Origin of the sequence: Methanoculleus sp. SDB (assembly GCA_001412355.1) — an archaeon.
Lineage (GTDB): Archaea > Halobacteriota > Methanomicrobia > Methanomicrobiales > Methanomicrobiaceae > LKUD01.
On record LKUD01000010.1, the window covers coordinates 1 to 43,293 of the forward strand.

37 protein-coding genes, 1 other RNA gene and 1 pseudogene are annotated in these 43,293 nt (G+C 57.9%); 13 read left to right on the forward strand and 26 right to left on the reverse strand.

The window, feature by feature from the left end; all coding sequences use genetic code 11:
* Nucleotides 1-271: 271 nt before the first annotated feature.
* Together APR53_07105 and APR53_07295 are read right to left on the reverse strand one after the other, a co-directional pair.
* Nucleotides 272-1,090: a hypothetical protein gene (locus APR53_07105; protein KQC05540.1), complete on the reverse strand. Its 819-nt coding sequence runs from the start codon at nucleotides 1,088-1,090 to the stop codon at nucleotides 272-274.
* A gap of 190 nt (nucleotides 1,091-1,280) precedes the next feature.
* An RNA gene (locus APR53_07295) (archaeal RNase P) lies at nucleotides 1,281-1,581 on the reverse strand.
* Between the two features lie 34 nt (nucleotides 1,582-1,615).
* On the opposite strand from APR53_07295, the gene APR53_07110 reads away from it, so the two are divergent.
* From APR53_07110 to APR53_07130, 5 genes are all read left to right on the forward strand, one after another.
* Nucleotides 1,616-2,173 carry a hypothetical protein gene (locus APR53_07110; protein ID KQC05541.1) on the forward strand — a complete coding sequence of 186 codons (558 nt, stop codon included), beginning with the start codon at nucleotides 1,616-1,618 and terminating at the stop codon, nucleotides 2,171-2,173.
* Nucleotides 2,174-2,177: 4 nt separating this feature from the next.
* The gene (locus APR53_07115) at nucleotides 2,178-3,638 is read left to right on the forward strand and encodes a 7-cyano-7-deazaguanine tRNA-ribosyltransferase (GenBank protein KQC05542.1); all 1,461 of its coding nucleotides are present in this window, start codon (nucleotides 2,178-2,180) and stop codon (nucleotides 3,636-3,638) included.
* A complete protein-coding gene (locus tag APR53_07120; protein KQC05543.1) occupies nucleotides 3,625-5,271 on the forward strand; it encodes a pseudouridine synthase in 1,647 nt (548 codons plus the stop codon). The genes APR53_07115 and APR53_07120 overlap by 14 nt, the downstream gene beginning before the upstream one ends.
* Nucleotides 5,272-5,431: 160 nt before the next feature.
* Nucleotides 5,432-6,277: a dihydroorotate dehydrogenase gene (locus APR53_07125; protein ID KQC05573.1), complete on the forward strand. Its 846-nt coding sequence runs from the start codon at nucleotides 5,432-5,434 to the stop codon at nucleotides 6,275-6,277.
* Nucleotides 6,274-7,617 (forward strand): dihydropyrimidine dehydrogenase, encoded by a 1,344-nt coding sequence (locus tag APR53_07130; protein KQC05544.1) that lies wholly within the window; start codon nucleotides 6,274-6,276, stop codon nucleotides 7,615-7,617. Before APR53_07125 ends, APR53_07130 begins: the two co-directional genes overlap by 4 nt.
* 14 nt (nucleotides 7,618-7,631) lie before the next feature.
* On the opposite strand, the gene APR53_07135 is transcribed toward APR53_07130, so the two are convergent.
* The 14 genes from APR53_07135 to purH form a co-directional block, all read right to left on the reverse strand.
* Nucleotides 7,632-7,871: a hypothetical protein gene (locus APR53_07135; GenBank protein ID KQC05545.1), complete on the reverse strand. Its 240-nt coding sequence runs from the start codon at nucleotides 7,869-7,871 to the stop codon at nucleotides 7,632-7,634.
* Between the two features lie 40 nt (nucleotides 7,872-7,911).
* Nucleotides 7,912-8,358 (reverse strand): GCN5 family acetyltransferase, encoded by a 447-nt coding sequence (locus APR53_07140; protein KQC05574.1) that lies wholly within the window; start codon nucleotides 8,356-8,358, stop codon nucleotides 7,912-7,914.
* A 959-nt stretch (nucleotides 8,359-9,317) separates the two neighbouring features.
* The gene (locus APR53_07145; GenBank protein ID KQC05546.1) at nucleotides 9,318-10,388 is read right to left on the reverse strand and encodes a GHMP kinase; all 1,071 of its coding nucleotides are present in this window, start codon (nucleotides 10,386-10,388) and stop codon (nucleotides 9,318-9,320) included.
* A 21-nt stretch (nucleotides 10,389-10,409) separates the two neighbouring features.
* Nucleotides 10,410-10,961, reverse strand: a complete 552-nt coding sequence (locus tag APR53_07150) for a hypothetical protein (GenBank protein ID KQC05547.1) — start codon at nucleotides 10,959-10,961, stop codon at nucleotides 10,410-10,412.
* 82 nt (nucleotides 10,962-11,043) lie between these two features.
* The gene (locus tag APR53_07155; protein KQC05548.1) at nucleotides 11,044-11,748 is read right to left on the reverse strand and encodes a glycosyl transferase; all 705 of its coding nucleotides are present in this window, start codon (nucleotides 11,746-11,748) and stop codon (nucleotides 11,044-11,046) included.
* A gap of 358 nt (nucleotides 11,749-12,106) precedes the next feature.
* Nucleotides 12,107-13,105: a glycosyl transferase family 1 gene (locus APR53_07160; protein ID KQC05549.1), complete on the reverse strand. Its 999-nt coding sequence runs from the start codon at nucleotides 13,103-13,105 to the stop codon at nucleotides 12,107-12,109.
* A complete protein-coding gene (locus APR53_07165) occupies nucleotides 13,102-14,412 on the reverse strand; it encodes an FAD-dependent oxidoreductase (GenBank protein KQC05550.1) in 1,311 nt (436 codons plus the stop codon). Before APR53_07165 ends, APR53_07160 begins: the two co-directional genes overlap by 4 nt.
* Before the next feature lie 55 nt (nucleotides 14,413-14,467).
* Nucleotides 14,468-15,985, reverse strand: a complete 1,518-nt coding sequence (locus tag APR53_07170) for a sodium:solute symporter (GenBank protein ID KQC05551.1) — start codon at nucleotides 15,983-15,985, stop codon at nucleotides 14,468-14,470.
* A 172-nt stretch (nucleotides 15,986-16,157) separates the two neighbouring features.
* Nucleotides 16,158-16,661, reverse strand: a complete 504-nt coding sequence (locus tag APR53_07175; GenBank protein ID KQC05552.1) for an acetolactate synthase — start codon at nucleotides 16,659-16,661, stop codon at nucleotides 16,158-16,160.
* Nucleotides 16,658-18,334 (reverse strand): acetolactate synthase catalytic subunit, encoded by a 1,677-nt coding sequence (locus APR53_07180; protein KQC05553.1) that lies wholly within the window; start codon nucleotides 18,332-18,334, stop codon nucleotides 16,658-16,660. The genes APR53_07175 and APR53_07180 overlap by 4 nt, the downstream gene beginning before the upstream one ends.
* Complete coding sequence (locus APR53_07185; GenBank protein KQC05554.1) at nucleotides 18,306-19,814, reverse strand: 2-isopropylmalate synthase; 1,509 nt, start codon at nucleotides 19,812-19,814, stop codon at nucleotides 18,306-18,308. Before APR53_07185 ends, APR53_07180 begins: the two co-directional genes overlap by 29 nt.
* Before the next feature lie 145 nt (nucleotides 19,815-19,959).
* Nucleotides 19,960-20,607 carry a hypothetical protein gene (locus tag APR53_07190; protein KQC05555.1) on the reverse strand — a complete coding sequence of 216 codons (648 nt, stop codon included), beginning with the start codon at nucleotides 20,605-20,607 and terminating at the stop codon, nucleotides 19,960-19,962.
* 149 nt (nucleotides 20,608-20,756) lie between these two features.
* Complete coding sequence (locus APR53_07195) at nucleotides 20,757-21,437, reverse strand: hypothetical protein (GenBank protein KQC05556.1); 681 nt, start codon at nucleotides 21,435-21,437, stop codon at nucleotides 20,757-20,759.
* The gene (purH, locus tag APR53_07200) at nucleotides 21,437-22,921 is read right to left on the reverse strand and encodes a phosphoribosylaminoimidazolecarboxamide formyltransferase (protein ID KQC05557.1); all 1,485 of its coding nucleotides are present in this window, start codon (nucleotides 22,919-22,921) and stop codon (nucleotides 21,437-21,439) included. Before purH ends, APR53_07195 begins: the two co-directional genes overlap by 1 nt.
* A 173-nt stretch (nucleotides 22,922-23,094) precedes the next feature.
* Here purH and APR53_07205 point away from each other — a divergent pair, with 173 nt between their 5' ends.
* A complete protein-coding gene (locus tag APR53_07205) occupies nucleotides 23,095-23,850 on the forward strand; it encodes a formate dehydrogenase family accessory protein FdhD (protein ID KQC05575.1) in 756 nt (251 codons plus the stop codon).
* 12 nt (nucleotides 23,851-23,862) lie between these two features.
* On the opposite strand, the gene APR53_07210 is transcribed toward APR53_07205, so the two are convergent.
* On the reverse strand, nucleotides 23,863-26,490 hold the full coding sequence (locus tag APR53_07210) for a phosphoadenosine phosphosulfate reductase (protein ID KQC05558.1): 2,628 nt from the start codon (nucleotides 26,488-26,490) through the stop codon (nucleotides 23,863-23,865).
* Between the two features lie 340 nt (nucleotides 26,491-26,830).
* On the opposite strand from APR53_07210, the gene APR53_07215 reads away from it, so the two are divergent.
* From APR53_07215 to APR53_07225, 3 genes are read left to right on the forward strand one after another with little or no spacing between them, the layout of a single operon-like run.
* Nucleotides 26,831-27,370: a molecular chaperone GrpE gene (locus APR53_07215; GenBank protein ID KQC05559.1), complete on the forward strand. Its 540-nt coding sequence runs from the start codon at nucleotides 26,831-26,833 to the stop codon at nucleotides 27,368-27,370.
* Nucleotides 27,371-27,373: 3 nt separating this feature from the next.
* On the forward strand, nucleotides 27,374-29,206 hold the full coding sequence (gene dnaK, locus APR53_07220; GenBank protein KQC05560.1) for a molecular chaperone DnaK: 1,833 nt from the start codon (nucleotides 27,374-27,376) through the stop codon (nucleotides 29,204-29,206).
* 10 nt (nucleotides 29,207-29,216) lie between these two features.
* Nucleotides 29,217-30,353 (forward strand): molecular chaperone DnaJ, encoded by a 1,137-nt coding sequence (locus tag APR53_07225; GenBank protein ID KQC05561.1) that lies wholly within the window; start codon nucleotides 29,217-29,219, stop codon nucleotides 30,351-30,353.
* A gap of 4 nt (nucleotides 30,354-30,357) precedes the next feature.
* Here the strand turns inward: APR53_07225 and APR53_07230 are convergent, their stop codons facing one another.
* Entirely contained in the window at nucleotides 30,358-30,969 is a 612-nt protein-coding gene (locus tag APR53_07230; GenBank protein KQC05562.1) for a tRNA-ribosyltransferase, read from the reverse strand.
* A gap of 39 nt (nucleotides 30,970-31,008) precedes the next feature.
* Between APR53_07230 and APR53_07235 the strand changes: the two genes are divergently transcribed.
* From APR53_07235 to APR53_07250, 4 genes are all read left to right on the forward strand, one after another.
* Complete coding sequence (locus APR53_07235; protein KQC05563.1) at nucleotides 31,009-31,962, forward strand: RNA methyltransferase; 954 nt, start codon at nucleotides 31,009-31,011, stop codon at nucleotides 31,960-31,962.
* A 91-nt stretch (nucleotides 31,963-32,053) separates the two neighbouring features.
* A complete protein-coding gene (locus APR53_07240; GenBank protein ID KQC05576.1) occupies nucleotides 32,054-33,199 on the forward strand; it encodes a hypothetical protein in 1,146 nt (381 codons plus the stop codon).
* A gap of 32 nt (nucleotides 33,200-33,231) precedes the next feature.
* Entirely contained in the window at nucleotides 33,232-33,966 is a 735-nt protein-coding gene (locus APR53_07245) for a Fe-S oxidoreductase (protein KQC05564.1), read from the forward strand.
* Between the two features lie 23 nt (nucleotides 33,967-33,989).
* The gene (locus APR53_07250) at nucleotides 33,990-34,799 is read left to right on the forward strand and encodes a hypothetical protein (protein ID KQC05565.1); all 810 of its coding nucleotides are present in this window, start codon (nucleotides 33,990-33,992) and stop codon (nucleotides 34,797-34,799) included.
* Nucleotides 34,800-35,210: 411 nt separating this feature from the next.
* Here the strand turns inward: APR53_07250 and APR53_07255 are convergent.
* From APR53_07255 to APR53_07290, 8 genes and pseudogenes are all read right to left on the reverse strand, one after another.
* Nucleotides 35,211-35,594, reverse strand: a pseudogene (locus tag APR53_07255).
* 112 nt (nucleotides 35,595-35,706) lie between these two features.
* Nucleotides 35,707-36,798 carry a hypothetical protein gene (locus APR53_07260; protein KQC05566.1) on the reverse strand — a complete coding sequence of 364 codons (1,092 nt, stop codon included), beginning with the start codon at nucleotides 36,796-36,798 and terminating at the stop codon, nucleotides 35,707-35,709.
* A 299-nt stretch (nucleotides 36,799-37,097) separates the two neighbouring features.
* Nucleotides 37,098-37,511, reverse strand: coding sequence for a lysine methyltransferase (locus tag APR53_07265; protein KQC05567.1), 414 nt, complete (start codon nucleotides 37,509-37,511; stop codon nucleotides 37,098-37,100).
* A 139-nt stretch (nucleotides 37,512-37,650) separates the two neighbouring features.
* Entirely contained in the window at nucleotides 37,651-38,013 is a 363-nt protein-coding gene (locus APR53_07270; protein ID KQC05568.1) for a hypothetical protein, read from the reverse strand.
* 163 nt (nucleotides 38,014-38,176) lie between these two features.
* Complete coding sequence (locus APR53_07275) at nucleotides 38,177-40,753, reverse strand: hypothetical protein (protein KQC05569.1); 2,577 nt, start codon at nucleotides 40,751-40,753, stop codon at nucleotides 38,177-38,179.
* Nucleotides 40,754-40,837: 84 nt separating this feature from the next.
* The gene (locus APR53_07280; GenBank protein KQC05570.1) at nucleotides 40,838-41,698 is read right to left on the reverse strand and encodes a hypothetical protein; all 861 of its coding nucleotides are present in this window, start codon (nucleotides 41,696-41,698) and stop codon (nucleotides 40,838-40,840) included.
* Nucleotides 41,699-41,787: 89 nt separating this feature from the next.
* Entirely contained in the window at nucleotides 41,788-42,870 is a 1,083-nt protein-coding gene (locus APR53_07285) for a hypothetical protein (protein ID KQC05571.1), read from the reverse strand.
* A 27-nt stretch (nucleotides 42,871-42,897) separates the two neighbouring features.
* Nucleotides 42,898-43,266, reverse strand: a complete 369-nt coding sequence (locus APR53_07290; protein ID KQC05572.1) for a hypothetical protein — start codon at nucleotides 43,264-43,266, stop codon at nucleotides 42,898-42,900.
* Nucleotides 43,267-43,293 lie beyond the last annotated feature (27 nt).

Sequence of the window (43,293 nt, forward strand, 5' to 3'; positions counted from 1 at the left end):
AGAGTGGATACAGGGACTCTTCAATTTTACATCACTTTGTGTACGCTACCTAATTCATTTGAAGCTTCAAATAATTTATGCACTATGAATGAATGATAAATTAATATGAGAAAACCTAATCAGGATCTGAAGAAAAAAGCTCTCAACAATAAGTCGGTTACTATGAATAAATGGATACGGTAACGGCTGAAAAAATGGGAGAGTTAGTCAATCTAAAAGAAACTTTAGAAATACAAAAAACATAGTCCGATTAAAATTTTGATAGGATTCCTTAAACCAAGTTAACCACAGGGATATTTTGATATGGGTACCCAACTTTTTTAAGATATGATTCATATTTTTCTTTGGATAAGTAAAGCTTTGAAAAAATATCTAAAATAAGGTTAGTTTGCCAAATCCACCACATTGCTTTTTTTCTATCAAGATCTTCCTTAATTGTAGCTGCGATAGTAGACATTTCTAAAGGATCTATCCAAGAGGGAGAAATTCTTCCACTTTCAATATCTTTTCTAATTTTTCCCATATTTATTATAAATTTTTCTGGATTGAATTCCTCACCTTCATTTTGGGTTTTGATTTTCCAAATCGGGATTTTTAAATTTTTTCCAATTATTTCCTCAAGTTTATAGTGAGCATAGCTATTCCGTATTTCTCGATTGAATTTTTTTAAAATTAAAATATCCTGATATTCCATCAAATTTTTCGATTCAACATGTTTAATGGCTTGACCAAATGTTGCTTGGGGAATAGATTTTCCAGAATTTATCAAAATTATCTCTTTCACTACTGCTTCGAAAAGTTGGCCTAATAAGAGCAAACCGGCATTATAATATCCAAACGCTATGCAAAAAAAGGCTTCATTGTATATTAGATATATATTTAATTCGCCGATATCAATCATAGATGCTAAATCGGGCATACAAATCAGATTGATGATTAGTTTTTCATTTGAGCCTTGGTTTATTGTTTGAATTAGATTAATTAGTTCAGGATTCAACCCTAACAATAAATCAGGTTCTTTAGTAGGATTTGATAATGAAAAAAATTTTCCATTTTCAAAGTACCCTCCCTTATACAAGTCCAATTTCATAAGTTAGTGATGTTTCAATTAATTGATATTATTTATTAAAAAAGAACGCCATTTTCAATTTCAATGTCTACTCGTATCTAATTATCATCGAGGTTCAAAAATTACAAGATAACTATAACCCGCCAATCAAGTGCGAAGGATCGAATTCAAACCAAAAACATCCAAACAGGAATGATCAAAAACCAAAGCGGAGTGGGAGGAGTAAGCCCCCTTTTGTTCATTGCGGCATTCAGCTAAGCGCCATACCCGGGCGGACACCGACCTGTCCCTATGCCCTGTTCTGGCTTGCACCCGCAGGGGTTCACCGTTCCAACGAATCCCTTCCGTCGCCGCTCAGCGGTCGTCCGCATCATCGCTCGGGAAGGGCCGTGTCGTTTCTGTGCCAGAGCCGTGACTCTCGCCACCCGCACTTGCGTGCGGCTGCGTGGCCGGTAGGTGGGGGGACTTTCCTCAGCGGCATTGCTGCCACCGTCGGCCGCACTCTCCCTCTCCTATTATATTTCACGGGCGCGATATTTACGTGTAATGGAGCTGTTGTCCGAGGAGGAGGGAAGGGATGCGGTGCGGCTCGCACGCCGGACGCTCGAGGAGCGTATCGGCGGAGGGAATGCACCCCAGCCGCCGTCGGGAGCGGTGTTTGCGGACCGGCGCGGGGTGTTCGTGACGCTGACGATCGGAGGAGATCTCCGCGGGTGCATCGGCTACCCGTACCCGGTGCTTCCGCTCGGTGAAGCGGTGCGCGAAGCGGCGATTGCAGCGGCGACCGGCGATCCGAGGTTTCCTCCCGTCACGGCAGCCGAACTCCCGGAAATCACCATCGAGGTCACCGTGCTGACGGTGCCCGCCCCGCTGAACGGTGAGCCCGAAGACCGGGCCGCAGGAGTCATCCCGGGCCGGCACGGGCTTATCGTCTCCGGACGGGGGGCGGGCGGGCTTCTCCTTCCCCAGGTCGCAACCGAATACGGGTGGGACGCGGCGACCTTTCTCGACCATACCTGCCGGAAAGCGGGCCTTCCCCCGGGCTGCTGGCGCAGAAGCGACATCGACGTACTGACCTTTGAGGGGCAGATATTCCACGAATGATACCATGGCTATCAATTTCGAAGTACTACACAAGGACATCGCCGGACGGTGCGGAAAGCTGCGGGTCGGGCCGAAGACGGTGAAGACCCCGGTGCTGCTGCCGGTGATCAACCCGCATATCCCGCTCATCACACCGAAGGAGATGCAGAGGATGGGCGTCGAGGCGCTGATCACAAATGCATATATTTTCTACAAGAGCACTCGGTTCCGCGACGCCGCCCTTGAATCGGGCCTCCACGCCGTGCTGGACTTCGACGGCGTCATCATGACCGATTCAGGCGCCTTCCAGCAGTCGGTCTACGGCGACGTGGAGATTACGAACACCGAGACCGTGGCGTTCCAGCGGGCGATCGGCAGCGAGATCATCGTGCCGATGGACATCGCGACACCGCCGGGCGCCGAGTATCCGGTTGCCCGGGCCGAGCTTGATCTCACGATGGAGAGGATACGCGAAGCGCTGACCGTCGTTGACGATGGCCATCTCGCCGCCCCGGTGCAGGGCGGACGGTTCACCGACCTTCGGGAAGATGCCGGCAGGCGGGTGCGGGATCTCGGCGTCACCTTCTGTCCCGTCGGAGCGGTCGTCCCGCTCATGGAGAGCTACCGGTACCGGGAGCTCGTCGACGTCGTGCTCGCGGCAAAACAGGGCCTCTCTCCCTCTTCCTGCGTCCACCTCTTCGGAGCGGGCCACCCCTCCATGCTCGCGCTTGCCGCGGCGATGGGGTGCGATGTCTTTGATTCCGCCGCCTATGCCCTCTACGCCCGGGAAGGCCGGTACATGACGACGCACGGCAGCCTGAAAATCGGCGAACTCGCAGAGCTCCCCTGCGCCTGCGAGGTCTGCCGCAGCCATACCGCACGCGAACTCGGGGACTCGCCGGATCGCGAACGCCTGCTCGCTCTCCACAATCTGCACGTAACCCTCGCGGAAATCGCCCGCATCCGCCAGTCGATCCAGGACGGAACCCTCTGGGAACTTGTGGACGAGCGATGCCGGAACCATCCCCGCCTGTTGTCCGGCTACCGCCGGCTGCTTGCCCGCGCACCCGGCCTCGAGGCACAGGACCGCGTTTCGAAACGCCGGTTTTTCTATCGCGGCAGCGAGAGCTGCGGGCGGACCGAGGTGATCCGGTACCATCGGACGGCGGACCGGATTCCGGTTGGAAAACGGGTCATGATCGCCTGCACGGAACAGGACGCCCCGCCGGGAGAGGGGTTCGACACGGTGCTCCGGTTCAAACCGCCCTTCGGCCCCTATCCTCCCGAACTTGCCGAGACCTATCCTGTCGGGCAGAGCGAAATTCCCGAATGGGACGCGGATATGGTGAGGGCGGGATGCGCCGGCATACGAAGCCTTGTCGCGGCGAACCCCGGCTCGGCATTTACGGTCGTCACCGGAGAATCGTGGCTGCCGGTTTTCGAAGAGGAGCTCGGGACTACGGGGGTGCGGTTTGGCACGATATGATATCCGTCACCGGGACGGAATGGCACGGGCGGGGGTGTTTTACGGGGCGGGGGAGCCGCTCTCTCTCCCGGCGGCAATCGATGCGGAAGAGCGGTTTTCCGACCTGGCCCTGCTGAAGCACTCACATGTGCCTCTGTCGGCTCCCCCCGCGTTTGTCGAAGCGTACCTTCCCGGCTATGAGACGGTCGTGGCGGTGCATCCCCGCTCCTCCCGCACCGCCTCGTCGGGCGACGTGGTGATGATCGGGAACTGGCACACGGCACTCGCCCAGCCCCGGCAGTACATCCGCTGGCTGCAGGACCTGAAAGGGCGGGTGCCGCCTGACACCGTCTGGTACGCGCCCGCATCGGCCCTCCCGTCGGGTGTTGCGTTTCTCATCTTTTCGGGACTGGATCTCTTCGATTTCACCGCGGTCGACCTGATGACCGCCCGGGATCTCTACTGCACGCCGGAGGGTGAGTTTCCGGCGGAGGAGTGGCTCGCGGGCGGCGGCTGCCCGTGTCCCGGGTGTGCGGCGGGCGATCTCGGCCTGCATAACCGGCTCGCTCTCGTCCGTGAGATTGCCGTTTCGACGCGGTTCCTCGCACGGGGGCAGCTCAGGGAATTCATCGAGAGGCGCTGCCGGGCGCACGCACCCTTCGTCGCAGCGCTCCGCCTCTTCGACGTCGAATACGACTTCACGGAACCCTCGACTCCGATCGTGCGCACGGCGCCGTTTCTGGCGCACACCGCAGAGTCCCTCCGGCGGCCGGAAGTGCGGAGATTTGCGGATCGCGTGACCGGGCGCTATGTCCCGTACCGGACAGATGTTGCGGTCATTCTGCCCTGCTCCGCGAGAAAGCCGTACTCCGGGTCCCGGAGTCACCACCTGTTGAAAGCGGCGATACGCGACCGGGCCCACGAGCTGATCATGACCTCGCCTCTGGGCCTCGTGCCCCGCGAGCTGGAGCGTCTCTACCCCGCGGCGCATTACGACATCCCGGTCACCGGATACTGGGATCGCGAAGAGCGGGAATTCATCGCGGCAACGCTGGCCGCATATCTCGGGCGCCACCGGTACCGGCGGGTGCTCGCACACGTGGAGGGAGGAAGCCTCGATATCGTTGCCGACGCAGCCGCCCGGTGCGGCACGGAGATCGAGTGTACCTGCCGCGGGCATCCGACCGATGCCGCTTCTCTCGATGCGCTCGGTGCCGCTCTCGAGGGCGAGCGGAGAAAAGTTCCCGACATCATCCGCGGGTGCGTTTCATGGCAGTTCGGAGCGGACATCGATACCCGCGGCCTCATGCTGAAAGGCAAATGGATGAACCAGAAGGTTGTGCGGGGAAAAGAACAGCTCTTCAGCCTTGATCCGGCCACCGGACTCCTCCGCCCTACGTTCGGGGGCTGGGACCTGATTCCGGAAGGATATCGCATTAAAATCGATAATTTCGTACCGAAAGGTGACGTTCTCGCCCCGGGCATCGTGGATGCCGACCCCGCCATCCGCGAAGGCGACGAAGTGCTTATCACCGGCGATCTGGCCGTCGCCACCGGCCGCGCCGTCATGGGCGCCCGGGAGATGCTGGAAAGCTCCTACGGTGTCGCTGCAAAAGTGAGAAAGGTGCACAAATTCGCCCCTGAGGGCCCGTAATCCTGTCAGGCGGTGTTTGCCGGGTAATCCCCGACTGAAACATCTTTATTCTTTCACCCCGAATAATTCGACAGAATTCATATGAATCCCGTTCGGTGCGAGAGGGCGGCGGGAATGCGCCCGGCCACAGCGGCAGTGTGATTTTTTTGGAGTGAACCCGGTGTATAGTATCGAAAAGGCGGCGGAAATTGCCGATAATATTTTTGAATTCTGGATCCATGCGCCTCATGTTGCCCGTCATGCACGTGCAGGCCAGTTCCTGGTACTGAGAATCGATGAGCACGGGGAACGCATCCCCCTGACGATCTCCGCAGCGCAGGGAGACTCTGTCCGTATCGTTTTTATGGCGGTGGGAAAAACGACGACCCAGCTCGCCGCGATGTCGCCGGGAGACTCAATTCGTGACGTTGCCGGCCCCCTTGGCCGCCCCTCGGAGACAGGGAAATGGGGGACCTGCGTCGTGATTGGCGGAGGTGTCGGAATCGCCTGCACCCCCATTATCGCCCGTGAGCTCAAAGAGGCCGGCAATACCGTCATCGGCATTATCGGAGCCAGAAATGCCGGGCTTCTCCTGCTGGAAGACGAGATGCGGGAGGCCTGCGACGAACTGGTCGTCTGCACCGACGACGGCAGCAGGGGCTTCCACGGATTTCCGGCAGATATTCTGAAGGAACGGCTCTCCACGCAGGCAATCGATGCCATCTGGATTGTCGGTCCGGCGATAATGATGAAGATCACGTCGGGCGTTTCCCGCCCCTTCGGCGTCAAGACATTTGTTTCCTTAAACCCGATCATGGTGGACGGGACCGGAATGTGCGGCTCCTGCCGGGTGACCGTCGGCGGCGAGACGCGGTTTGCCTGCGTTGACGGACCGGAATTCGACGCACATGAGGTCGATTTCGACGAGCTGATGCAGCGGCAGCGAATCTACGTTGATTCCGAGCGGCAGGCGCTCGAACACTATCACGAGCACCGGTGCCGGTGCGGCGGAGAGGGGCACGAATGAGCAAACGGCCGGCTGATGAGCGGCTCCGCGATTTCGGTGAAGTTGACCTGGGTCTTTCGGAAGAGGAAGCGGTCGCCGAGGCAGAGCGGTGCCTGCAGTGCAAAAAGCCTGCCTGCGTCGGAGGATGCCCCGTCTGCATCGACATACCGGGTTTTATTGCCGCCGTGGCGGAACGGGACTTCCGCCGGGCGGCGGCAGTTCTCAGGGACCAGAATATGCTCCCTGCGATATGCGGCCGTGTCTGCCCGCAGGAGTCGCAGTGCGAGGGCGTCTGCATCCTCGGCATCAAATCTGAACCGGTGCGCATCGGTGCGCTGGAGCGGTTCGTTGCCGACCGAGAAAGGGAAGAGGGGATTGTCCTGCCTGCCGTCGCTCCTCCGACGGGAAAACGCGTCGCCATTATCGGTTCCGGCCCTGCCGGAATAACCGCCGCCGCGGAATGTGCACGGGCGGGTCATGCGGTGACGATCTTCGAATCCCTGCATGAGGCCGGGGGTGTCCTGACCTACGGGATACCCGCCTTCCGTCTTCCGAAAGATATCGTCGGCCGTGAGATCGAGGAGGTGCTTGCCCTCGGCGCCGATTTGCACCTGAACCACCTTGCCGGGAGGAGTGTGCCGGTCGAGGAGATCCTCGCCTATGATGCGGTCTTCCTCGCCACCGGTGCGGGACTTCCCTCCTTCATGGGGATCGAAGGGGAGCAGCTGGGCGGCGTGTATTCGGCAAACGAGTTTCTCACCCGGGTCAACCTGATGCATGCCGACCGGTTCCCCGAATTCGATACGCCGGTGGTGCGGGGAAGCCGTGTGGCGGTGATCGGCGGCGGCAACGTGGCGATGGATGCCGCACGGGTCGCCCGCCGTCTCGGGGCGAAGGTCTCGCTGATCTACCGGCGGAGAGAGGATGATTTCCCTGCCCGGCAGGCCGAGGTCGCCAATGCCCGCGAAGAGGGCGTCGAATTCATATGCTGTGCAAATCCCGTCCGGATCCTCGGCGGCCCTGCCGTGACCGGCATCGAATGCGTGCGGATGGAGATGCAGCACCCGGATACGAGCGGACGCCCGACACCGATTCCGGTCGAGGAGAGTGCGTTTACGCTCGATGTCGACGTCGTCATCGAAGCGATCGGGCAGGGCCCCAACCCGCTGCTGGTCAGCCTGATTCCCGGGCTTCTCAGGGGGAAGAGAGGCAATGTCGTCGTGAGCGAAGACGGAGCGACATCGGTGCCCCGCGTCTTTGCCGGAGGCGATGTCGCCACCGGTGCCGCCACCGTCATCTCGGCCATGGGTGCCGCCAAGCAGGCCGCCCGCTCGATCAATGCACTGCTGGAAAAACAATAATTTTTTTAAAAACGTCAGCCGAGCAGCGCTTCGATTTTCTCGATCAGTTCACGGTTTCCGAGCGCATGATCCAGCATCGGGAATTCCGCAACGAGCGCCATCGGTTTGAGAACCGCCACCGGCTCCTCCTCACCGTCAGCCGGCGCAAAGTCCGGCTGCACCTTCCGCGTCGAGCCGTCCCGGTAGACGGCGAGATTTCCGTATCCCTGTGCGTCCCACAATTCCCTGATGATTTTTTTTATATCAAATGCCATGATTACCGTCAGCCATATTCGGGAGGCCATGCGAAAAGGCTTACGGCATGCGTTTCATCGGGCGGACATTCGTGCCTTCCAGTTCACCGAGGGAGAAAGCAAAGCGGTCCCGGATTGTCGGAGGGAGTTCGCTCTCGGGAATCGGGACGAACCCGAATGTCCGGTAAAACGCCACGAGCTCCAGTGTCGAATGCATGTACAGAACATCGGAACCGCATGCATCCACCAGCGCCCGGACCGCTTTCCGGGCATACCCCCGGTCCCGGAACTCGTCGGGTACGAACACGCCGTCCACCTCGAGACCGTCGGGATGCCGCCTGCATCGGGCAACCGCGGAGAGTGTGTCCTCGATGAAAACCCCGAAAATCCGATCCGTGGCGGGATCCGTCTTCTGGCCGTGGTAATGCTCCCAGATCTCCTCGACCAGCGGAAACTCGTCGTGCCGGAGTTCCCTGACATCGATGCAGAGGATGATGCGGGGGAACATGACCCATACCGGCCTCTGTACCGACTGGGCTATCTCGGCGGCAGTGCTCCCGATGGGGATGTTCGTCGTATAGTCCTGTTTTCCATATCGCGCCATGAATATCAGGGACACGTCTTCGTCCTCGGCAACATCGGCGATCTCTTCCGCCGGATTCCCGAACCTGATGATGAGCTGCACTGTCGGTATGGTCTTTTTGAGGTCCTTCTCCAGCGTATGCAGGGCGTGTTCGGCGTGGGAAATCCGGAGACGGAGTTCTTCCCGGTTCTCCGCGCTCCGAATGATATGGAGAAGGACGAGATGCTTAATCCCGGGAAGGGAGGCGGCGACCGTAACGGCCTCGGCCGAGGGGCGTGAAAAGTCAACGGGGCAGAGCACTTTTGTGCAGAGATGCCCGGCAGAAGGCATCGGCTCCGTTCCTTCCGGTGTGGCGTATTTCATAATGAGCACATCGGTCACGGCCTTGTGCAGGATGTCGGCGGAAACACTGCCGAGGAAGAGTCCTTCTATAAAGCCCCGCCCATGCGCCCCCATCGCAATCAGGGACGGCTCCTCCTCGCGCGCCACGGCGAGAATCGTACGGCCCGTCTGATCCCTGTCGGCCCGTTCCATGCGGATCGTCACGGTTTTCCCGCGGCTTTCGAGATCCCGTTTCTGCTGTTTGAGGAGAGTTTCCGCCGCCTGGTATTCGGAAGCCGCGGATCTGCCGGACAGAAGGGACGAGAGTGATGCATGAGGGCTCTGTACATGGAGGAGGACGATCTCCCCGGGTATTCGCATATCCCCGATACACCGGACTGTCCGGTCTGCATCGGGTGAAAAATCCGTTGGCAGGAGTATTTTTCTAAACATCGTATTCCTTTCGCTCGTAGTCCCGCTCGTGCTCCGTGTGTGCCGGGAGGGGTGGCCGGAGAGTGGTATCCCTCCCGTTTTCGGGCCGTAACGGAAAGGTTACTGCAGGATCACATTCTGATCTGCATTCCCTCGTTGTCGACATATGTCCGGAGCGCAAGGGTAAGGCCCATTGGGGTGAGTATCTCCCTTATCTCCGGTTCGCTCCGCGCGGTGACTATTGCAATTGACGGGCCGACCGAACTCATCCCGACAAACTCCAGGCCGGCATCCCGAAGGCGGCTCATCAGGTGGTATATCTCGAAACTGTGGTGCTCGACTTCGGCACGTTTTGAGCCCCTGAATTCGATTTCCCAGATAATATTGCCCATCTGTGCGACATCTCCCCTGAACAGCGCCGGAATGAAATCCATGAGAATCAGGTATGCCTTGAGTTCACGATCCCGGTAGTCAAGGGTCCGTGCCCTGTTCATGAGCAGATCAAATTCATGCTCGCCGGCGGAGGAGACATCGGTGGGCGGAATAACGATATACACATTTTTTTCGGGAGCAAACGGGTGATGGCAGGCCAGGGCAAGCTCGTCACCCATCACCGCCATGCCGCCGAACGTCGCCGCAGCAGGCCCGACACCGGTTTCAAACCCGTGGGTCACCCTCCCGTCGGCAGTCTCCTCGACATAATTTTTACCGATAAGCATGCGGATCTCCTCCGCACTGAGCGGGGATCCGACAGCTATGTTCATCCCGTGCACCACCGAGACGAGGATTGAACCGGTCGAACCGAGTCCGACATGCTTATGCTCGTGATCCCGGGCAACAATGCGGAATCCGCCTGTATATCCGACGGCTTTTTTAAATACTTCGACGAAATGCCGGATGATCGGTTCGCGTGAATAGTCGATCAGAACCTCCGATTCCGTACAGGTGACGTCGGCCGAACAGTATACCTGAATTGCAAATCCTATTCCGCCACCGCCCGGATGATCGGGTGCGAAACGGTTCATGTCAAGGACACTGAGGTGGATCCGGGCCGGTGTCGTGACGGTGACCGTCCCCTTCCGGGGTGCGAGAGTATATATCTTCCCCGGTGCCGGCGTCCAGATCTCTTCCCCGGGAAAAAACGGATTGAACTCGTATTCGACGAGATCAAGGTCGCCGCCCCGGATTTTAAGCGTAGGCATGGATAATTCTCCGTAAATGTGCTAATGTGCTCGGTCAAAGTAAATATTCTTTCCCGAAACCCTGAGCGGGATGGCGAATGCAACGGAACAGCCCTCGAGCCATCCGAGGCGGAGTGCGCCGACTCCTCCCGAGTACATGACGCGGTTGTCGACGTTATGGATGGAAGCGGTCTTGACCGCAGAGCCGACGGCGATTCCGAGGTCAGCCATACGGAGAACGCAGTTGGGACCGCCAAAGGTGTTTTCGCCGGTCGTGGGATACCGGTATGCCTCGCTCATCTCCTGGCACGTGGGATATCCGCATCCGCCGCAGTTCAGGCCCAGCACTTCCCCGCCCCGTGCGCCGATGATAACGCAGGCATCACTGTTGGCGACATTCTCCGCATCACGCAGAAAAAAGCCGATTTCGTACTGTTTCCCATGGGCCCGCATCTCGTCGGCGAGCACGCCCAGCCGGTCGCGGCCGATAACGGTGATCACAAGGACATCCGTTCCCTTCGATTTCGGTGCCGTCCGGGCGGAAAGCGCCATCAGCGAGGCAACCGTCCCTACTGCGTCTTCTTCGACGGTCATGCTGTGTAGTATGTCCTTTCCCTTTATAGGAATGACCGTCCCTGCCGGCACCGGGGCGATGGGGTCCGCCCTGCGCAGGATGTTATTTGTACCGGCGTTTGGAATACGAAACCTTTCCCGAATCTCCGCCCTGTGCAACGATATAAACCCATTCGTACAGCGATTTGAGTGTCCCGAACTGCTCGTACCGCCGCATCGAAAACTGCACCCGCATCCTCGGATTCAGCATGACATTCCCGATTTTCCGCATCCGCTGGGCAATCTCGAGGTCGTCTCCCGCATCGATGCACCGGTACATCCCTGCCGCATGGAATGCCTCGCGGTCAAATGCCGTGTTGCAGCCGAGTGTATAATAGAGGGTCCGTGTGTGATACCCGATTCGCGAGAAGGTGTTGGCGCACCCGAGGGATAGCCGGTGTTTCATCCCTTCCTCGCGGGGATACACCGTGCCGTAGAGCTGCACGAGATCGTCGTGCCTCGAAAACGAGTCGTGGATAACCGAGAGCCATTCGGGAGGGATGATGCAGTCGGCGTCGGTCGTGGCGACAATCTCTCCGCGGGCAATGGTAAAACCGTCGTTCCGCGCACCTCCCACCTTTTTGCTTGTCTGGATGATGACGCGGTCCGCAAGCGATTCGGCTCTCTCACGGGTCCTGTCCTGTGAATTACCGTCCACGACGATAATCTCGACGTCATCTTCGGAGAAGGTCTGCCTTCGGAGTGACTCCAGACAGTGCTCGATGTTTTTTTCTTCGTTATAGGTCGGGATAACAACAGAAATCGTCATGGCAGTGGTCTCGGGGATGTAATCGTCTCTCGGGTTGAATGCGGCGTGGCATTATCCCTGCCGGGATTCGGGCACGCCGTGTGTGTGAATCATGTTGATGGGACGCCTACATAAGGGTTATCCTCATAAAAACGGACAACCACGGCCTGCAAGACGCCGGCCTTCCGGTTGCATCTCAGCTCTCCCTCACCCAGGCAAGATAATCGAGGGCTATCAGCGCCAGCAGGCAGACGACGCCGAAAATGATGAGCGGGGTTTCGGTACCGAAGAGATGAAAGCCTGTCAGTACCGCACCGATCCCTGCCCCCGTGAAGAGTGCGATTGCGATATGGATTCTCCGGATGCGGTGAATAAGGCGTCACTCCGGCGTAATGCCCTTTACCTGTCCCGTGAGAGCGCGGTACAGGTCGACGTGGCGTTCTGCAATTCCGCGGATATCGAACCTCTCGGTGGCGGCACGGGCACGTTCTCCGTACTGCCGGTGAGAGAGGGGATCGGCGAGGAGTGCGGATATTCCGTCGGGATCGGAAAAGTACATCAGGTCATCCCCAAAAATTTCACGGAATTCGGGAATGTCGCGGGCGATGACCGGAAGCCCGGACGAGAGAGCCTCGAGGATGACGAGCCCGAACGTCTCGGCATAGGACGGCATGCAGAAGATGTCGGCGGCGCTGTAGGCGTCCCGGATGTCGGGTACGAACCCGGTGAAGATCATGTTGGGCCCTGCAGCGCGTTTTGTCCGCTGGATCGTATAATATTCCTTCGAAAAGATCCCATAGGGAAATCCGCCGACCCAGACCCAGGTGATATCGGGATGCCTCTGTGCGCACGCCATGATGTCGTATATCCCCTTTCTCGGTGTCTGCTGGGCAACGGTCAGCACGACAAGCGCATCGCCGGGAATCCCGTACTCTTCCCTGAACGACTGCCTGCGCTCCGTATCGTGGATAAAAAAATCCCGGTCGACGCCGTTTGGAATGAGCGTGGTGGGGACGCCGGGCACCAGTGCCTCGACCTCTCTCCTGCAGGATTCGGAGATTGTCACGATGTGGTCAAAGGATCCGTAGATACGGGGATACTGCCGGTTGATGAACCTGCTGAACGCTATATTGTTTTCATTGACCCGGGGTGTCGAGTGGGCGGTCAGGACCGATATCCCGTTGTGCCGCTTTTTGTGGAAGAGGGCAAACGGCCCGAAGGTATGGTAATGCACGAGGTCGAACGGCCCGCCACTGTCATTATAGGCAATGTCGATATCGGTCCGCTTCCCGAGCGAGCGGAACAGGGATCGTGCGGCTGTCGCACACCCGATATACTTGAAAAAAAGCATGTCTTCGACGAAGAAATTCACCTTCATGCACGGCCCCGCACGAAGTCGATGGCATGCCTGATGCACCCGTCCATATTCAGGTATTCGAATTCCGAGAATCGCCCGACGAGATCGATCTCCCGCTCCGCGAAGTAATCGCGGACTGTCCGGATGGTCTCCTGGTATGCGAGGTCGTAGACGACATACGCATAGGTCTGGTGCACGACCTTCGTGAAGGCCACGTCCTCCTCTGCGGCAATTCCCATGAGAGCGAGGCCTTTCAGGGCATGAGCGGCTATCTCCCCGTCGGTCATCCGGGAGATCGCATCGCCGTCATTGTAGGTGATCTCGACAAGGATGGAGGAGTGCCCTTCCGGCGCTACGCGGGTGCTGAAATTCGAGGGGAACGAGACCCGGTTGAAGGCACCGAGATCGTTTTCGGGCACATAAAGCCACGAGTACGGCGGCACCTCTCCCCGGACGCCGACGCAGACGCAGCAGAGCGAGTTGTACTTCAGGTCCGCCACGGCCCGGGCAACCGTCTCCGGCACACCGGAGAGAGCGGGGAGCAGGGCCTGAAGCGGGATGGTTGAGATGCATCGGTCCGCCCGCACGGCCTCCGCCCCGTCCGAGATCAGGAACCCCGTTTCGTCGCGGGAGACGGACCGCACCGTATACCCCGTCTTCACGCGATCTCCGAGCGGTCTGGCGAGTGCGCGGACAAGGGCCTCGATCCCGCCGGTCTCCGGGTACGAAAAACGGGACTGGTGGGTATAGCCCTCCGTCTCGATCCCGATTGCCGAGCGGATCACATCCTCGACGGGGGGGCGGGGAATACGCCCGTCCACCCAGTGAAGGCTCATCCGGTCGACGGGAAAGTTCCAGATCTTTTCATTGTAGGGGATCATATACGTCTCGGCGATGCCTCTGCCGAACGTGTAGTAAATCCAGTCGCGGAACGTTTCGGGTGGCGGGAGTTCTCCCTTTTCAACCGCGATGAGCGTTTTGACGAATTCATTGATGCAGAAGAAACAGTCTTCCCGGGGCAGCTCGTGGAGCCCGTTTTCAAACGGGTACTTGACATACCGTCCTTTATAGAAGATTTTCGTATTCCTGTCCCTCTCTCCGCGGTTCTCCCCGAGAGCATCGTGCATCAGGGAGAGGGCACCGGTATCGCGGCTGAAAATGATGTGGGACCCGCCGATGTCAAAGGTGAAGCCCGATTCGGTTATCGACCGGCAGAGACCGCCCGCCTCCGCTTCCTTTTCAAGGACCACGACCTCATGCCCGTCCTCAAGAAGCAGGTTTGCTAGGGTAATTCCAGTCAGTCCGCCGCCGAGTATTGCCCATTTCACGGTGAATAGGTTAGTTGCCTGATTTTTAAATAGATGCTGGAGGAAAAAAAGGGGTTCAACGGGACTGGATAAACCATCCCGTCCGCGTCCGGTCAAGGGTCTCCTCGCCGTTCTTCGGGGTGACGAGGCTCACCGCCACCATCACGACGAAGGAGATGACGAGGGCATACATGCTGAAATGGACCGGAAGGGCCTCGACATACTGGTGCCAGTACCCGAAGGCTCCTGCGGAAAGAAGTCCTGCGGCCATGCTCGCAATCGCTCCCGCCGTCGTTGCTGACCTCCAGTACAGTCCGGCGAGGAGCGGTACGGCAAAGGTGGCAAGCATCACGCCGATGCCCATCCATATCAGCCATGCCAGCATTTCGGGCGGATTGACGGCAAGAATCAGCGTGCCCGCAGCGGCAACGACGACGGCGATTTTACTTACGAGCAGCACTTCACGGTCGCTCGCCGCGGGCCGGAGGATATTGCGGTACACATCCCAGCCGAACATCGTGCCGACCGTCAGCATCAGCCGATCGGTGGTCGACATCACGGCGGCAAGCACGATGACGGCGAATATCGCCCACACGAAAATGTTCGGCGAAGCCGCCTGCACACCGTAGACGAAGATGAAGTCCTGTGCGTTCACGGTTTCCGGGAGCACGATCTGCCCTTCCTCGACGAGAACACGGCCGGCAAATCCGGCAAACTTGACGAGAAACATCACAACCGCGTAGATCCCGAAGGCGATCACCGGCGACCACCGGAAGAACTTCGCCTCCCGCGCCGCGAGTACGTTGTTGATGACGTGCGGGGCACAGGCGAGCCCGATGATGAGCAGCAGTCCGAAGGATACCAGGAATTCCGGCGTGAACGCCGGGGCGCCGGAGGGGAGATACGGCTGGATGAAGGCCGGGTTCACGGTACCGAGCACCTCATTTACGTGGGTCAACCCTCCTGCACGCAGGATGACGAGCGGGGCCATGACGATCACACCGAAGATCAGAATGGCCCCCTGAAACAGGGTCGTCCACGAAACGGCGTACAATCCCCCGATCGTCGTGTAGAGGGTTATCACCGCGCCGGCAATCAGGAGTGCCTGCCAGTGGGGGATCTCGAAGAGCCAGACAAGGATGATGCTGATTGCCGTATACTGGCCCACGAGATAGATAAGGGAGACGATGATCCCCGCCACCGCACTGAGCCCCCGCAGGGCACGCGGACTCTCGAACCGGTGGGCGAAATAATCCTGCACCGTCATATACCCTTCGGATTTGCCGACGCTGTTGAGTTTCACCCCGAAGACGATGATGGCGAATGCCGCCGAGAGGGGGACAAAGATCTGCTCCCATATCGTCGGCCACCCGGCAGCGTACCCGAGTCCGCTCACGCCGAGCAGGGTCATGCCGCTGCAGATGGACGCGACAATCAGGATCGTAAAGACCCAGAATCCGAGCGATCTGCCCGCAAGGATATAGTCCTCCGTATTGTGGATCTTCTTCGACGCCCAGCTCCCGATAGCGATAAGAACAACGCAGTAGAAGACAAGGACGCCGAGCGTGACAGGGCCTGCCGCCATATCAGACATCCTCCCGGAAGAGGAGTCCCCAGAGGATCAGCAGGAAAAATGAGAGGGCAACTGCCCCCCCGACCAAAAGAACCGTGTTATCAGGTAGACCGAACATTATACCATGTTATATGTTAGCATGGCGCGTATTAACATGACGGTTTTTGCCTTTTCGCGTCCCGAACGGTAACCGTTACTTTTCGCTGGCCACGGTCTTCGCACCCCGGAGGATAGCGACCCGTCCGGTGCGCACCAGTTCCTTGATGCCGTACTGCCTGAGGAGCTTTTCGAGCGCATCGATCTTGTCCGTGTTTCCGGTCACCTCGAGCACGATGGTTCTGGTCCCCACGTCGATTATCTTTGCCCGGAAGATGCTCGCAATCTGCATGATCTCCGCGCGGGTGGATCCCGCCTCCGCATTGACCTTGATGAGCGCGAGTTCACGGGCCACGTGGTCGTGGTACGTGATGTCTGATACCTTGATGATATCGATGAGCTTGTTGAGCTGTTTTTTCACCTGTTCGAGGTGCGCATCATCCCCGATCACCACAATCGTGATACGGGAGCTATTCGGCTCCTCGCAGGTGCCAACGGCAAGGCTCTCGATATTGAAGCCGCGGCGGGAAAACAGCCCTGCAACACGGGACAGGACGCCTGCCTTGTTTTCGACCAGCACGCTGAGCGTATGCGTTTTCATTGCTGGTGCCCCCCGATCATTTCATTGATGGCCGCACCGGCGGGCACCATCGGAAACACGTTTTCCTCCCTCTCTATCCTGAAGTCCAGCACGAAGGGCCCGTCGTGTGCGATCGCGGCCTCGAGTGCGGGCCGGACATCCGCTGCGCTGTCCACCCGCATTCCCCTGATGCCGTACGCCTCCGCAATCTTTACGAATTCGATGGACGGCAGCTCGGTGTAGGAGTACCGGCGGTCGTAGAAGAGCTCCTGCCACTGCCGGACCATTCCCAGGTACATGTTATTGAGAATGGCAACCTTGACCGGAATGTCATACTGCGCGATGGTGCCGAACTCCTGGATATTCATCTGGATGCTGCCATCACCGGCGATGTCGAAGACGGTCTTCTCCGGACAGGCCACCTGCGCTCCCATGGCTGCCGGAAGCCCGTATCCCATGGTGCCGAGCCCCCCCGAGGTCAGCCACGTGCGGGGCTGTCTGAAGCAGAAATACTGCGCCGTCCACATCTGGTTCTGCCCGACTTCGCTCACGACAATGCCGTTTCCGTCCAGCAGGCTGCTGAGTTCCTGGATAACGAACTGCGGGTGCAAAAGCCCGTCGTCGCGGTATTTCAGGGGATGCTTCTCCTTCCAGGTCCGGATACGTGCGAGCCACGCGCTGTTCGACTCCCGTTTCTCGAGCAGGTGGAGCATGTCACGGAGAACCCCCTTCGCGTCCCCGACGATCGGGATCGTGACAGGCTTGTTCTTGCCGATTTCAGCGGGATCGATGTCGATGTGGATGACTTTCGCGTGGGGCGCGAAGGTCTCGATCCTGCCGGTGACGCGGTCGTCGAAGCGGACCCCGATGGCGAGCAGGAGGTCGCACTCCGTGATGGCGTAGTTCGCATACTCGGTACCGTGCATTCCGAGCATGCCGAGATTGAGCGGGTGATCGCACGGGATGGCGCCGATACCCATGAGGGTGGTCGTCACCGGGAGGCCGAACCGCTCGGCAAGTTCGAGGAGTTCGCACGACGCCTCCGATTCGATCACACCGCCTCCCGCATAGATGACGGGCCGCTCCGCTTCGCGCAGCAGTCCGATCGCCTTTTCGATCTGCCGTGCGTGCCCGCGGTAGGTGGGCTGGTACCCCCTCAGAACCACAGGGCCCGGCTCCTCCTCCGGAGCGGACAGCTGGCTTGTATTCACATCCTTCGGGAGATCGATGAGCACCGGCCCTTTTCGTCCGGTGCCTGCGATGTAGAACGCCTCCTTCACGACGCGTGAGATCTCGGACACGTCCTTGACAAGGTAATTGTGTTTCGTGACCGGTATCGTGATGCCCGTGATGTCCGACTCCTGAAAGGCATCGTTCCCCAGCATCGACGTGGGCACCTGCCCGGTGATGGCAACGATCGGGATGGAGTCCATGTATGCCGTTGCAAGTCCTGTCACCAGGTTGCACGCACCCGGGCCGGAGGTCGCGAGGCAGACACCGGTCTTCCCGCTTGCCCGGGCAAATCCGTCGGCTGCGTGGACGGCGGCCTGCTCGTGGCGTACAAGGATATGCTGAATTGACGAGTCGTAAAGTTCATCGTAAATGGGGAGTACCGACCCCCCGGGGTATCCGAAAATGGTATTCACCCCTTCCCGCTGCAGACTTTCAATCAGTATCCTTGCTCCGGTTTTCATTGTCTTCCCTCAGTAATCTGTTCATTCCGGCGATAACCGCCTCAACACTTGCGGCGATAATGTCCGTTCGCGCACCGCGCGAGGTAAGTATCTTTCCGTCTTTCCTCAATTTAACTGTTACATCGACCATGGCATCCGTTCCGCCGGTGATGGCATCGACATGATAGTCCTCAAGCCGGATGTCCCCGACTTCGGCGACCGATTTCTGGAGTGCCATGAGCGAGGCGTCCACCGGACCCGTCCCGGTCGATGCGCCCGTCACTTCCTTGCCGTGCACGAGAAGCGTGACCGAGGCGGTGGGAACGACATTGCTGCCGCTCACGACGGTGAACTGCCGCATCGAAAGGACCGGTTTGCATTCGAGCATCAGGACCGCGTCGGCGATGGCCATCAGGTCGGCATCGGTGATGCGATGCCCCTCATCGCCCATCTTCTTAATTCGCCGCACCATCTCCTGCAGCTGCGAGGCATCGAAGGTATACCCCATTTCCTGAAGTGCCGCTTCGACCGATGCCGAACCCGAGTGCTTTCCGAGCACGATTCTTCTCCGTCTTCCCACCATTTCAGGAGGAATCGGCTCATATGTCCGTGCATCCTTCAGGACGCCGTGGGCGTGGATGCCGCTTTCGTGGGTGAACGACATGGCGCCGACAATCGGTTTGTTGGTCGGCAGTTCGACTCCGGTAATCCTTGAAACCATCGCCGCAAGGTGGTAGATTTCCTGGGTTTTGATACCTGTCCGGACATCGTAGAGGATCTCAAGGGACATCACCAGCTCCTCGAGCGCCGTGTTTCCCGCACGTTCGCCCAGACCGTTTACGGTGACGTGAGCACAGGAAGCCCCGGCTTTGAGGGCGGCCATGGTGTTTGCCAGGGCAAAGCCGAGGTCGTCATGGCAGTGGATGCTGAGCGGTGCGATGCAGAGCGGCGGAATGATCCCGGCGATCCGCTCCGGCGTTAAAAGCCCGACCGTGTCGCAGAAGCAGAGCCGGTCGGCACCATGCGAAATTCCCTGCGAAAAGATATCGAAGAGGAACGCCTGGTCCGCACGCGATGAATCTTCTCCGCTCAGTTCGACGATAAGGCCGCGTTCCTTGGCATACCCGACCGCATCGAGAGCCATGGCGAGAATCTCCTCGCGGCTCTTACGCATTTTCCTCTGTATGTGCAGGTCGCTGACCGGCACGACGAGATGGATGGAATCCGCCCCGGCATCCGCTGCAAGATCGATATCATGATGGAGTGCCCGGACATAGGTGCAGCATTCTGCGGAAAGTCCGGCGTCCGCGATCAGGCGTATCGCCTCGCGTTCACCGTCGGATGCGGCGGCTGAACCGGCCTCGACGACATGCACGCCGATATCTGAAAGGGCGGCGGCAATCTCTAATTTTTCCGCGGGTGTCAGGGAGACGCCCGGCGTCTGTTCACCATCCCGAAGGGTGGTGTCAAAAAAACGTAGCTTATCGGATAATAAAGCAATCCCTCATAGGATTTGTCACCCATTACTATTCCGGGGCCGGCATATTTATATTTTGCCGACGGGAGGGAGGCCCGTTCCCGATATGTCCGGGCGGATTGCATGGCGGGGACCGCAATCCCTGAACGGTTTCGATAAAAAAAGAGGGTTATGCCGTGCCGGCACTGTCGTACAGCAGGGAGATGTATCGCGAACCGAAGATGTAGAAGGCCGGGTAGAGGATGAATATGAGCAGCCAGCCGATGACGGGAATGAGGCCGAGGATAAAGGAGATTACCGCAAGGACGATGTAGAGCACGATAAGTGCGATGATGTAGGTGACCCAGCCGATCTGTCCGATGGTATCGAGGATCGCGCTGAAGTTGAATGCCTCGCCGATGCTGTCGGTACGGGCGAGCCGCACAAGTCCGATGACTGCAATGAGGCTGATAATGAGCGCCAGAACAGCGGCGACAAGGAACCCGAGCCCTGCCGCTCCCATCGCTGCCATCGCGACACCCGGATCCTGCGATGCCATGCCGAGTACTGATCCGCCGGCAACGAGGAACATGACGATCATGACCGGAATCATGTAGATGAATTCCACTATGATTACTTTGATCCCGTCGATGAACATCCCGACCCAGTCGTCAATCTCCGGGGCGGGTGTCGTTCCTTTCAGTACCTTCAGCATATAGCCGAGGATCAGGGGAAATATGATCACGCTGATGATGAGGAGGATCCACTTCACCCATTTATCCATGAGCCCTTCTTTCGTATACTCAAGGGAATCACTTAACATTGCTCCGATTTCCATTCAAATCACCTTAATTATGAATATACATCCGTAGACATATTTGTATTTAAAGTTTATCCATAAAAAGCGGCAAAATGAAGTTATTTTCGATATTACCAACCGTTTTCGTTGGCTATACCCGAACGGAGGAGCATGAGCGCACCCGCACGTCATTCTCCTGATTCGTAGACCCGGGTGACAAACCGTGCGGAAAAAATGCCCCAGGCCGGCATGAGCAGAAATCCGGCGATCCAGCCGATCACCGGCACGCCGCTGACCCAGACGGAGATGCCGAACCAGACCAGTGATGCGAACCAGAGAACGGTGAGTGCGATAAGATACTCCCGCCAGCCAATCCGGCCGATATGGCCGAGGATGGCACCAATCTGAAATGCATCCCTTATGCGCCGTGTCCGGGCAAACCGTACCACCGCGAGCGTCAGAACCAGCCAGATGGCGAGGACGAGAAGAAGGACAAGAATCAGCCCCGATCCCGTTATGGCAACCGCCCCTGCGATTGCCTGCGGATCGAGGGATGCGACGGCGGATGCGGCGGAGGGCCAGATCAGCACGCCCAGCACCGCTGCGAAGAGCACAACCGGGAGCGAGTACGCGATCGTGATGACAAGCACTCTGATGCCGTCGAGGAAGAGGCGGGGCCATCCCCTGATATCGGGAGCCGGGTCAGCCCCCCGGTAGATTTCAAGAGTATAGCCGGTGAAAACCGGAAAAACAATCGAAGCGATGGTGAGCAGGATCCATCGCTCCCACTGTTCCCAGAGAGCTTCCCGTGTATACAGGAGCGATTCCCTCAGCGTTTCAATTATATCCATGCAGACCGGAGCAGGCACTAATGCCGGAAATACCGGATCCCGGTAAATATCATCGCCACGTCGAGCCGGTTCGCGGCGGCAATCACTTCGGCGTCACGGATGGAGCCGCCCGGCTGGACGAGGGCCGTCGCACCCGCTTCGGCAGCGACTTCAAGAGTGTCCGGGAACGGGAGAAATGCATCCGACGCAACGGCGGATCCTTTCAGGGATCCGGATGCCTTCCGGATGGCGATCTTCGCGGCATCCACGCGGCTCATCTGCCCGGCACCGATACCCAGGGTTGCCGTTTCATTTGCAAAGATGATCGTGTTGCTTTTCGTATGCTTGCAGACCTTCCATGCAAGCTGCATCGCCCGGAGTTCGGCAGCCTCCGGTTCGCGCTCGCTGACAACCTGCCACTGCTCCTGGTAGGGCGGAATCCGCTGGACCAGTGCACCGCCGTCGATTGTCCGGATCGCATCGCCCCCTGCCACGGGGGGAAGCTCCAGCACCCGCATGGCCTCTTTTTTTCGCATGGCGGTGCGTGCCGCGTCGGAAAACGACGGGGCGACGATGACCTCGACAAAGGTCGAGCAGAGTTCCTCCGCTACCGCCGTATCCACGGGGCGGTTCAGTGCCACGACCGATCCGTAGGCGGATACCGGATCCACCTCGCGGGCGGCGACATACGCGGCATGGGGCGTCTCTCCGAGGGCGACACCGCAGGGATTGTTGTGCTTGACGATGACGGCGGCGGGGTCTTCGAATTCGCGGACGAGCCCCACGGCGGCGTGCACATCGAGGTAGTTATTGTAGGACATCTGCTTGCCCTGCAGCGGTACCTGGGCGGCGATGCCCGCCGTGCCGTACACGGCCGCCTGCTGGTGCGGATTCTCGCCGTACCGCAGCACCCGGCCGTTTTCGAACTGGACCGTCAGGACGTCGGGAAACGGTGTGTCGATGCCGTGAAGGTAATTGCTGATCGCAGCGTCATATGCAGCCGTTCTCGCAAATGCCTTCCGGGCGAGCTGCAGCCGCTCCTCCGGGGTGAAGCCTCCGCGTCCGAGGGCGTCCCCGACAATCCCGTAATCGGCCGGATCCACGACGACCGCCACATCGGAGTAGTTCTTCGCGGCTGCCCGGATCATTGCAGGGCCGCCGATATCGATGTATTCGACCAGCTCTGCGAGGGGCAGGCCCCGTGCCGCCATCGATTCGAACGGATAGAGGTTCACGACCAGCAGATCGATACCCTCGATGCCGTGCGCCTGCATGACCGCATCGTCAATGCCGCGGCGCCCGAGCAGGCCGCCATGGATCTTCGGGTGCAGGGTCTTGACGCGCCCGTCCATCATCTCCGGCGAGCCGGTATATGCGGACACTTCGGTATAGTCGATTTTCTCCTCGCGGAGGAGAGTTCCGGTTCCTCCTGAGCTGAGAATCGAAACGCCGTGATCACGGAGGGTCGCTGCCAGACCGGTTATCCCCGTCTTATCCCACACAGAGAGGAGTGCCCTTTTCATAGCCTCAGATATGCACGCGGATCTACTATTATATTTGCCACGCCAATCACGTATACACGCATTCATCCGGATACCGCCCGGGGTTCGCCCTCCGGGGAAATCCGGACATGCCGCACCGCACCGGGGGGACGCGGCATGTGCACGAATCGCCCGAGACCCGCGTGAGAGGCCCTATGTTCCGGAAAATACCCTGTATCCGCATCGACGGCAGCCGCCGGAAACCATCGGAATGCAATGCCGCGGAAGAGATGGTGCTCGCCCTCTTCGTCAACGGAAGGCATACGATGACCGCGACGGTAAGCCCGGGCGGGCTTCGCGAGTTCGCGGCCGGGTACCTCTTTACCGAGCAGATCATCGCCGGCGCCGGCGAGATCGAATCGATCCGTGAAGAAACAAACCGGATCAGCGTGCTGACGACAAACCCGTTCAGAACCGCCGGTGCCAAAAAGACCGTTCTCTCCGGCTGCGGGGGAAGCACGTCCTATATCGACACGGCGAAACTGCCCATAATCCCCCCGGGTTTTTCCCTGTCTGCTGCGGCAGTCACTGGTTTTATGGAAGAGGCGATACCTCGGGCGACAGGCCGGATCCACACGGCGGCACTCGCCGATGCCGGCGGGATCGTCACGCGGGCGGAGGACATCGGGCGGCATAACGCCCTTGACCGGGTGATCGGGCACGGAGTCCTGAGCGGTGTCGACTTTGAAACGACCTGTGCCCTCTGTTCGGGAGTTATCTCGTCGGAAATGGTGCGAAAATGCCTTGCCGCACGGATTCCCGTGATTGCTTCGAGGGCTGACGCCACTACCCTTGCGGCCGATATCGCCCGGAAAACCGGCCTGTGCGTCATCGGGTGCGTTTCCGGGGGCGGGATGGCAGTGTACGCGAATCCGGAACGTCTCAATGGCAGTACGCCTTCGCCCGAATGACCGGGGGATCGGTCAGATCCCGCGGGAGCTCTCGCCGACAGCGGCGATGAGCAGATCGATCTCATCATCCGTGGTATACAGCGCACAACTGGCACGCACCGTTCCGTCGTGGAGGGAGAGGTAGTCCATGAGCGGCTGGCAGCAGTGGAACCCCGACCGTACGAGAATGTCCGCATTCTCATCGAGCATCCGGGCAATCTCATGCGGGTGGAGGCCGTCGAGCGTGAATGAGACGACGCCTATACGCGATTCCGGTCGGTCCGGGGCATAGACGGTAACCCTGTCCAGTGCCTTCAGTCCGTTGATGAGCCGGGTCGCAAGGCGCTCTTCGTGCCGCCGTACGGCGTCCATGCCGATTCCGCGGAGGTAATCCGCCGCGGCACCGAGCCCGATCCCTCCCGCGATGTTGGGCGTGCCCGCCTCGTACTTCCCGTAGCCCTCCACTGCCGTATACCCGTCAGCCGTGACGGTTTCGACCATTCCACCGCCCAGAATGACGGGTTCGAGCACCGGCTCCCGCATCCAGAGGATGCCTGTCCCGGTAGGTCCGAGCATCTTGTGGCCCGATGCACAGAGGAAGTCGCAGCCGAGCTTTTTCACGTCCACCGGCATATGCGGGAGCGACTGCGCCGCATCGACGAGCAGGAGCGCCCCGTGGTCATGGCAGATGCGGGCGATCTCGGGAACGGGAGTGATCACCCCGAGAGCGTTGGAGGCATGGGTCACGGTCACGAGGCGGACGGGTTGTGCGAGGGCCGCTTCCAGCATGGCAAGGTCGGGGGAGAAGCCGTCTCCCAGGCCGATGACCTCAAGGCCGACACCCTGCCGGGACAGTGCACGCCATGGGAGCAGGTTGGAATGGTGTTCGAGGATCGTGGTAACCACACGGTCGCCGGCATTCCACGCGAGACCGCCGGCAACCATGTTGATCGCCTCGGTGGTGTTTTTTGTAAAGACGGTGACGCCGTTCTCTCCGCCGATGAATTCCGCCACTTTTTCATGGGCGTGCCAGTAGCGCTGCGAAGCGATCCGGGTGAACCGGTGGACTCCCCGTCCGACATTGGCCCGGTACCGGTGCTCGAACTCGACATATGCCAAAACGACCGGTTCGGGCGAAAAACTCGTCGCGGCATTGTCGAGATAGATCACGTCGCCGAGGATGGGGAAGTCCTTTCGCACATTTTCCGGAGCGAACGCTGTGGTATCTTCGACCTGCCGGGACGGCTCCGGCGCCTGTTCCGGGGCGGTCCCGGAAGCGGTCTCCCGTTCCGGCACAGGCTCGGTACGGAGGGAATAATCCTCGTTCACGAAAATCCCTTTTTCCCGGCACAATTCGCGCATCTTCGGCGGCAGCGCCCGCCACCGCCAGAGCCCCCACGCACAGTACGCATCGGGCAGTCCCTTTTTTGCGGCCCAGCGCTCGAGGAACTCATCCCAGCGGCGTGCGAATTCCGGGTGAAGGATCCAGATCATCTCGTACTCGCTTTCGAGCACCGCAGGGCAGAGGTAGCAGCCGATTCGTTCGAGCCCCTTCTCGTAGAGCGGATTAATCGGAAGCTCCTGCCACCAGATATAAAGGAATACCTCGAGCGCCCGCCAGTTCCGGATCGGAGAGATATTCAACTGAAGCGGGTTTGCCGGATTCTGGCTTGTTTCATCAAGGTCTGCACGGTTCCACGATTCGTACCAGCGGTTGCCCTGTACGGTGACGCACGGGCCGATGCCGGAGAGGTAGATCTTCAGAGGATGGAGCTTCAAGAGCTTGCAGCACCACCGGTGGTCCTTCCCCGGCGGGCCGGCCTTTTCCACGGCCTGCCAGAAATCGCCCGCCTTCCTGATAATATCAACACCCTGCGACGCCACAAAATCGACCGTTTCGGGAAACTCGATTCCGGTGTCGATAAAAAATGCCTGCGTCACTCCGGCTTTCCGGGCGAGGTGAAGGACGGCGGTGCTGTCCTTGCCGCCGGAGAACGAGACGTTCGTTACGGGCCGGTCGGTCATGTGTTTTTTAATCGTGCGGATGGCGTTGCGCTCGAGATTTTTCAGGTGATAGCGGTTTCGCTCTATCGCCATATCCCAGCCGGGATCCGGGCGCGTCCGGGGTTCAACCTGCACAATCTCCTTCACCCTGACATGCCCGTCCCGGACAGTCCCGGTCCCGAAGCGGTTCTTATAGCGCACGATAACCGTTCCGTCAGGCACCGGTGTTTCGAGGCGGAACCGTTTTCCGCCGATACGCCGCTGATCGCCGGTGATGCCGAGATCGACGATGCCCCTCGTCGCATGGGCGATGACGTACGGCAGCGCCCCGGCCGCGATATCAAGGTGAAACATCCTCCCGACGGGATCAAAGGAGAGCAAACCGAACCGTTCGCCATGTATAATCACGTTATCGGCGCGATCAAGCCCGCCTGTCTTGTTCAGGAGCATGATACGCGGCAGGGGAATGTCACCGAAACGTTCGTGAACAAGCCTCCGGATGAGCTCCCTGTCCGCAGCCAGTGCCGGCCGCACATCGTAGGGCTGGAGCAGCCTGATCTCCCTGCTTTCCGACCCGCAGGCACAACTGCGCCCGATGAGGGGAACGTTGCACGTATCGCACCAGTAGAGGATTTTTTTGACGGCCGGTTCGCGCATTTCAGGAGAATACTATATCGCTGCAGGCAATAAGGAAATCCTTTGAGGCGGTACCGTACCCGGTTGAAGACTCAGAAGCGCGGCATCTTCGGAAAGAAGAAGCGCACGTTTCCCGGAAGCGGCACTCCCATGCCGTGGAAAAACCGGTAATATGACGTATATGATGCCGTTTGTGAACCGAAAGCCTATAAAATAGTAATTTAGCTCAATATTGCGACTATAATGTAAATTTAAATCCAAATCGGGTTTTGTTTTCACCGTATGTTGAAAAAATATATATAGAACTACATTCCATAAAATATAGAGGCCCGGAAAGGGGTATCTCCCCGGGGTGAATCCTATGGAGGAAGAAACGGAGCAGAAAAACCCTACAAATACGGCCGCTTCCCGAGAGGAAGCATCCGGCGAAGTGCCGGCGGAGGAAAAGACCGTATCAGAACTCGACGAGCTCCGGCAGTCGTATGACGAACTGAACAATCGGTATCTGCGTCTTGCAGCGGATTTCGAAAATTTCAAGAAGCGTACCGCCCGGGAAACGGAAACCAGAATATCCTATGCAATAGAGCAGTTTGCCGTGGAGATTCTGGAGATCGTTGATAATCTGGAACGCGCGCTCGCCTCCGACGACGCACGGCTCCGTGAAGGTCTCGAACAGATTCACAAATTCATGGTGTCAACACTGCAGAAACGGGGCATCGAGCCCATCGAGTGTATTGACAGGCCATTTGATCCTGAATCGCAGGAGGCAATTGCCTATGTACCCTGCGACGTCGATGAAGGCATTGTAATCGATGATATTTTTCATGGATACCGGATGAATGAAAAAGTAATCAGATGTGCAAAAGTAGCTGTTTCACAGGGCAAGAAAAAGGAGGACTAAATAATGGCATCAGAGAAAGTGCTTGGAATTGACTTGGGAACCACGAACTCGTGCATGGCGATCATGGAAGGCGGCCGGCCGGTCGTCATCGCAAACGGAGAGGGAGGTCGAACGACCCCGTCCGTCGTTGCATTCTCAAAGGACGGAGAACGCCTTGTCGGCAGTGTGGCCCGGCGCCAGGCCATAACAAACCCGTCCCGTACTATCAGCTCGATAAAAAGGGATATGGGGACGAGCAAAAAGGTCGCCATCGGTGATAAATCCTATACTCCGCAGGAAATTTCCGCGATGATCCTGCAGAAAATGAAACTGGACGCGGAGAAATATCTCGGGGAGAAGATCACGAAGGCGGTCATCACTGTTCCGGCCTACTTCAACGACGCCCAGCGGCAGGCGACAAAGGAGGCCGGGCAGATCGCCGGTCTCGAAGTGCTGCGGATCATCAACGAACCGACCGCGAGCGCCCTCGCCTACGGGATCAACAAGGAAGAGGACGCCACGGTTCTCGTCTACGATCTCGGCGGCGGGACCTTCGATGTCTCCATCCTCACGCTCGGCGACGGGGTATTCGAGGTACAGGCGACGGCCGGCGACAACCACCTCGGAGGCGACGACTTCGACCAGCGCGTCGTCGACTGGATGGTCGATGAATTCAGGAAGAAGGAAGGCATCGATCTCCGGAAGGATCTCATCGCGATGCAGCGTCTCAAGGACGCGGCGGAGAGCGCCAAGATGGAGCTTTCGACTCTCCAGAAAACGACGATTAATCTTCCGTATATCACGACCGACTCCAGCGGCCCGAAGTTCCTTGACATGGATCTTTCACGGGCGAAATTCGAGCAGCTCATCGGGGACCTCGTGGAGAGGACAATCGGCCCCGTCAAGCAGGCGATGTCGGATGCGAAGGTCTCAGCTGCCGATATCGATCACGTGCTGCTGGTGGGCGGTTCCATCCGCGTTCCCCTGGTTCAGGAGAGAGTGAAGGCAATCGTCAAAAAGGACCCTGATCAGGGGATCAACCCCGACGAGTGTGTCGCGATCGGCGCCGCAATCCAGGCCGGTGTCCTCACCGGCGAGGCGAAAGATGTTGTCCTTCTCGACGTCACCCCCCTCACGCTCAGCATCGAGACGCTCGGGGGCATCGCGACCAAACTCATCGAACGGAATACGACGATTCCGACACGAAAAAGCCAGATCTTTTCCACGGCTGCCGACAACCAGACCAGTGTGGAGATACACGTGGTTCAGGGGGAGCGTGCCCTCGCGAAGGACAATTTCACCCTCGGAAAGTTCCAGCTTCCCGGCATCCCGCCCGCACCACGCGGTATTCCGCAGATTGAAGTGACATTTGATATCGACGCGAACGGAATCATCCAGGTCTCGGCGAAGGATATCGGCACCGGAAACGAGCAGGCGATCACGATCAAGGGCGACCGGCGGCTTTCCGAGGACGAGATCAACGACATGGTCAACAAGGCGAAGCAGTTTGAGGAGGAGGACCGGAAGAATCGCGAGGAGATTGAACTCAGGAACAACGCCGACACCGCGATCTTCACTGCCGAGAAGCTCCTGAAGGAGAACCGGGACAAGATCGACGCCGCGGAGATCGAGACCATCGAAAAGGGCATCGAATCGGTCAAAAAGGCCCTCGAGGGCGACGATTCGGAAACGATTAAAAAAGAGATGGAAGCCCTGACCGAAGGGGTCTTTGCTGCCACCACGAAGATATACCAGCAGGCGCAGGCCGAACAGCAGGCGCAGCAGGCGCCCGGGCAGGAAGGCACGGCGACGGACGACACCGTCGTAGACGCCGATTACGAAGTCAAAGACGAGTGAGTGTGACGGGATGGGTGCGAAAAACTACTACGATATCCTCAATGTTCCGAAAAACGCGAACGAAAAGGAGATAAAAAAAGCGTACCGCACCCTGACGAAGAAATATCATCCCGATGTCTGTAGCGAGGAAGGGTGCGAGGATAAATTCAAGGAGATCAACGAGGCCTACGATGTGCTCTCCGATCCCCAGAAACGCGCCCAGTACGACCGGCTCGGACACGATATGTTCACGAATGCCTCAAAGGGATCCTATTCCGGGGCGGGCGGGTTCGGAGGCGGCGGGTTCAATGCCGATTTCTCCGGATTCGGGGACATATTTGATACGTTTTTCGGCGGCAGCCGGCAGCGCGGCCCCCAGCGGGGCGCCGACCTGCTCATGCGTGTGCAGATTACGCTTCAGGATGCTGTTTTCGGCACCGAGCGCGATATCGACGTGCTTCATACGGAACCCTGCCCCGCCTGCGACGGCACCGGCAGCACGACACGCAAGACCCGGACCTGTCCGCGGTGCGGCGGTTCCGGCCAGGAACGCCGGATGAGCCAGACCCCCTTCGGCCAGTTCGTGCGCATGTCGACATGCAGCGAGTGCGGAGGCAGGGGGAAGGTGCCGGAGGAGCGGTGTGACACCTGCAACGGAGCCGGGACAAGCCGGGTTCGGAGAACCGTGAGCGTGAACATTCCGGCAGGCATCGATTCGGGAATGCGGCTGCGCATGGAGGGGTACGGCGAGGCGGGCGAACCGGGCGCTCCGGGCGGCGACCTGTTCATCGAAGTCCACGTCTCGCCTCACGAACGCTTCACCCGGGTCGGCGACAATCTGGAGACAGCGGTCACCATCTCTCCCGCCCAGGCGGTTCTCGGTTCTCACGTCGAGATTCTGACAATCGACGGAAGGCATGTGGATTTGAAGATACCGCCCGGTGTTCAGCAGAATACGGCTCTGAAAATTGCCGGAGAAGGAGTCAGGCGCCGAGGGCGGCCGGGTGATCTGCTTGTCCGGATCCGCGTCACCATCCCGAAAAAACTCTCGGAAGAGCAGCGTAAACTGTATGAAGCGCTCCTTGCATCGGAGGGACATCCGGTTCCCCCCCACAGCAAAGGATTTTTCCAGGAAGTTGTCGACCGGGTCAAGGAATCGGTCACCTGATTTTCTATTTTTCAGAAGAAGCGAGTGCAGCCAGTGCTTTGCCGAATTCCTCAAGGTATGCCTCCATATGAAGGCTTCCGTCGGCAAACGCGAGATCGCTCCGCTGCTGTCTCCTGATGCTCGCGTCGGTGGGAAGGATCCGCACCGGGATGCCGGTCTCCTCCGAAGCGCTGATCATCGCTTTCCGAAATCCGCCGAGGCAGTACGCGACGCGATGGCGGTATGTCTCGCGGGTCTTTCTGAGATACCCGGCGAGCCGCGGTGTCTCGATGCGATAAAAATCGCGTTTTATCCGTTCGTCGGTACATTTCCCGAGCATGTACCGGTAATGGGTAAACGGAAACATCCGTTCCAGTTCACGGGGAACGACGCCGCAGGTGCCGAAGACGACACGGTGCGCCGCACCGGGCGGCAGACGGGACGCGATGACCGCATCGAATATGCGGTGGCTGGGGCTCGTGCTGAAGGGCTTTTTCATCGAACACGGGAGAAAAATGCATATCTCATGCTCCGGTACGCGGTACCCGTTGATGATGAAACGGTAGGCGTCTTCGAACGCCGGGTGATAAAAAGAGGGCATGGTCAGAATGCCGCTCCGGCCGGGTATGGGATTCATGGCGCACCTATTTCAGCAATCCTGTTCAATATATATGCGATGAGGCTGCTCTTTGAGCTATCGGGCGAGCACCCGGATCTTCCTGCCGCCGAACTGGCGTGCGTCGGAAGCGTGCTTGCACGTAATACACAGGTAGCCGTAGCAGAATGCGCGAATCCGGAGGATGCCCGGCGGCTTTCCCTCTCCCATGTCGTCATGGAATATCTCGGGGAATGCGCGGCGACACGCGAGGCATGTGCAGCCCTGCTCAGAGATCTCGGCCTTGAATCGGACACCCCGTTTGCTGCCCGCGTGAAAAAGATGCATGACACGACGATGCGGGAATCGCAGCTCGACATGGAACGGCTTATGGGATCCCTGATCTCCGGGCCCGTCTCACTCGATTCGCCCGTCGTCGAATACCGGGCCGTCTGCGCCGGCGACCGCTGTTTCCTCGGGAAGGTACTCTTCCGGACCGGGCGGGGAAGCTATGCCTACCGAAATCCTATGCGCCGTCGGTTTTTCCACCCGGGTGTCATGATGCCGATTCTTGCCCGTGCTCTTGTGAACCTCGCAGGCACGGCGGCCGGCGACCGGCTCTGTGATCCTTTCTGCGGCACGGGCGGTGTGCTGCTCGAGGGCGATCTTCTCGGAATGTCCGTATTCGGCAGTGACATGGATCCCGCCATGCTCGGAGGGTGCCGGGCGAATCTGCCTGATGCCGAGCTCATGCGGGCTGATGCGACCGACCTGCCTCTCCGGAATCGGAGCATGGATGCGATTGTCACCGATCTCCCTTACGGCCAGTCTGTCTGCATCAGGGGAGAGAGCATTGAAAACCTGTACGACGAATCACTCGGGGAGATGCGCCGCATCCTGCGTCCCGGACGGAAGGCGGTCGTCGTCACCCACCGCGACATCAGGGAGCATGCGCTCCGGCATTTTCGTTGTGCCGGCCACTATGAACAACGGGTGCATAAAAGCCTGACACGAAGAATCCTGGTGCTGGAATAACAGATATGATAGGGCAGAGGCATTGTTCCCGGATCCGGAGGGCGGTTCTGCACTGGAATATACGTCCGAATATTTTAATGAGAGCGTTTCCATGAATATGATAAACTGGATCGGGGCAAACTTCGCCACTGCCGAACCCTCAAAGGAACTCGCACGCCGGGCAATCCGCCACCTCAAAAAACTTGAAAAGCGCATCCTGTTTTCCAGCGATATCTCCCAGATGCGTGCGGCCGAGGGGCGCTGGTACGAAGCGCTCATATACGAAATCATGCTCGATCTCTCGGTCAAATCGGATTTTATCCAGGCGATTGTCCGCAAGGGTGCGGATGCGCCGTTTCCTCCCCTTGACGTCCAGCTCGGCCAGAACGGACTCTTTTATTCGAATCGCGGGGATATTAAAATCCGGGGGAACGGGCAGGATATTGCCGAGGTGGATATGCTGCTCATGGATCACAACGGGCTCGTTGCGTTTGCCGAGATCGTGACGTCACCCTCCGACCTGCGGGCGCTCGAGGACGAGGTCCATTATAAAAAACGGCTTCTCGGCTACCTTTTCGGCCAGGTTCACGTACCCTTCATCCTGTTTTCCTCGGTTGACATCTCCCGCTCCTCGATTGTCCAGCGGGTCATCAAAGAGCCGGACAGCGTGCTTGTCGTGACACGCACGTGCGAGGAACTGAAACGTCTCCTCATGATGCGGGATATCCGGGGAAATCCGAGAAAGCCCATCCGCCACAAAAAACTCCGGTCACTGCCTGAAATCCAGCCGCGCCGTCCTTATGACTACAAGGCACTGCACGATCTTCACCGCGAGAGGCTTCTCGATGCCATCCGGAAGGGCGCATCGGGCGAGGGTGCATGCACTGATCTCCCCCCTCTCGTCAAAAAAGTCCTTTTCGGGGCGCCTTTTCCCTCGGCGCTCAGGACTCTCTGCAGGGAGGTGACGTTCCAGATCAAGGGGCGCACGCTGACGTGCGAGGATATGGAATCCGAATTCGCAAAAGTGGTGATCGCAGTGGATCTCCCCGAACTTCAGCCCATCGTCTATCTCCGGCTGAAGAAGGAGGCGGAATACCTGAAGATGATTCCCGACCGTTCGGGTGGATTCCGCTTCGAAAGCCGCAGGAACCACCGGATGAAAGGATTCTTTTTATGGCTCGAGTCCATCGAACCGACGTTCGGCGCGAAACTCAGCTCGGAGATCGTCGCGTGGCTCCTCAGGAGGCCCCGGTCGTGAGGGCGTCTCACCCGGCGAAGGGGAGGTGACCGATGTCCGGACGGCATTTTTCCCGGACGATCGAGCGTCTCCGGCAGGATCTTGCCGATCTCAGGGCCTACCCGGACGAAACGTTCGAGGAAATCATACGCGAGATCGGCTTTTCCTGCACCTGCTGCGGACGGTGCTGTACACGGGAGATGAACGATCACGTCTTCCTCCTCTCCGACGATGCAGAGCGGATTTTCCGGATGCGCCCCGATGCACTGGTACCGGCCCCCTATTTCGAGCTCTGCGATCAGCACGGCCGCTTCTACGTTTCGGGATATTCGCTGAAGATGCACCCCGACGGGTCCTGCGTCTTTTTGCACGAAAACCGCTGCCGGATCTATGCGTCGCGGCCGGCCATCTGCCGCGTGTACCCGTATATGCTGCAGCGGCAGCCGGACGTCCGGGGAGTCTCGGACTGGCGGCAGATCAGCGGGCTCGATCTTCACGGTGATTATCATATGCCTCTCTCCGACGAGCAGTGCCGGGAGATCGCCCGCGATACCCGCGCGTATGAGGAGGCGGTCCTCCTCCAGGAGCTTGCCTTTTACGAAATCGCCCGGGAACGGTTCGCTCAGGAAGGGCTTCGCCATATCAGGCGAACGTATGATCTTGCCATGAGGGGCTTTCTCGCCGGGAAGAGGATCGAGGTTCTGGTGTTCCACAAGGGTGCGTTTGTCCCCTGCGAAATCACCCGTGACGAGTACATCATCGGATCCGTCGAAGGGATATCCTTTTAAGGATATGGTCGTAAGACACCTTCGTGGCTTCCCGGGATATACGGTGGACGCTCTCGGATCTTACACGGGCGGTTGTGTGGTGCCGGTCACGAAACGAGCAGAGTATCCGCTGTATCCTGCATATGCTCGGAGAATACGCAGCCGACGAATCCGCAACGTTTGCAGCCCTCGAAAAGAATATCGCCCTCTTCCGCACTATCGACCGGTTCGGACTGCAGGCTGCGGTATCCGTGAAGCTCTCGGAACTCGGGGCGCTCATCGACCGTGATCTCTGCAGGGAGCACGTCCTGACACTTATCAGTGAAGCCGCGAGCCGGAATATCGGGTTCGAGATTGACATGGAAGGAGCAGGAATGGTGCCGTTCACTCTTCAGACGGCCCGGTTCTGTCGAAAACAGGGATATCCCGTTACTGTGACGATCCAGGCATATCTCGACAGGACAATCGCTGATCTGTCCCGGCTGCAGAAAGACGGAGTTCGCGTACGGCTGGTCAAGGGCGCATATCGTGGCGACATTGACGGGTACGAGGAGATCCGGGACAGGCTGAAGCGCTGCATCATCCGGGCACAGGACGGATCGACGGCGTTTGCGGTAGGGACTCAGGATCCGGAGATTATCGGATGGATGGCAGAGTCACTGCAGGATGAACGCCATCATATCCACCTCGGATTTCTGATGGGACTTGCGGATCAGACCAAGGAGGATCTGGCGGGGAGGGGATGGAACGTATGGGAATACCTGCCGATCGGGAGTGATACGGGCCCCTACAGTACCCGAAGAGAGCGGTATCTCGCTGAACTTCGGGAGATGGGGAAAGAGCCCCTCCCCTGATCGTATGCCCTATCCGCCCATCGCGTCCGGCACGGGTGAGTCCGGCGGGGAAAAGACGAATATAAGTTCCCGGATGGTCGTACTGTCCGGGTCCCTGATAAAACCGACATTGATTGCCGTGGCCTTCTCGTCGCGATATTTTGTGGAGATGACGATTCGGTCGGGCCAGTGGATGATGGGGAGCGCCATATTCCGGTTGTTCTGAATATCATGCACCAGGTCTGTGATCGCACCGGAACGGATGTCCATCATCTCCCAGAGCACGTTGCCGATCATCTCCTCCTGCGTATACCCGGTCAGCACCTCGGCCGCGGCGTTCATGCGGGTGACATGCCCCGACATCCCGGTCGTGAAGATGGGATCCGAAACGAGGGAGATCATGGAATCGATTATCGTCGCATCGACATGTGATTTTTTCCGGGTCCGGTGGCGGGAGATCGCCATCTCGATATTTGAATAGAGTTCCCGGTCGTTGAAGGGCTTTGTGAGAAAGCCGTACTGTTCGGTCCTGATCACCCGTGAAACGGTCGCGTCGTCGGAGTATGCCGTGAGAAAGATGATCGGAATGGTATAGAGAGAATTAATTTTTTCTGCCGCTTCGATGCCGTCCATCGATCCCTGAAGGCGGATATCCATGAGAATCAGATCCGGCCATGTCTCCCGTGCGAGGCGGACTCCTTCGGCACCACGCCGTGCCACGCCCGCGATGGTGTAGCCAAGCCGCTCCAGGGATTCCTTCAGCTCCATGGCGAATACCATCTCGTCTTCAACAATCAGAATCTTTTTTACTGGCATGTGCGCCTCCGCCGGCCGTGTGCGCGGGTATGTACGCACAGGGCCTATCAGCCCCGCGGGACAGCCGATAGTACGTATAAGATTATTTGACCCTGTTTAATGTACTTTTCTTTTATTTCCGGGGGTCAGAGAAATCCCCGAGGGTGGTCTGCCGGGATCCGTCGCAGTCGAGTGCGGAGAGCCGGATGCCGACAAGGCGGACTTTCGGCCCGGTAAGCATCGCATCAAGCAGCATCAGCACCGCTTCCTGCAGGGCACGCAGGTCATCTGTGAAACGCGGGAATGAAAACGCACGGGTAATTGTCCGGAAGTCACCGAAACGCACTTTCAGCGTCACCGTCTTAAACCGGAGGGAGCGGATCGCGAGGTGGCCGTGCAGCATGCATGCAAGGTCTGTTGCCGCAGTGCATACCCGCTCTCTGTCGTCGAGGTCTTCCGCGAATGTAATTTCTCTGCCGATCGATTTCTGCCCGCCCTGCACGGGAGGGCGGATGTCGCGCCCGAGAGCCAGTTCGTGCATGGCGATGCCCGATCTCCCGAACCATTCCATAAGCCGCTGTACATCATACTCCGCAAGCTGTCCGATTGTCCCGATGCAGGCTTTCTGGAGTTCTGCCGCCGTTTTCCACCCGATTCCGGGTATCGTTCCCACCGGGAGCGGGGCAAGGAACCGCGCCGTCTCCCCGGGCGTCACGATCGTCACCCCGGCGGGTTTCTGATATCCCGACGCTATTTTTGCCACAACCCTGCTCGGGCCGATACCGATCGAGCATGTGATGCCTTCGGCGGCAGTGACAGCATGCTGAATTTTTTCGGCAACCGGGAGGGCAGATTCGTAATCGTGCACGCCGGCCGGGACAAGATATGCTTCGTCAACGGATACCTGCCAGCACTCATGCGAATACCTGTTCAGGAGTGCCATGATAGTTTCCGATACCCGTGCGTACAGCTGCATGCGGACAGGGAGAAACGTGGCGTACGGACAGAGACGATACGCCTGCGATATCGGCATTCCCGAGCAGATACCATAGGAACGGGCTTCGTACGAACATGTGCTCACCACCCCGCGCCCCTGCCCTTCTTTCGGATCTGCGCCGACCACAACCGGTGTGCCCGCAAGATGAGGGCGCTCACGTATCTCAACGGACGCGAAGAAACTGTCCATATCGACATGAAAAAAGATAGGACCACTCTGTTCTGTCATATGCGTGCCCTTCCGGATCGTGAAGATAGGATCGGGTGATTCCCGGGTGGAGTACCGAAGGAGATCGGCGACATAAATAGTTATTCCGGGGGGAATGAAGGTATGGGTTGATGATCAAGGATGCTATGCACGTAACGATGAGGGGAATGATCTGCTAATCGGGGATGCCCGGGTATTCAAACACGATATCACCGCATCAAACGGCATCATCCACGGTATGGACCGGGTTCTTCTCTCCTGAAACCGGCGTCTCACTTTCCCGTTCTTTTTTTTTCAGGAAACTTCATTCCGCCCCCCGTTTACGATTCTCCCGAGATGGCAAACCACACGGGATCCCTGCTGTCGGGAGATCCGGTGTAATTGATCGTGATCTCCTCGCCCTTCCGGATCGGGCGGCATGCGAAAATCCGGATCAGCCCGGCGGCGCAGTCCGGGGCATGATCGGCATTGGGAAGGTAGGAATGGTTGTACAGCGACCCGTATCCCAGTGCGATTGCGGTGCGCTCTTCTCCCTCTCCCCAGGCAAAATAATAATCATAGAGCCGCGTGCGGTCAATGTGGCTGCGCTCGGCAGGAGTGTCGAGAACGATGACCGGGCATATCTCGATCTCGTCACCCGGATCGAAATCCTTCCCTGCAAAGACACCCCTTCCCCTGTGTCCGGTTGCTCCTATGAAGACGGCCGGGGGGCTAATTCGGCAGGAATCATTCATTGCGTGGTACACCTGCGGATCGGACGATGATGCGGGATTTATCCGGTTTTATCATCAGCATCACGATGCAGCGCAGATATCGGAGTATGAGGATATAATCTCTTCCTTCCTTCGGCCGGGAATGGGCCGGAAAACACGCTTATCCGCGAAGGAGCAGGAGAACGCCGACATTGTTGGCGACGGCGATGGCATACACGATGATGGCCAGCGACAGGGGATACAGGCCAATCCCCCGGACAATGGTGTCCGCCCAGCGGACAATAAGGGTGATTGCGATCATGGTGATCCCCTTGATAAGAAGATGGAGAAACGGAAATTGCGCGATGCCGCTCATCAGCACATTCCCTTCCATGCCGCCCAGGGAAAGAACCATGGTGGTTGTCGCGACATCAAGGCCGAACAGGACGGAGAGGAGGACGACCCCGATAAAAAGCGGTGTCGACATATTTCCGGAGACGACCAGGTACATCCGCTTCGTCAGACCGGAAAAATCGTCTTCCATTCCAATCGCGCCTCTTTTATGCCTGTATCTCACCCTGAAAGTACAAGAACATTGTTGTTTTTGCCATTCGGGTGCCGAAAATCGGCGATTCATGGCACCGCTCCCGCCTCGACCGTGTCAGCGTGGGAGCGGGATTGTACTTCCGCCGGCAGGTGATCACTCGTTACGATTGTCCGCCGTATCGATAGACGCCTTTCGGCACAGTGATCTCGAACCGTGCACCGGCGCCCGCTTTCCCGGTTTCACGGATGGCAATCCCCGTGAGGCTGAGAATCTCCCGTGCAAGGAAAAGACCGAATCCCGTGTTTCGTCCGTATCCCCGTTTAAAAATCTCTTCTTTGTTCTCGTCCGAAATGCCCGTGCCGTCATCCTCATAGACGATTAACAGCTCTTCCGGCTTGTCACGGCACGTGATGCCGATATGAGTGACATGTCCCCCGTGGCGCATCGAGTTGTCGACGAGATTTGCAAAGACATTTTCGAGCATGGGATCGGCATAGATCTCGATGCCCCGGCACTCGCAGGAAACGGTGATGTTTCCAGCCGTTTGAGTACAATACCGTTCGATGCTCTGCCAGAACGGTTTTTCCACTCCGAGATTCTGGTATGTCTTTGTGAACTCGATCTGACGCGAAACTGCTTCTGCTGCAGAATGAATTTTCCCGAGAAAATTCTTTACGGCGATCGGGTCGTCCTCCGTCTCCCGGGCGAGCTCTATAAAACCGGTCAGTGCGAGCAGCTGGTTCGCCATATCGTGCCGTGTCACGCTGTTGAGCAGGTTCAGCTGCCGGTTAGCCTCCTGAAGTGCTTTCTCCGCCTGTTTTCGCTCTGTTATGTCCCGAAAGAGGACTTCGATTGCGGGCTTCCCCTCAAAGGAATATTTCGTCCCGAGGACTTCGACATCGAATGCCGTGCCGTCCAGCCGGATAAATTTCTCTTCAAGGGGAGGGACGGTCCTTTCCTGTGTATCATGCAGGTTCCGTATCCTTTCCTCTACGTCCTTCCTCGAAGCAGGGTGAACAAAATCAAGAACCGGCTTCCCGATGAGTTCCTCCCTGTTTCCGGCACCAAACATATGCATGGCCGTCTCATTAATAAAAATGACCGTGCCCTTGCGATGAATGACCACGCCATCGAAGGAATGTTCTATGAGGCTCCGGTATCGCTCCTCGCTCTCGCGGAGCGCCTCTTCACTCCGCTTGCGTTCGGTACTATCGGTCGCGATACTCATGACAACATCGCGATCGTTCCAGCGGATGCGTTTTACAACAACCTGAAGCGGAAGAATAGTACCATCCTTCCTGACGTGGGAGACTTCGAAGGTTGCCTCGCCCTTTTCCAGCAGGTTACGCATCCTCTGCTCATAGAGTTCGGTGTCTTCCGGTACATCGAGATCGTGAAGATTCAGCGCAAAAAACTCATCGCGCGTATACCCGTGCAGATCCAGATTTTTCTGGTTTGTGTAGAGGAAATGGCCGTCCGTATCATGGATGGTGATGGCAGCGGGCGATGTTTCGATAAAACTGGAGAGAAGATCAGCCTTTTCCTCGGCCTCTCTCCGACCGGTCAGATCGCGGATCGCTTCGATTGCACCGAACATCTCGCCGTTTTCGTTGTAGAGGGGAGCGGCCTTTCCCCAGAGGATTGCCTGTTTCCCGTGCAGGCGCGGGAGAGACGTGTCGGCAATGAGCAGTTTACCCTCTCTCCGAATGATATTATTATACTGCAGCTTCAGGATCTCCTCCTCGGGTGCGAAGATCAGATCGATAAGTATCTTCCTCCGTTCCCCAAAAAACGGTATGGTATATTCGTGGTTGCCCTTTCCCAGCATATCCGCCGCTGCCACGCCGGTCATCTCCTCTATCGCATGGTTCCATGCTATCACTCTGCCCTCGCGATCAATGGCAAAGGTCGGATCGGGGAGAAAATTGATGATATCCGAGAGCATTTTCTCCGATTCGCGGAGGGCGATTTCAATCTCTTTTGTTTCCGTGATGTCCCGTCCAACCGACTGAAACTCGATGATTGTTCCCTTTTCATCAAATATACCCCGGTCAATCCAGCGTTGCCACCGGATCCGCCCGTCGGGCATGATGGTCCTCTGGTTCATCATTCCCACCGGATGTTCGGGGGTGAGGGAGTCGAGAAGTGCCCGCACCTCCCTGAGCTCCCCGGGCGGACTTTCGGGAGTGAATTTTTTTCCGAGTATTTCTTCCTTTTTTTTGCCAAAATATCGGCAATACGCCTCGTTGACGAACACGTGAGTCCCATCGGGAAGGAAACGGGAGATCAGTTCCGTCTGATCCTCGACCACATCCCGATACCGCTGTTCACTTTCGATAAGGGCTTTTTCCATCCTGTACCGTTTGAGCGACTGGCGGACCAGGTTTGCCAGTTCGGTAAACTGCGCCCGGGGATCTCCTCCCTTCTGGATGTAGAAGTCGGCTCCGCTGTTCAGGGCCTCGATTACCACCTGTTCCCGTCCCCTTCCCGTAAAAATGATGAAGGGAATCGTATTTCCACTCGCCCGAATCCGCTTCAGAAGTTCGATCCCGTCAATTTCCGGCATCAGGTAGTCGGAGATGACGGCATCGTATGTGCCGCTCTCGATCAGTGCCAGTCCCTCCATGGCGGACGGGGCGGTGTCGACGGATAAATCACCTTCTCTTTCCAGAAACAGCTTGCAGATTTCAAGAAGGGCGGGCTCGTCATCGATATATAATATGCGGTCGGGCGACATGGAATATCCAGGTTTTGTGAATAATGATTTAAAAGGGCGGTGTATTAATATTCCTTTTCCTGCATTCTGCGGATATGACAGCCCTTACACCGCGATCACATTGTCGAAACAGACGATGCGGAGCGGGTAATTGCTATGACTGCTCATCTGGAGATAGATATGGGCAGAAGTGAATGTCAGGGCGCCATCTCGGGAACGGTATATTTCCGTTCCATTCTCCGATACCCGGATTCTTCCCTCATTCGTGACAATTACAATCCGCTGGTTCCCGATCGGCCTGCCGATCCGCTGATCCGGCCAGCCTTCCGTATAGAGGTACCTGACGCTCCCATTCACCTTTGATGCGATGACAGACCGGGCATTATGCCCGGGGGGGACACCACTGTATTCAAATTTAAGCCAGTCCTGTTCGTCTTCGGGATTTCCCTCCGTGATTGTCGGGCATAAGTAGAGGGAAGCGGTCAGGTAGCACCCGTTTCTTTGATTGTTCCAGTCAAGATCGACAGAGACCACCCGTTCACCGTCAAGGTTTATCCTCCGGATGGTCCGGATACCCGCAAATTTCACGGTATCATCACGTGTCCCGACGGTATCGATCCCTAATGTCAACCGATAATCCCGATTTTCCGTGGGATCGACATCGCTCACATTGATTACCCGCTGCCGGGCATCCCCTTCCCCGGTGATCGCCCACACCTGCCGGTTTAAAAAACCCGACGTGAAATCTTCATACATTGCGGCTTCTTCCGGTGCGATACCGGGAGGGGAATCCGGCATACCCGGAGGGAGCATCCCGCCGGCCGCCAGAGCAATTACCAGAACAATAAGGGACAGAAGTATCCCGATTCTTTCAGCCATGAGATGAATTTCCTCCGGAGCGATGAAATTTTTGTGAGAATAATTGTTATAGATTTCCGGAATAATAGCGTGTTTCCCAATTCTCACGCTTCCCGGTGCGCGGTTATCCCGGGATTTTTACCGGTGGTGCTCTCTTCCCGGGAGGTCCGGATACCTCCCCGCCATACGACTGCGGATTATTCATTTTTAATCAGGAAATACCCCATTCCTGCCAGTACTCCCGCAAGGGATCCCAGGCTCCCAAATCCCGGTATCTGGTTTGGGGACGGAGCGATCGGTTCTGACCGGGTCGGTGAAACGGATTCTGTGGCGGGTGGAACGCTGGAGGTCGCCGGCGGAGTACCCATAGCGGCACTGCCGGATTCGGAGAGAGAGGTACCACGGATCGTTCCATCCCCGGCATCAACAAGGGTTGTTTCTATTCCGTTATCAACTGCGCTCTGCACCACCCAGCAGACGGTGCCGGGAGGGGACTGAAGGGGGAATGCCGACGATTCGGGAGACGGTATGACAAGCCGGCTGGACAGTACCCTGCCCTGAACCATCGATTCGGCCTGCTCCCGTGACAGTGCCGGGATCACGTGGTCGGGGACGTCGCTTTGCCACCGCTCTTCCCGTGAGAGAAGCTCCCGTGTGTTTTTATCGAACGTAAAAAGGATATAATCCCCCTCGACGACGGCACCATCGATGACCCGCTGATGCCAGTACAGAATCCGATCCCCGATAACGATGCACCGGAATTCCCGGTTATCCGTTTGATACCCTTCAATCAGGTTATCCCGGCATGTGGACAGTCTATCCCAGTTTGTCATGGTTCCGGGAGGGCCGACCGCATCGTATACGAAGAGGATTCCGACGCTATTTGCAAAGACGTACCGGCACGGGTGCGCCCAATTTTCCCCGGGCCTGTCATCGATGAAGACGATCCATCCCTCTTCCTGCGGAAAGGAGATCGAACCGTACCATGTATCGAGAATTGTTCCGGATGGAACGGGATTTCGATACGAGTAGGCCCATGTTCCTTCCGTTGTACCGTTGAGGACGTCTGAGAGAACCTGAAAAGAGGTTTCAGCCCGATGCACGGCGGTATAAGCACCTGCTTCCTCTCCCGGGACACTCCCGGCAAACGGCACTATTGCGGCGCTTCCTGCAACGAGAGCTACGGTGAGCACCAATGCCGCAACCAATCTGTTCCGCACGTTTTTCCCTCCCGATCCTATCAAAAAACCGACGGGGGGATAGGCTCCCTCCACGTTCACTCACCTGTCCCGGCCGGATTTTTTCTCTTACTTCTCATGCGGCACGCTGACTATGGCAGATGCACTGGCGCTGTTGCCGGAGAAATCGGTTGCGGTATACGTGATAGTATAAATACGCCCATCTCCTGTACCGGCCCGTTCCGCACGCAGCTTGAAGGCGTAGTCCGAGCCGCCGGTGATCTGAATATCATTCGTGGTGTCGCCATCGCCGATACCGATGTCATCATCCGGTTCATTGCTGGTGATGCTGACGAGAGTCGTAACGGGTGCCGCATCGCATATGTCGGTTGCCGTCACTATCGCCTGTATTTCAACCATCTTATGGTTCGCCGGCCACAGGATATCCGGGGTGACGGCGACGCTGATTACGGGCGGCGTGGTGTCCACCACCGTCACGGTCGTTGTTCCCGTAGCCGTGTTCCC

What these genes read in the sequence shown, in the direction of transcription:
- APR53_07245 (KQC05564.1), top strand. Translation starts at nt 33,232, where the DNA reads ATGTCCGGACGGCATTTTTCCCGGACGATCGAGCGTCTCCGGCAGGAT.
- APR53_07230 (KQC05562.1), bottom strand. Translation starts at nt 30,969, where the DNA reads ATGAATCCCATACCCGGCCGGAGCGGCATTCTGACCATGCCCTCTTTT.
- APR53_07130 (KQC05544.1), top strand. Translation starts at nt 6,274, where the DNA reads ATGAGCAAACGGCCGGCTGATGAGCGGCTCCGCGATTTCGGTGAAGTT.
- APR53_07140 (KQC05574.1), bottom strand. Translation starts at nt 8,358, where the DNA reads ATGTTCCCCCGCATCATCCTCTGCATCGATGTCAGGGAACTCCGGCAC.
- APR53_07275 (KQC05569.1), bottom strand. Translation starts at nt 40,753, where the DNA reads ATGTCGCCCGACCGCATATTATATATCGATGACGAGCCCGCCCTTCTT.
- APR53_07105 (KQC05540.1), bottom strand. Translation starts at nt 1,090, where the DNA reads ATGAAATTGGACTTGTATAAGGGAGGGTACTTTGAAAATGGAAAATTT.
- APR53_07110 (KQC05541.1), top strand. Translation starts at nt 1,616, where the DNA reads ATGGAGCTGTTGTCCGAGGAGGAGGGAAGGGATGCGGTGCGGCTCGCA.
- APR53_07135 (KQC05545.1), bottom strand. Translation starts at nt 7,871, where the DNA reads ATGGCATTTGATATAAAAAAAATCATCAGGGAATTGTGGGACGCACAG.
- APR53_07240 (KQC05576.1), top strand. Translation starts at nt 32,054, where the DNA reads ATGAATATGATAAACTGGATCGGGGCAAACTTCGCCACTGCCGAACCC.
- APR53_07215 (KQC05559.1), top strand. Translation starts at nt 26,831, where the DNA reads ATGGAGGAAGAAACGGAGCAGAAAAACCCTACAAATACGGCCGCTTCC.
- APR53_07225 (KQC05561.1), top strand. Translation starts at nt 29,217, where the DNA reads ATGGGTGCGAAAAACTACTACGATATCCTCAATGTTCCGAAAAACGCG.
- purH (KQC05557.1), bottom strand. Translation starts at nt 22,921, where the DNA reads ATGAAAAGGGCACTCCTCTCTGTGTGGGATAAGACGGGGATAACCGGT.
- APR53_07270 (KQC05568.1), bottom strand. Translation starts at nt 38,013, where the DNA reads ATGGAAGACGATTTTTCCGGTCTGACGAAGCGGATGTACCTGGTCGTC.
- APR53_07180 (KQC05553.1), bottom strand. Translation starts at nt 18,334, where the DNA reads ATGAAAACCGGAGCAAGGATACTGATTGAAAGTCTGCAGCGGGAAGGG.
- APR53_07260 (KQC05566.1), bottom strand. Translation starts at nt 36,798, where the DNA reads ATGACAGAACAGAGTGGTCCTATCTTTTTTCATGTCGATATGGACAGT.
- APR53_07145 (KQC05546.1), bottom strand. Translation starts at nt 10,388, where the DNA reads ATGCCTACGCTTAAAATCCGGGGCGGCGACCTTGATCTCGTCGAATAC.
- APR53_07265 (KQC05567.1), bottom strand. Translation starts at nt 37,511, where the DNA reads ATGAATGATTCCTGCCGAATTAGCCCCCCGGCCGTCTTCATAGGAGCA.
- APR53_07160 (KQC05549.1), bottom strand. Translation starts at nt 13,105, where the DNA reads ATGAAGGTGAATTTCTTCGTCGAAGACATGCTTTTTTTCAAGTATATC.
- APR53_07115 (KQC05542.1), top strand. Translation starts at nt 2,178, where the DNA reads ATGGCTATCAATTTCGAAGTACTACACAAGGACATCGCCGGACGGTGC.
- APR53_07210 (KQC05558.1), bottom strand. Translation starts at nt 26,490, where the DNA reads ATGCGCGAACCGGCCGTCAAAAAAATCCTCTACTGGTGCGATACGTGC.
- APR53_07205 (KQC05575.1), top strand. Translation starts at nt 23,095, where the DNA reads ATGTTCCGGAAAATACCCTGTATCCGCATCGACGGCAGCCGCCGGAAA.
- APR53_07155 (KQC05548.1), bottom strand. Translation starts at nt 11,748, where the DNA reads ATGACGATTTCTGTTGTTATCCCGACCTATAACGAAGAAAAAAACATC.
- dnaK (KQC05560.1), top strand. Translation starts at nt 27,374, where the DNA reads ATGGCATCAGAGAAAGTGCTTGGAATTGACTTGGGAACCACGAACTCG.
- APR53_07170 (KQC05551.1), bottom strand. Translation starts at nt 15,985, where the DNA reads ATGTCTGATATGGCGGCAGGCCCTGTCACGCTCGGCGTCCTTGTCTTC.
- APR53_07235 (KQC05563.1), top strand. Translation starts at nt 31,009, where the DNA reads ATGAGGCTGCTCTTTGAGCTATCGGGCGAGCACCCGGATCTTCCTGCC.
- APR53_07190 (KQC05555.1), bottom strand. Translation starts at nt 20,607, where the DNA reads ATGGAAATCGGAGCAATGTTAAGTGATTCCCTTGAGTATACGAAAGAA.
- APR53_07150 (KQC05547.1), bottom strand. Translation starts at nt 10,961, where the DNA reads ATGACCGTCGAAGAAGACGCAGTAGGGACGGTTGCCTCGCTGATGGCG.
- APR53_07175 (KQC05552.1), bottom strand. Translation starts at nt 16,661, where the DNA reads ATGAAAACGCATACGCTCAGCGTGCTGGTCGAAAACAAGGCAGGCGTC.